The organism is Streptomyces griseus, from assembly GCF_900460065.1.
Taxonomy (GTDB): domain Bacteria; phylum Actinomycetota; class Actinomycetes; order Streptomycetales; family Streptomycetaceae; genus Streptomyces; species Streptomyces griseus.
Map to the genome: position 1 here is coordinate 1 of NZ_UAVD01000039.1, position 56,944 is coordinate 56,944.

Below are 56,944 nucleotides of genomic sequence, written 5' to 3' on the forward strand. Positions count from 1 at the left end.
CCCAACTGCTCGGCCGCTCCACCCGGGACCTCGCCCGCGAACTGGGTCCCGCCTACGAACGCGAGGTCGTACACAGGGACGATCTGGTCCTCCTCGCGCCGCGCCTCACCCCCTGAAACGGCTGAAAGTCCCGCCCTCCAGCAGGGACCTTTACCAAAACCACCCCATGCCCGGCTGTGGACTGGTCCACTTTGTAGTGGGGAAACAGGGGTACCGCACAGCAACACACCACAGGAGGCCGCCGGTGAGACGAGCGCGCCCGGGGGCGCCGCCCCGAGGCACGGCCAACCGCGCCCTGACGAGTGTCGGAGCGGGGGCGGATCTCGACCGGAACGCCGCCCCGGCGGACACCGTCGAACGGGAGCCGGTGAGGAGGGCGAAGGAGGAGTCCCCGCAGTCCAAGCTCTGGCACATCACGCTCAGCGTGTCGGGCGCCGAGATCCCGCTGGGGGAGGTCAGACGCGGCCTGGAGCAACTCGCGCACGACCACCCCTTCCTGCTGACCAGCCGCTACGCGAGCGACCACGCGGAGATCCGCTACTGGGAAGAGGCCCGCGATCTGCACGACGCGGCCGCGGTCGCGCTGCGGCTGTGGGGCGAGCACCGCTCCAGCGCCCGGCTCCCGCCCTGGGAGATCGTCGGCCTGGAAGTCATCGACCGCGAGACCTACCACCTGCGGATCGCCGAGGGCTACGGACCGCCGCCCGCGGCCCCCGTGGGCGTGCACCCCTACTGACTCCCGGGGCGATCCGGGGCCGTCCGCGCCCCGGTCCGGGCGTCTCGCATCACGGGATACGTGACGGATGCCCGCAGAGTGCGCATTACTCTGCGGGCATGACCACGCTCTCGCCCTACGACAACCTCTCCCCGGTCGCGCAGACCGCCTACCGGGCCCGGGCCGCCGCCGCCGACATCGCGCCACTTCCGCGCGCGGCCAAGGACGACGCCCTGCTGGCCATCGCCGACGCCCTCGAAGTGCGCACGAGCGAGATCGTCGAGGCCAACGCCGAGGACGTCGAGCGCGCCCGCGAGGCCGGGACGAGCGAAGGCATCATCGACCGGCTCACCCTCACCCCGGAACGCATCCGCGCCATCGCCGCCGACGTACGGGACGTCGCCGCCCTCCCCGACCCGGTCGGCGAGGTGGTGCGCGGCTCGACCCTGCCCAACGGCATCGACCTCCGGCAGGTGCGGGTCCCGCTCGGCGTGGTCGGCATCATCTACGAGGCCCGGCCCAACGTCACCGTCGACGCCGCCGCCCTCTGCCTGAAGTCCGGCAACGCGGTCCTGCTGCGCGGCTCCTCCTCGGCCTACGCCTCCAACACCGCCCTGGTCCGGGTCCTGCGCGACGCCGTCGGCGGCTCCGGCCTGCCGGCCGACGCGGTGCAGCTCGTCCCGGGCGAGAGCCGTGACTCCGTGCGCGAACTGATGCGGGCCCGCGGCCTGGTCGACGTCCTCATCCCGCGCGGCGGCGCCTCCCTGATCCGCACGGTCGTCGAGGAGTCCACCGTCCCCGTCATCGAGACCGGCACCGGCAACTGCCACGTCTACGTCGACGCCCAGACGGACCTGGCCATGGCGGTCGACATCCTGATCAACTCCAAGGCCCAGCGCCCCAGCGTCTGCAACGCCGCCGAGACCCTCCTCGTCCACAAGGACGTGGCGGACGCCTTCCTGCCGCTCGCCCTGGACGCGCTGGCCGATGCCGGGGTCACCGTCCACGGCGACGAGCACGTCCTCGCCCGCGCCGAGGGATCCAAGGCCACCGTGGTCCCGGCGACGACGGAGGACTGGGAGACCGAATACCTCTCCTACGACATCGCGGCGGCGGTCGTCGACTCCCTGGACGCGGCGGTCGCCCACATCCGGCTCTGGTCCTCCGGCCACACCGAGGCGATCGTCACCACCTCGCAGGCCGCCGCCCGCCGGTTCACCCAATTGGTGGATTCGACGACGGTCGCCGTGAACGCCTCCACCCGCTTCACGGACGGCGGGCAGTTCGGCTTCGGCGCCGAGATCGGCATCTCCACGCAGAAGCTGCACGCCCGCGGCCCGATGGGCCTGCCCGAGCTGACCTCGACGAAGTACATCGTCACGGGGGACGGGCACACCCGCTAGGTCCTGGCGTCACCCTGCCGTCGTCGCCCGAAGGGCAGGCGGCAAAGTGACGCCAGGGGCCGGACCTCCTCGCGGGCCCCTCCCGGCCGGCTCCTTCCGCCGGGAGGGGCCGACCGCGGGTCCCTCCGTGCCGATCCGGGGGAGTTTGCGGGCTCCCTGCCCAAATCGTCCCGGCCGGGCTACGCTGAATCCGTGCCGGACGACGTGGGGGGCAAGCCGTTTCCTGACGGCTGGGAGCCCGACGACGACCGCGGGGGCGCGGACGAGGACTTCGCCTCCGTGGTGTTCGACGAGGACTTCGTCCGGTCGGCGCCCGTCCACGAGCCCACCGCCGTGGAGCGCCTGCTCGCCGCCGCCGAGGCCCGCGCCGAGGCGGACGCCGCCCGCGCCCGACGGAGCCGCCGGGCCGACGACGACGCCTACGACCCCTACGGCGGCCCCCGGGGCTACCACGACCCCCAGGACCTCGACTACGACCCCGGCATCGGGGACGGCGACTGCGCCCCGGGTCCCTACGGCCGCCACGGCGGCTCCCTGCGCCCCTACCGCAACTCCGCCCGCTGGCACCGCCCGGTCGCCTGGCTGCTCGCCCTGGTGATGGGCGTCGGCATGGTCTCCCTCGCCTTCACCGCGGTCTACCGGGGCGGCTCGAACAACCGGCAGGACCAGGTGCCGCCGCCCGTCACCAGCGGCGTGGACAAGCCCGGGGCCGCCCCGTCGGCCTCCGCGGACTACTCCCGCCCCACGGTCTCCGCCGAGCCCAGGGTGCCCTGAACCCACCCCCTCATCACCCGTTCGCCGACGGCCCTCCCCGGTGCTCCCGGACTTCCCGGCCGTCTCCGCGTTTACACGGGCCGCAATCGACCTACCCTCAAGATGTGACCCCTCGTTCCCAGGGGGGCTTCTCGCTGCGGAGGCCACTCGGCCGAAGCGGACCGTTGCGCACCGAACCGACCGGTGTGGAGATGGGGAGAGAAGTCATGACAGGCCGCTCAGAACCACCGGACGGTGCGCCCGAGAACCCCGCGGGCGGCGAGGACGAGTACCGCTCGCTCGTCTTCGACGAATCGTTCGTCCAGGCTGCGCGGATGCAGGAGTTCTCGGCGCAGGAACGGATGGGCGAGCACGCCCGCGCCGTCCGGACGCTGCCCGACACCCAGGTCATCCGCAGCGGCGGCGGCTCCCGGGCCGCCATAGCCCTGGTCGTCCTCATCGCCCTGGCCTTCGCGGTCGCCGTCTACATCGGGTTCCGCAGCCCCTACCCCCAGCCGCCCGCGCGGCGCGCCGAACCCCTGCGGACCACCGTCGTCCCCCTGGCCCCCCGCGGTGCCGTGCCGGGCGGATCACCCGAGCGGCTGTACGGGGCCGAACCGGTCTCCGGCTTCCGCACGGGCGCGGACGGCATCAACTACCCCGGCGTGGAGCGCACGCAGAACTTCTCCGACAGCCAGATCACCGCCGCTCTCGCCACGGTCAAGGACTACCTGGTCGAGTCGTCCCTGAACCCCGACGTCCTCACCGGCTCCGTACGCCGGCCCGTCGAGCACCTCCTCGACCCGGACCAGCGCCCCCAGTTCGAACAGGCCCTGAGCGACCCGGCGGACGACGGGGGCCACGCCGCCACCGGCTGGCTGGTGCGCTTCGACCCGGAGCGGGTGGAGCTCGCCGACCCGCAGATCCGGGTCGACGGGACCCTCCGCTACGAGGAGGAGGCCCCCGGCGTCCTCGGCGTCGTCTCGGACCACACGTTCACCTACGCCCTGCGCCCGGCGGACGGGCCCCACCGGGACGACGACGCCTCCCTGTTCACCGTGCGGCGCGAGCTGCACTTCCGCCTCGACCGGGAGGACCTGCGACTGCACCGCCTGGAGGTGCTCACCGCCCATGTCCAGGCCGGGCCGCAGTCCTGCTCGGCCGACGCGACCGGGATGCTCCGCCCGCTCCTCGCCGGGGAACGGGCGGACGACCGCGGGCCCGCCGCCACCGACCCGTACGCCACGGGCCGGCCCACGGCGGCGCTGTGCGGCACCCTGGAGGCCGTCAGCTCCCCGAAGGCCCCGACGACGTCCCCGGGCTCCCCTCCTCGGGGTCCCGGGGCCGACCCGTCGTCCCGTCCCCGTCCGTAGCGGAACCGTCGGACGGGCCCTGCGCCCCGCCCTTCGCGCCCCCGGTTCCGGTGAACCGGTCGCGCAGCTTGCCGCCCAGGTCTCCCGCGCCGCCCGCGATGTCGCCCACGAGCTTCATCAGCGGGTCCTTGCTGGTGCGCACGGTGTCCGCGTAGTGCGAGGCGGACTCCCGGAACGAGTCGGTCACCGAGGCCTCCTTGTCCTCGTCGCGCCGCGGGTAGTGGCCGTCCATGATCCGCTGGAAGTCGCGGGTCTCCGACCACTTCTTCAGCTCGGCGGCCCGCACCGTGGTGAACGGGTGCGTCCGGGGCAGCACATTGAGGATCTTGAGCACGGAGTCGCGGAGGTCGCCGCCCTTCTCGTACTCGTCGGCCTGCGCGAGGAAGGCGTCCACGTTCATCTCGTGGAGGTGATTGCCGCCCGCGATCTTCATCAGACCGCGCATCGAGGCCTGTATGTCCTGGCCCACCAGCAGCCCGGCCCGGTCCGCGGACAGCTCCGACTTGCGGAACCACTCGCGCAGCGCCGTCACTATCGCCATGATCGCCACATTGCCCAGCGGGATCCAGGCGACCTTCACGGCGAGGTTGGTCAGGAAAAGCAGTATCGTCCGGTACACCGAGTGACCGGAGAGCGCGTGGCCCACCTCGTGGCCCACCACCGCCCGCATCTCCTCCTCGTCGAGCAGCTCGACCAGCCCGGTGGTGACGACGATGATCGGCTCGTCCAGCCCGATGCACATGGCGTTGGGCTGCGGGTCCTGCTTCACGTACATCGGCGGGACCTTCTCCAGGTCCAGGATGTAACACGCGTCCCGCAGCATGACGTTGAGGTGGGCGAACTGCGCGTCGCTCACCCGGACGGAGTCGGAGAGGAAAAGCAGCCGCAGGCTGCGCTCCGGGAGCAGCCCGCTGAGCGCCTTGAACACGGTGTCGAACCCGGTCAGCTTGCGCAGGGCAACCAGGGCCGAGCGGTCGGCGGGGTGCTCGTAGGCCCGGGAGGAGATCCCGGGGAAACGCCGGCGCTGCCTGCTCGGCACGTTCTCGTGACTGCTGTCGGTCATGGATGGCCCCCTGTTCGTACGAGACGTCGCTCGTCCCCCGGACAAAACCCAGCGTATGCGCTGGCGCTACGGTGTGCGGGGGGCTGTGGATAACTTTGAGGAGCGCCCGAAATGCCGCACACCGCCGTACTGCTCGCCGCCGCGTCCGAGGAGCAGGGACCGGGTGACACCCTCCGGATCGTGTTGCTCGTCTCGATCCTCGGAGCGGTGCTCCTCGCGTGGTTCCTGCTGCGCGGATACCGCAACGACGACAACAACGACTGAGTCGCCGTGAGCGTGCCCGGTGGTCCCGCATACGATGTGACCGACGTCTTCCTTCCGCCTCACGATCGATAGGTCCTGCCGAAGATGAGCCTCACGAGCACCGCACACGAACTGGTCACCCTTGCCTCCGGAGGCGAGGGCGGCGGCAACCACGAAAGCCTCAACCCGTACTTCGTCGGCGCCGGGGCCTTTGTCGCGCTGATGCTGCTGCTGTGGATCACCATCAGCTTCAACCGCGACCGCTGAGTCGGGGGCGTACAGCTGTGCCAGTAGGCTCTGCACGCATGGGAGAGCAGGAAGTGCCTACCGGCCCCGGCAGACGCCGCATCGGCGTGATGGGCGGGACATTCGACCCGATCCACCATGGACACCTGGTGGCGGCCAGTGAAGTGGCCGCCCAGTTCCACCTCGACGAGGTCGTCTTCGTCCCGACCGGGCAGCCGTGGCAGAAGAGTCACAAGAGGGTCTCCCCGGCCGAGGACCGCTATCTCATGACGGTCATCGCCACCGCGTCCAACCCGCAGTTCTCCGTCAGCCGCAGTGACATCGACCGTGGCGGACCGACGTACACCATCGATACGCTGCGGGACCTGCGCGAGGTCCACGGCGACGCGGACCTCTTCTTCATCACCGGCGCCGACGCGTTGTCCCAGATCCTCACCTGGCGCGACGCCGAGGAGCTGTTCTCGCTCTCCCACTTCATCGGTGTGACCCGCCCGGGTCACGTGCTCACGGACGACGGGCTGCCCGAGGGCGGTGTCTCCCTCGTGGAGGTCCCCGCGCTGGCGATCTCGTCCACGGACTGCCGTGAGAGGGTCGCGCAGGGGGAGCCGGTCTGGTACCTGGTGCCGGACGGCGTGGTCCGCTACATCGACAAGCGCCAGCTGTACCGCGGCGAATGAGCCACGGAGAGGGGCACCGGTGAACGACCCGCAGAACCCGTACGACCCGTACTACCAAGAGCCGCGGATCATCGGCTACGACGCGTACGGACAGCCGGTCTACCAGCAGCAGGGGCAGCAGTACGACCAGCAGCAGTACGACCAGCAGGGCGGGCAGCCGTACGACCAGCACGGCGGGCAGCAGTACGGCCGGCAGAACCAGGGTTACGACCCCTACGCCGCACAGCCGGGTCAGGGACAGGCGACCCAGGACCCCGGCTACGGCTACGACGCGTACGGCAACCCCCAGCAGCAGCCGCAGAGTTACGACCCCTACGCCGCTCAGCACCCGGGCCAGGCGCCTCAGCAGCCCCGGACGCAGCAGGGACAGGGCACGGACCAGGGGTACGGCTACGGCTCCTACACCGACTACGGGTACGGCACCGGGCAGCAGCCCGCCGCGGTCGACACCGACCAGCACTGGGGCATCCCGCAGCAGGGCGCGGCCCCCGCCCCGGAACAGGCCCCGCAGCAGTCTCCCGCCCAGCCGCAGCAGCCGCAGCCGTCGGGGCGCTCGGCGCAGGACGCGGCGGAGCCGGACGCGGAGCCCGCGCTCCCGGGGCAGCGCAAGCCCGCCCCCGACTACCGCACCGAGCAGTTCTCGTTCATCGAGGAGCCCGACGAGGACTCCGAAGACGTCATCGACTGGCTGAAGTTCACCGAGAGCCGCAGCGAGCGGCGCGAGGAGGCACGGCGCAAGGGCCGCAACCGGATGGTCGCCCTGATCGTCGTCGCCGTTCTCGTCGTCGTCGGCGGGGCCGGCTACCTCTGGTCCGCCGATATGATCCCTGGCCTGTCCGGGTCGGACGAGAAGAAGACCGCGACCGCCGGCGCCCAGCAGCGCGACATGATGGTGGTGCACCTGCACGACACGAAGAAGGGCGGCACCTCGACGGCGCTGCTCGTCGACAACGCCACCACCGAGCAGGGCACCACGGTCCTGCTGCCCAACTCCCTCGCCGTCGCCTCCGACGACGGAACCACCACCACGCTCGGCAAGTCCGTCGAGGACGACGGCAGGACCGGCACCCGGGAGGCGATCGACACCCTCCTCGGCACCCGGATCACCGGCACCTGGCGGCTGGACACCCCGTACCTGGAGAACCTCGTCGAGCTGGTCGGGAACATCGAGGTCGACACCGACACCGATGTCCCGGGAGCGAAGAAGGGCGCGTCGCCCCTGGTCAACGAGGGCGAGGGCCAGACGCTCAGCGGCCCGATGGCCGTCGCGTACGCCACGTACAGCGCTCCGGGGGAGCCCGAGGCCAAGCAGCTGACGCGGTTCGGCGAGGTCCTGCGGGCCACGCTGCGCAAGATCTCCGAGGATCCCAAGGCCGCGACCGTCACCGTCGAGACGCTGCTCCAGGTGCTGGACCCGTCGCTGCCCGAGAAGGACCTCGGGGCCTCGCTGGCCAAGCTGGCCTCGCGGGCCAAGGTCGGCGACTACAAGACGGCCCTGCTCCCGGTCCAGGAGGACGGCACGCTCACCGAGGCGGACACCCGCGACGTCGTCAAGGACATCCTCGGCGGCACGGTGAAGGCCCCGGAGGCGGGAGCTCCGCTCCGGGTCGCCGTCCGCAACGCCACCGGGAACGCGAAGGCCGCGGAAGCCGCCCGGGTCCAGCTGGTCAACGGCGGTTACGCCTTCGTGGACAGTGGCAAGGCAGGCGCCGAGGCGTCGTCCGCCGTGCTCTACCGTTCCGCCGAGGACAAGGAGAAGGCCGTCGAGGTGGCCAAGACCCTGGGCCTCTCCGCGGGGGACGTGAAGAAGGGCGAGCCGGCCGCCAACGCCGACGTGTCCGCGGTACTCGGACAGGACTACGAGATCCCGTAGCCCGTACGGGGCCACGGCCGGCGCTCCGGCGCCGGCCGGTGGCCCGGCGCCCGGCCGGGAGGCGGGACGCCCCCGCCGCGAAACGCGGTCCGGCCGGGCCGGGAAACGCAGTGAGGCTCTGTCGGCGGTCCGTGAGACCCTAGAGGTTGCATCCGACCGCCGACGAAAGCCTGCATGTGACCGCCACGGACCGCTCCATCGAGCTCATCAACGCCGCCGCTCAGGCGGCCGCCGACCGGCTCGCGCACGACATCATCGCCTACGACGTCAGCGATGTGCTGTCGATCACCGACGCCTTCCTGCTGGCCTCGGCCCCCAACGACCGCCAGGTCAAGTCGATCGTCGACGAGATCGAGGAGCGGCTCCAGAAGGAGCTCGGCGCCAAGCCGGTGCGCCGCGAGGGCGACCGCGACGCCCGCTGGATCCTCCTCGACTACGTCGACATCGTCATCCACGTCCAGCACAGCGAGGAGCGCGTCTTCTACGCGCTGGAGCGCCTGTGGAAGGACTGCCCGGAGATCGCCCTCCCCGAGGACGCGGTCAAGACCCGTGGCAGGGCCGAGGAGCACGCACAGCTCAACGGCGGCACGGAAGGTGACCAGAGCTGAACGGCGGCAGCGGCGGCACGGGCCGCAGGATCGTCCTCTGGCGGCACGGCCAGACGGCGTGGAACCTGGAGCGCCGCTTCCAGGGCTCCACGGACATCGAGCTGACCGAGGTCGGCGTCGGGCAGGCCCGCCGCGCCGCCCGGCTGCTCGCCTCGCTGGAGCCGGACGCCATCGTCGCCTCCGACCTGCGGCGGGCGGCGGCCACGGCTGCCGAGCTGTCCGCCGTCAGCGGTCTCACCGTCGCCCATGACGCCGCGCTCCGTGAGACCTACGCCGGTGCCTGGCAGGGGCTGACCCACGAGGAGATCGTCGAGCGCTTCGGCGAGCAGTACGCGGCGTGGAAGCGCGGGGAGCCCGTGCGTCGCGGCGGCGGCGAGCTGGAGACCGAGGTCGCCGACCGGGCGGCGCCGGTCGTCCTGGAACACGCCGAGAAGCTCCCGGCGAACGGCACGCTCGTCGTGGTCAGCCACGGCGGCACGATCAGGACGACGATCGGCCGGCTGCTGGGCCTGGAGGCGCACCACTGGGAGGGGCTCGGCGGGCTGTCGAACTGCTGCTGGTCCGTCCTCGGCGAGGGCGCGCGCGGCTGGCGCCTGCTGGAGCACAACGCCGGCACGCTCCCGGAGCCGGTCCTCGGCGACGACGACTAGTCGCCGGTCGAGAGGCCGTTCGCGGGCCGTCCTCGGGCGGCCCGGGCCGGATTTCACTTTCCGGCCGGTCGCAGGCTAAAGTTCTTCTTGTTCGCAGGGCGGAAACGCAGGGAAACAACAGCGAACAGCGGGGCTATAGCTCAGTTGGTAGAGCGCCTGCATGGCATGCAGGAGGTCAGGAGTTCAATTCTCCTTAGCTCCACAATCAGGATCCCGTCCCCACCAGGGGGCGGGATCTTCTGTATGGGGAGCGCCGAGCGGGCTGACCCCCTTGCGGGGTCATGGCAGAATCGGAACGCCGGAGGGGGCGACGTACCGATCGGGAGGGAGCGCGATGCCTGCGAGTCGCGAACACGTCCCCGACCAGCCTCTTGTCGCCGCCGCGTCCCCCGGCTCCGTACCGTTCGAAGATCGATCCCGCCTCGGCTGTCCGTCCTGCGGTTCGTCCCACGTGGCCCAGGTCCTGGGCGACAACGGAGGGGTCTCCTACGTGTGCACGGCCTGCGGCCACAGCTGGAGCTGACTGATGGGTGCACACAGGCGTAAGTGCGACTGGTGCGGCAGCGGTACGCCCATCGTCAGGGACATGGACCCGGTCAACGCGGAGTACCAGTACTGGTGCGAGGAGTGCGCGCGGGCGCTGATCATAAAAGGCGACCCCATCGAGACCTACCGGGAGCTGGAGGGGGAGCCGATCTACGGGCGGCTCCTGGAGGAGCACTGCACCCTCAAGCGCTTCTACTCCTTTGCGACCGCCTGACCTGCGACTGACGATCCACCGTTCGGGATGATTCGGGCATATCGGTGCGGACCGGAAACGATTTGGTGAAGCACCGGGGGGACCGTGTAATGTTCTCGATGTCGCCAAGGGAAACCGGGCGGCACACAGCAAGGGGCTATAGCTCAGTTGGTAGAGCGCCTGCATGGCATGCAGGAGGTCAGGAGTTCAATTCTCCTTAGCTCCACAGGATCGAGAGTGAAGAAGCGGGCCACCCGGATCGGGTGGCCCGCTTCTTTCGTCCTCACTTCGCTCCGGACAGCTCCGGCCGGACCTGTCCGGTCGGGATCAGCCGCAACCGCCGGTCGGTGTCCGGTGGTCGGTGTCCGGCGCCCGACGCCCACCGGTCGACGTCCACCCCCTGGCCGTTCCCCGCTCCCCTCCGGACCCGTGCGGTACCCTGACGCCATGCGTGCCGTACGCCTTCTGCTTAGCGAGCCGCGCTGAAGAGTCCCGACCGGTGAGAACGCCTGGTCGGAGTCAGCGCGGCGTCCCCTCCTGTGCGAGGGGATTTTTCGTTTCCCGGCAGATGACGATCGATGGAGCTTTGAGGATCATGAGCGAGACGAATTCCGCCGCCGAGACGGCCGCGCCGCACCGCTACACGGCGGCGATGGCCGCCGACATCGAGGCACGCTGGCAGGACTTCTGGGACGCCGAGGGGACCTACGAGGCGCCGAACCCCACCGGTGACCTGGCGGGCGACCCGGAGCTGGCCGCCAGGCCGAAGAAGTTCATCATGGACATGTTCCCGTACCCCTCGGGCGCGGGGCTGCACGTCGGACACCCCCTGGGCTACATCGCCACCGATGTCTACGCCCGCCACCAGCGGATGACCGGCCACAACGTGCTGCACACCCTGGGCTTCGACGCGTTCGGCCTGCCCGCCGAACAGTACGCGGTGCAGACGGGCACCCACCCCCGGGTCTCCACCGAGGCCAACATGGAGAACATGAAGGTCCAGCTGCGCCGGCTGGGTCTGGGCCACGACAACCGCCGCTCCTTCGCGACGATCGACTCCGAGTACTACAAGTGGACGCAGTGGATCTTCCTGCAGATCTTCAACTCCTGGTACGACTCCGAGGCCGACAGGGCCCGTCCGATCGCCGAGCTGGTCGAGCAGTTCGAGAACGGCACGCGCGCGACCCCCGACGGCCGTGAGTGGGGGGCGCTGAGCGCCGCCGAGCGCGCCGACCTGCTGAGCGAGTACCGCCTGGCGTACGCCTCCGACGCCCCGGTGAACTGGTCGCCCGGCCTGGGCACCGTCCTGGCCAACGAGGAGGTCACCGCCGACGGCCGTTCCGAGCGCGGCAACTTCCCCGTCTTCAAGGCCAAGCTGCGCCAGTGGAACATGCGCATCACCGCCTACGCCGACCGGCTGCTGAACGACCTGGACGGGCTGGACTGGCCCGAGGCCATCAAGCTGCAGCAGCGCAACTGGATCGGCCGCTCCGAGGGCGCCCGGGTCGAGTTCCCGGTGGACACCGCGGGCGGCATCACCGTCTTCACCACCCGCCAGGACACCCTGTTCGGCGCGACGTACATGGTCCTGGCGCCCGAGCACGACATGGTGGAGCGGATCATTCCGGCCGCCTGGCCCGAGGGCACCCACCCGGTGTGGACGGGCGGCCACGCGAGCCCGGCCGAGGCCGTCACCGCGTACCGCAAGCAGGCCGCCGCCAAGTCCGACGTCGAGCGGCAGGCCGAGGCCAAGGACAAGACCGGTGTCTTCACCGGCGCGTACGCGACCAACCCGGTCAGCGGCGAGAAGGTCCCCGTCTTCATCGCCGACTACGTCCTGATGGGCTACGGCACCGGCGCGATCATGGCCGTACCGGCGCACGACGCGCGCGACTTCGCCTTCGCGCGCGCCTTCGAGCTGCCGATGCGCTGTGTCGTCCAGCCCTCCGACGACCGCGGCACCGACCCCGCCACGTGGGACGACGCCTTCAGCTCGTACGACGCGAAGCTGGTCAACTCCGCCAACGACGAGATCTCGCTGGACGGCCTGGGCGTCGTGGAGGCCAAGGCGAGGATCACCGAGTGGCTGAAGGAGCACGGCGTCGGCGAGGGCACCGTCAACTTCCGGCTGCGCGACTGGCTGTTCAGCCGGCAGCGCTACTGGGGCGAGCCCTTCCCGATCGTGTACGACGAGGACGGCATCGCCCACCCGCTGCCCGAGTCGATGCTGCCGCTGGAGCTGCCCGAGGTCGAGGACTACTCCCCGCGCACCTTCGACCCGGAGGACGCGACAGCCCAGCCCGAGACCCCGCTGTCGCGCAACGCTGACTGGGTCAACGTCACGCTGGACCTGGGCGACGGCGCCGGTCCGCGGAAGTACCGCCGCGAGACCAACACCATGCCCAACTGGGCCGGTTCCTGCTGGTACGAGCTGCGTTACCTGGACCCGAACAACGACCGTCAGCTGGTCGACCCGTCGATCGAGCAGTACTGGATGGGTCCGCGCGAGGGTCAGCCCACCGGGGGTGTCGACCTGTACGTCGGCGGCGCCGAGCACGCCGTGCTGCACCTGCTGTACGCGCGCTTCTGGTCCAAGGTGCTGCACGACCTGGGCCACATCTCCTCCGCCGAGCCGTTCCACAAGCTGTACAACCAGGGCATGATCCAGGCCTTCGTCTACCGCGACAGCCGGGGCATCGCCGTCCCGGCCGCCGAGGTGGAGGAGCGCGACGGCGCCTTCTACCACGCGGGCGAGAAGGTCAGCCGCGTCCTGGGCAAGATGGGCAAGTCCCTGAAGAACGCGGTCACGCCGGACGAGATCTGCGCGGAGTACGGCGCGGACACCCTGCGCCTGTACGAGATGGCGATGGGCCCCCTGGACGTGTCGCGCCCCTGGGACACCCGGGCCGTGGTCGGCCAGTACCGGCTGCTGCAGCGGCTGTGGCGCAATGTGGTCGACGAGGCGACCGGTGAGGTCACCGTCGTCGACACGGAGCCCGACGAGGACACGCTGCGCGCCCTGCACAAGGCGATCGACGGGGTCGGCCAGGACATGGCGGGGATGCGGTTCAACACCGCCATCGCCAAGGTCACCGAGCTGAACAACCACCTGACGAAGGCCGGCGGCCCGCTGTCGCGCTCGGTCGCCGAGCGGCTGGTCCTGCTGATCGCCCCGCTGGCCCCGCACATCGCCGAGGAGCTGTGGCGCCGCCTGGGCCACGCCGATTCGGTCGTGCACCAGGACTTCCCGGTGGCCGACCCGGCGTACGTGGTCGACGAGACCGTCACCTGCGTGGTCCAGATCAAGGGCAAGGTCCGGGCCCGCCTGGAGATCTCGCCGGCCATCACGGACGAGGAGCTGGAAGCCCTGGCCCTGGCCGACGAGGCGGTCGTCGCGGCGCTGGGCGGGGCCGGGATCCGCAAGGTGATCGTGCGTGCGCCGAAGCTGGTGAACATCGTTCCCGCGTGACGACGGGGGTGTGACGGCCCCGTGAGCGGTGGGGGCCATCCCCTACGGGCAGGTTGGGGGTTCCGAAGGAACCCTCGGCCTGCCCGTTCCGTTTACGGTGGAGGGGGCGACCGGTACCGGCGGCCGCATCGAGACACCGAGGGGCATTCATGGAAGCCGCGATCACGATCCTCGCGCTGCTCCTGGTCGCGTTCGTCGCGCTGGGTGTCTACGCGACCGTGAAGGCCGTCGGCGCGGCCAAGCGAGGCGTGGACCGCACGATCACGCAGGCCCGGCGCACGGTGGAGGACACCACGCTCCGGGCCAAGAGCTTCGGACAGGTGGGTGTCGCGGGCGAGCTCGCCCAGCTCCGGCTCTCCCTGCGCACCTCGATGCGGGCCACACAGGACGCCCTGCACGCCGGTGCCGCCGAGGACGCGTCCCTGGCGGAGTCGGTGGCGTTGTTCCGGAGGCTGAGCGAGCACGGCCTCGAACTGGACGACGAGCTGAAGCGGCTGGAGCGCGAGCCGGACCGGGCGACGGTCGCGGGCCTGCTCCCCAAGCTCAGGGAACGCACGCAGCGGATCACGCACTCGGCGGAGTCGCTGCGCTGGGCGGCACGGGACCGGGCGCGGCAGTTCGCCGACGACGATCTGGACGCGCTGAACGCCCAGATCGACATCGAGGCCGGCGCGCTGCGGCACTGGGCCGTGGACGAGCCGTCGTCGGGGGCGGCCGGCGCGGGCACCTCCGCCGCGGCACCGGGCCGGGGCCCGGGTACGGACTGGCCCGAGCCGGCCGCCTCGGACGACCCCGCCGCCGGGAACAGCGACACGGCCGACCGGGCCTGGTCGGGACCGGCCCGCGAGGAGAGCCCGCAGGCGATCACCGCCCCGGACCCGCGGCTGCGCACGACCTACCCCTGGCAGAAGTCCACCCGCCCGGAAACGACGAACTGACGCACAAGCGACGGCTCGGGCGTATCCACGCCCGGCCGGATACGTTCCGAAGCGGCCATGAATGATCAGAGGGCCGGGGCCGGGCTGCCGCACTCCCACCGCGCCAGGTAACCTCCGGCTCATGTCCCGCCATGTCGCTATCGTCACCGATTCCACGGCCTACCTGCCGCGCCCGACGATGGAACGGCACGGCATCACCGCGGTGCCGCTGACCGTCGTCCTGGGCGACCGGGCGCTGGAGGAGGGCACGGAGATCTCGGCCCGCTCGCTCGCCCAGGCCCTGCAGAAACGCCACTCCGTGACCACGTCCCGCCCCAGCCCGGAGGTCTTCGCCGCGGCCTACCGGACGGCGGCGGAGGGCGGCGCGGACGCGGTGGTGTCGCTGCACCTGTCGTCGGAGTTCTCGGGCACGTACGACGCAGCGCTGCTCGCGGCGGCGGACGCCCCCGTTCCGGTGCGCGTCGTGGACACCGGCATGGTCGCCATGGCCCTGGGATTCTGCGCTCTGGCGGCTGCGGAGACCGCCGAAGCGGGCGGCGGCCCGGACGAGGCGGTGGCGGCGGCCGAGAAGCGGGCCGCGGGCACCTCGGCGTATTTCTACGTCGACACGCTCGACTATCTGCGCCGGGGCGGACGCATCGGTACGGCACAGGCCCTGCTGGGATCCGCGCTGGCGGTGAAACCGCTCCTGGAGCTGGACGCGGGACGGATCGAGATGCTGGAGAAGGTGCGGACGGCCTCCAAGGCCATCGCCCGCCTGGAGGAGATCGTCGCCGAGCGGGCGGGGGCCGCCCCGGTGGACATCGCCGTCCACCACCTCGCCGCCCCGGAGCGCGCGGAGCGCCTGGCCGAGCGGCTGCAGGAGCGTGTTCCGGGCCTGGTCGACCTCCACGTCAGCGAGGTCGGCGCGGTGATCGGCGCGCACACGGGGCCGGGGCTGCTCGGCGCGGTGATCTCCCTGCGGTGAACCCTGCGCACCGGACTTCCACCGGTGGACTTCCCGCACCGGTCCGCCTGCTGTGATCTCCCCGCAGTGTTCTTCCCGCCGTGACCTTCCTGCTGTGATCTTCCTGCTGTGATCCTCCTGTCGTGATCTCGCTGCCGGGGTCTCCGCGGTGAGCGCGGTTTCACCCCGTGGAGTGGTCGAGTTATCCACAACTGCCGGTCTTTCCACAGGAATCCGGGCTGCTCAGCGGGTTCGGGCGGATGTGCCTAACGTCGTGAGGCATGGCCCTTCGATCTTCTCGGGCGTCGGCTCCCGATGCGCTTTCCGCCTCCGCCTCGTCATCCGATTCATCGTCCACGTTCCCCTCTCCGCCACCGCCTTCGCCACCGTCGCTCGATCCGCTGTCGGTGGGGACGCCCGTACGGGCGCGACGCGCTTCCGGCACCCGCCCGAGCGGCCGGGCGGGCGTGGGCCCCGGCACACGTTCCGGTGGCCGACACGGCGGGCGGCTGTCCGCGAGGGGTCGTTCCGCCCGTGCCGCGGCGGCGGCGCGCCGTCGGGCGGACGCGCTGATGGCGGGCGTTCCCGGGCCCGGCGACCACACGGTGCCCGCACCGGTACGCGAACCGGAGCCGGGGCCCATGCCCGGGCCCATGCCCGTCACCGAGCCCGTGCCTGCGTCGGCGGCTCCGGGGGCGGGGTCCGGGGACACGTCGAGAGCGGGCCGTCTCGTGTCGGCCGTTCGGGAGCGGCTGCCCCTGTGGGTGCGGCTGAGGTGCGGGATGGCGCCGCGCACGCCGGTGGTGCTCGGGCTGGTGCTGCTGGTCGCCGTGGGGGTCGCCGCGTTCCACTTCTGGTCGGTGCGCCCGCAGGCCGTGCGTGCACCGGAGCCGGTCGCGGACGAAGCGGCGGCGCCCGCGTTGCCACCGGATCCGTTACGGTCCGGGGGCCCCGGCCACGTCCCGCGCCCGACCGCGGGGTCGCCTCCGGACGAGGATGCGGTCGGGAGCGCGAGCGGGCAGATCGTCGTCGACGTGAGCGGCAAGGTGCGTCGGCCGGGGGTCCGTCGGCTGCCGGCGGGCTCGCGGGTGGCGGACGCGCTCGACGCGGCCGGCGGTGTGCGCGCGGGCACGGACGTGACGGGACTCAATCGGGCGAGGGTCCTCATGGACGGCGAACAGGTCGTCGTCGGGCTACCGCTCGGCCCGCCGGTCTCCACGACGGCCGGAGGCGGGAGCGCCGGGGCCGGCGGACCGGGCGGCCCCGGGCCTTCGGCGCCGCTGAGCCTGAACACCGCGACCGCGGAGCAGTTGGAGACGCTGCCCGGGGTCGGGCCCGTGCTGGCCCAGCACATGATCGACTACCGCACGGAGAACAACGGATTCCGGTCCGTCGACGAGCTCCGGGAGGTCAACGGGATCGGCGACCGCCGCTTCGCCGACATCCACCCCCTCGTACGGCCATGAGCGGCCCGGAGGCCCGGACCCGCGCCGTCCGGGACACGGACGACGCCGTGGGTGGCTCGCCGAGTGATCCGAGTGATCCGAGTGGACCGGGTGCGCGGGGTGCGCCGGGTGGGGCCGGCTCACGAGCGGAGGGGGCCACGGATCTACGGCTCGTTCCGCCCGCCCTGGCGGTCTGGGGGGCCGCGGCGTGGGCGCTGGGAGTGCCGGGGACGTGGGTGGCCGCCGTGGCCGTCGCCTGTCTGGTTCCGGCGGTCGTCCTGCTGGTGGTGGCCTCGCGCACCTCGGGACGGGGGCGGCCGGCCGGACGGTCCCGGGCCGTCGCCGCCGGGGGAGCCGTCCTGCTGTGCGCGGCGGCGGGCGCGGCCGTGGCCGGACTCCACGGTGCCGATGTGCGACGCGGCCCCGTCCCCGCCCTGGCGGAGGAGTACGCGCGGATCGACGCCGACGTAACGGTGACCTCGGATCCCCGGACGACCCGGCCGGCGGTACGGGGCAACCACAGCGCCCCGGCCCTGCTCCTGATCAACGCGGAGATCATGGAGGTGCGGACGCCGGACGGCACGGGGGCCCGGGTCCGGACACCCGTGCTGCTCACGGTCGCGGCGGGCGACCACCGGGCGGACTGGCGGAAGCTGCTGCCGTCCACCCGGCTCCGGCTCGGCGGCAGGCTCTCGCCCCCCGCCCATGAGGGTGAGCGCCTGGCGGCGGTCCTCCGGGTGGACGACGCGGGCGCGCCCCGGATCATCGGCCGGCCGACGTGGATCCAGCGCACGGCCGGGGAGCTGCGCGCCGGGTTGCGTGAGGCGACGGACGATCTGGACGCGGACGCCCGTGCGCTGCTGCCGGGGCTGGTGGTCGGTGACACCTCCAGGGTGCCGCCCGAGCTCCACGACGCCTTCAAAGCGACCGATCTGACACACCTCCTCAGCGTTTCCGGGGCGAATCTGTCGATCATCCTCGTCCTCCTCGTCGGACCGCCGGGGTCGGCGCTGAGCGCGGAACGGAGAGGCCTGGCACCCCTGTTGGGGCTCTCCCTGCGAGGGACCGCGCTGATCGGCGGCGGGCTGACCCTCGCCTTCGTCGTCGTGTGCCGTCCGGAACCGAGCGTGCTGCGCGCGGCAGCCTGCGGACTCATCACGCTGCTCGCGATCGGAACGGGGCGCCGGAGGTCCCTGATCCCCGCCCTGGCGGGAGCTGTCGTCCTCCTGGTCCTCTACGACCCCTGGCTCGCCCGGAGCTACGGCTTCCTGCTGTCGGTGCTCGCCACCGGTGCGCTGCTGACCCTGGCGCCGCGGTGGAGCGCCGCCCTGCGGGCGCGGCGGGTGCCGGGCAGGCTCGCCGAGGTGCTGGCCGCGGCGGCGGCAGCGCAGGCCGTGTGCGCACCCGTGGTGGTGGTCCTGGCCTCACGGGTCAGCCTGGTGGCGGTCCCGTGCAATCTGCTGGCGGAGTTCGCGGTGGCCCCCGCGACCGTGCTCGGGTTCGCGGCCCTCGCCGTCGCCCCGGTCGCCCCGCCGGCGGCCGAACTGCTGGCCGGGATCGCCGGCTGGCCGGTCGGGTGGATCGCCGCGGTCGCCCGCACGGGGGCGGGGCTCCCCGGGGCGGAGGCCCAGTGGCCCGGAGGGTGGTCCGGCGCGGCGCTGCTGGCCGGTCTCACGGTGTCGGTCGTGCTCCTGGCGCCGGGGCTGGCCCGCCGCCCCTGGATCTGCGCGGCCACCGGGCTGCTCCTCGTGCTGGCGGTCCTGAGACCCGTTCCGCTGACCCGGATCATGACCGGGTGGCCGCCGCCCGACTGGGCGTTCGCGCTCTGCGACGTGGGGCAGGGCGACGCGATGGTGCTCAGGGCGGGAGAGGGCACGGGGGTGGTCGTCGACGCCGGACCCGACCCCCGTGCGGTGGACCGGTGTCTGCGCGATCTCGCGGTGACCCGTGTCCCCCTCGTGGTCCTCACCCACTTCCACGCCGACCACGTGCGCGGTCTGCCCGGCGTGCTCCGGGGCAGGGCGGTGGGCGCGATCCAGACGACGAGCCTCGAAGTGCCTCCGGAACAGGCCGCGTTCGTGCGGCGGACAGCGGCCGCGGCGCGGGTTCCGACGATGCGGGCCGAGGCGGGCGAGCACCGCCGGGCGGGCCCGGTCGACTGGCGGGTCCTCTGGCCGCGCCAAGGGCCCGGGGGAGCGGGCGCGCCGGTGCGGGAGCCGAACGACTCCAGCGTCACCCTGCGCGTACGGGCGGCCGGCGGACTGACGCTGCTGCTCCTGGGAGACCTCGAACCCCCGGCCCAACGGCAGTTGCTGCGCGGCCGGGAGGCTCCGGGGCGGGTGGACGTCCTCAAGGTGGCCCACCACGGCTCGGCGTTCCAGGACGCCGGGCTGCTCCACAGCGTACGGCCGAGGCTGGCGCTGATCTCCTGCGGCGCGGACAACCCGTACGGGCACCCCTCGGCCCGCACGGTGGGCGCCCTCACAGCGGCCGGGGCCCGGGTCCTGCGCACCGACACCGACGGGCCGATCGCGGTGGCGGGCGCGGGGAAGGAGTTGCGGGCGGCGGGCCGGTCATGACGGCGCCGGAGTCAGACCAGCCACGTTCCGTCGAGCATCAGGTCACGGTCGGCGAGTTCGTTCACCTCGCGCCAGGCGCGCACCGTGCGGGGGGTGACGTGCAGGAACACCCAGACGGGGACACGAGGGTCCCACCGGAGCTTCGCGGCGAAGGCCTTCCTCGTCGCGACGGGGAGGTCGGCCCCTTCCAGGATCGTCGCCCCGCCCTCGATCAGCACCACGTCACGGGTGTGGCCCAGGGTGAGACGGATCGGGCCGTTGGGCGTCACGTTGACGGCGGTGGGATTGGTCCGCCGGGTGGCCATGACCAGGGTGCCGGTCCCGTCGTCCCAGAGGAACGACAGCGGTACCAGCGTGGGCTCGCCGTCCGCGGAGGCCGTCGCCACCCACGCGTCCTCGTCCTGCCGCAGACGGTCCAGGGTGTCCTGCTTGCGCTGCTCCCGGCTGCGCGCGGGATCGGGTTCGGTCATGCCCGTCAGACTAGAGCGCGATCACCGTGCCACGCCTCGGACGAGAGGCCTCGGCCGGGAGTCCTAGGACCACTCCTGGACCCGTGGCAGGACTGGTGGTCGTGGGGCGGGAGCGGGGCGCAGACTGGGCTCATGACCCCGCAGACACCCACGACGTCCGGAGCCTTCGTCCCGGGACCCGACGACGGCGTGACCGCTGCCGCCGTCGACGCCTATCTCGCCCGGATCGGCGCGGACCGTCCGACGCGGGCCGACATCGAGGCGCTGCGCGACCTCCAGCACCGGCACCTGCTCGCCGTGCCCTTCGAGAACCTCTCGGTCCATCTCGGCGAGGACATCGTGCTGGAGGAGCGGGCGCTCGTGGCCAAGGTGACCGGCGGGCGCGGCGGCTTCTGCTACGAACTGAACGGCGCTTTCGGGGCGTTGCTGCGTGCCCTCGGCTTCCGGGTGACCCTGCTCCAGGCCCGCGTCTTCGGGGACGGCGGCCGTCTGGGCATCCCGTACGACCACATGGCACTGCGGGTGGAAACCGTGGACGGCACGGGGCCCTGGCTGGCGGACGTCGGGTTCGGCGACAACGCGCTGTGGCCGCTGGCGCTCGACGACCGGGCGGACCAGGAGGATCCCCGGGGTGTGTTCCGGCTCCGTCAGGCGCCGCAGGGGGACCTGGACCTGCTGCGCGGCGGCTCACGGCAGTTCCGGCTCGATCCGAGGCCGCGGACGCTGCCGGAGTTCCGGGGAGGGGCCTGGTACCACCGCACCTCGCCGGACTCGCACTTCACCCGCTCGTTGGTGTGCTCCCGGTTCACGGAGACCGGGCGGGTGACGTTGAGCGGGCGGACCCTGGTCACCACGGTCGGCGGGGACCAGCACCGTACGGAACTGGTCACGGACGAGGAGGTGCTCGCCGCCTACCGGGACCACTTCGGGGTGCGGCTCTCCCGGGTCCCCCGGCTCCGGGAGGCGCTCGTGTCGCAGGGGCCCGACGCCGGCCGGTGACGCGCGAACGCCTTGGGCGGACACGGGGGAGGAGCGTGGCGGACGCACGTCGGCGGCGGACGAAGCGGACGGGCGTGGCGGGAGTGCCGGGCGGCTGATCCGGACGAGCGGAACTCGCCATTCGGACCTTCGGTGACACCTGCGCACAGGTCGTCGCAGCTCCGCTCACCTCGGCCTAGGTCCGTACACCTCATTACACCCTGTGGCAGCTCTGTACAAGACCCTCCGAGCTGCTCCGTTTGCCTCGAACGCCGCAACAGTGATCGAATGCATGCTCGTCGGCGGGCCGCTGATCCGACAAAGACGTCCACCTGTCAGGGCCCGAAGCGCGCAGCGCCCCTGGGGGTACGTAGAGATGTTCGGCCGTTGGCTGGGAAACAGAGGCCAGGCGGGTGGGCGCGGTGGGGCCCTCGCCGGATTCCGGATGCCCCGTACCGCGGGCGTGCTCAACTGCCGGGTGCTGGACCCGGTCAACGAACCGGTGTTGCAGGCCGAGTTCGTCGTGACCGACAGCGCGGGCCGCAAGGTGGTCGGCGGTGAGACAGACCCCTTCGGCAGCGTTCTCGCCACGGTTCCGGCGGGCGATTACCGGCTGGCGATCACGGCCGAGGGCTTCAACCCGTTCCACGGAGCGGTGACGGTGGCCGAGGGGGCGCACGCCACCCTGGGCGATGTGACCCTCCAGGTGGCGCAGCCGCCGCAGCTGCCCGACCCCGGCGACTGGGACATCGAGCCGAACCACTCGCAGATCGGTTTCACCGCCCGCCACATCGGGCTGGCGCGCATCCACGGCAGGTTCAACACCTTCGCCGGGGCGGTCCGGATCGCCGACCGCATGGAGGACTCCGCCATGCACGTGATCATCGACGCGGCCTCGATCGACACCAATGTGCAGATGCGCGACGACCACCTGCGCTCCGGAGACTTCCTCGACGTCGGCCGCTACCCGACGCTGGAGTTCTACAGCGAGCGCTTCGTCCACCGGGGCGGCAACCGGTGGGGTGTCACCGGTGCGCTGACCCTGCACGGCGTCAGCCGCACCGTGACGCTGGACACCCAGTACCTCGGTATCGGCAACGGGCTGGAGGGCGAGACGCGTGCCGCCTGCCGGGCCACCACCGAACTGCACCGCGAGGACTTCACCCTCACCTGGCAGACCATGCTGGCGCGCGGGATCGCCGTGGTGGGGCCGAGCATCGTGATCGACCTGGACATCCAGATCGTGCCCAAGGGCTGAGCCGTCCCCCAGTGGCCGCACGGCCGGGCCGGTACCGAGGCCCGAGGTCCGAGTGGACCGGTACCGGGAACCCGGTCCGGCCGGTCGTCACGGCTTCTCCAGCCAGCCCTCGTACTCCTCCGCGAACGCGTCGAGCGCGGCCGGGTCCAGCCGCCCGGCCGCGTCCTCCACGACCACCAGCCACTGGGCGTCCTCGGCGTCGTCCTCGCCGGCCAGCGCGTCCCGTACGAGCTGAGGCTCCTCGGCGACCCCGAAGCGGTCCGCCAGCTCCTCGGCCACCTCCTCCGCGGCGTCGCGGTCGGGCAGCACCAGTACATGTCTCACATCGCTCACCCGGTCATTCTCCGGTACGGGACGAGGTGGCCGGGGCTGTCCGGGACCGTCCGGGCTGTCAGTGGGGCGTGGGATGCTGGACCGCGATGGCCACCAGGAAGAATTCCACCGACGATCCGCTCGCGCCCCTCACTCTCGCCGTGGGCCAGGAGGACCTCCTCCTGGACCGTGCGGTGCAGCAGGTGGTGGCGGCCGCGCGTGCTGCCGACGCCGACACGGACGTACGTGATCTGGCGTCCGACCAGTTGCAGCCCGGCACGCTCGCCGAGCTCACCAGCCCCTCGCTCTTCGCCGAGCGCAAGGTCGTGATCGTGCGCAACGCGCAGGACCTCTCGGCCGACACGGTCAAGGACGTCAAGGCGTATCTCGGCGCACCGGTCGAGGAGATCACGCTCGTCCTGCTGCACGCGGGCGGCGCCAAGGGCAAGGGGCTGCTGGACGCGGCGCGGAAGGCCGGGGCGCGGGAGGTCGCCTGCCCGAAGACCACCAAGCCGGCCGAGCGGCTCTCGTTCGTACGGTCGGAGTTCCGGACCCACGGGCGGTCCGCGACGCCGGAGGCATGCCAGGCGCTGGTCGACTCCATCGGCAGCGATCTGCGGGAGCTGGCGAGCGCGGTGTCCCAGCTGATCGCGGACGTCGAGGGCACGATCGACGAGGCGGTCGTCGGGCGCTATTACACCGGGCGGGCCGAGGCCTCCTCGTTCACCGTCGCCGACCGGGCGGTCGAGGGACGGGCGGCGGAGGCGCTGGAGGCGCTGCGGTGGTCGTTGTCGACGGGGGTCCCGCCCGTCCTGATCACCAGTGCGCTGGCGCAGGGCGTGCGGGCGATCGGGAAGCTGTCCTCCGCGAGGGGCGGGCGGCCGGCCGATCTCGCCCGGGAGCTGGGTATGCCGCCGTGGAAGATCGACCGGGTGCGGCAGCAGATGCGGGGATGGACGCCGGACGGGGTCGCGGTGGCCCTGCGGGCCGTGGCCGCGGCGGACGCGGGGGTGAAGGGCGGGGGGGACGACCCCGAGTACGCCCTGGAGAAGGCCGTCGTCGTCGTTGCCCGGGCCGCGCGGGCGGGGCGGTAGGCCTCCCGGCCGGTGCGGTGCGACTCCGGGCCGGTGCGGTGGGCGGGTCCGCCGTGGCGTGCGGGCCCTCGTGCGATCACCGGTTCCGTCCTCAAGCGCCGGACGGGCTGGGTGGTGGTCCGGGTCGGCCGGGATGGCCCGGACGCGCCTTGTACGCGCGGAAGCCCCGGTGCGCCGACCTGGGGAGATCCGCGCCCGGGGCTTCCGGGTCATGCTGGGGTGCGCCGCACCCGCGTGGCGAACGCAGGTTCGGTGTGCGGCGCGGGGTGCCGGTCAGGGGCGGGAGAGAGGGCCCGCTGGTCCGTCCCGGCGATCACATCAGTGAGCTTCGGGAAGAAGCTCAGGCCTGCAGGGAGGCAACCTTGGACGCCAGCGCCGACTTCTTGTTGGCGGCGGCGTTCTTGTGGATGACACCCTTCGAGACGGCCTTGTCGAGCTGACGGGAGGCGTCGCGGACGGCCGTGGTGGCCTTCTCGACGTCACCCGCGACGACGGCCTCGCGGGCCTTGCGGATCGCGGTCTTGAGCGACGACTTGACGGCCTTGTTGCGCAGGCGCGCCTTCTCGTTGGTCTTGTTCCGCTTGATCTGGGACTTGATGTTCGCCACGAAAGAGCCTTTTCAGGTTCGTTGGATCTTCTGGGTGAGCCCCGCCGCTCGTGAGAGCCACGAGGCACAGCTGTCCACGGTAGCAGTCACCCTCCGACCGGCCCAAACCGGTCGCTGCCCCGCAGGCGTGGGACGATGGAGCCTACGTATCGATCCGACCGACCCGACATCGACCCGAGACACGGCGTTCGGCGTCTCAAGAATCAGGACCCTGCGTGCCCGCGACTCCTTCCAACGTGCCCGAGCCGAGCCGTACCGACCCGGCGCTGATCCGCAATTTCTGCATCATCGCGCACATCGACCACGGCAAGTCGACCCTTGCCGACCGGATGCTCCAGCTGACCGGTGTGGTCGACCAGCGGCAGATGCGTGCTCAGTACCTCGACCGGATGGACATCGAGCGCGAGCGCGGCATCACCATCAAGTCCCAGGCGGTCCGGCTGCCCTGGGCGCCCACCGAGGGTGAGGACAAGGGGCTGACCCATGTCCTCAACATGATCGACACCCCGGGCCACGTGGACTTCACCTACGAGGTCTCCCGTTCGCTCGCGGCCTGCGAGGGCACGGTCCTGCTGGTCGACGCCGCGCAGGGCATCGAGGCCCAGACGCTGGCCAACCTCTATCTCGCGATGGAGAACGACCTCACCATCGTCCCGGTGCTCAACAAGATCGACCTCCCGGCCGCCCAGCCGGAGAAGTTCTCCGAGGAGCTGGCCAACCTCATCGGCTGCCAGCCCGAGGACGTGCTCAAGGTCTCCGCGAAGACCGGCGTCGGCGTGGACGCGCTGCTCGACCGGGTCGTGCGCGACGTGCCGGCCCCGGTCGGTGTCGCGGACGCCCCCGCCCGCGCGATGATCTTCGACTCGGTCTACGACTCGTACCGGGGCGTCGTCACCTACGTCCGTGTCGTCGACGGCCAGCTCAACAAGCGCGAGCGCATCCGGATGATGTCGACCGGCGCCACCCACGAGCTGCTGGAGATCGGGGTGTCGTCCCCGGAGATGACCCCGGCCGACGGCATCGGCGTCGGCGAGGTCGGCTACATCATCACGGGTGTGAAGGACGTCCGGCAGTCCAAGGTCGGTGACACGATCACCTCCCTGCAGAACGGGGCGACCGAGGCGCTGGGCGGGTACAAGGACCCCAAGCCGATGGTGTTCTCGGGGCTGTATCCGCTGGACGGCTCGGACTACCCGGACCTGCGCGAGGCGCTGGACAAGCTCCAGCTCAACGACGCGGCCCTGGTCTACGAGCCGGAGACCTCCGCCGCGCTCGGCTTCGGCTTCCGGGTCGGCTTCCTCGGCCTGCTCCACCTGGACGTGGTCCGGGAGCGGCTGGAGCGCGAGTTCGGGCTCGACCTGATCGCCACCGCCCCCAACGTGGTCTACCGCGTCGAGATGGAGGACGGCACCGAGCACGTCGTCACCAACCCGAGCGAGTTCCCCGAGGGCAAGATCGACAAGGTGCACGAGCCGGTCGTCCGCGCCACGGTGCTGGCCCCCAGCGAGTTCATCGGCGCGATCATGGAGCTGTGCCAGGGCCGGCGCGGCACCCTGCTCGGCATGGACTACCTCTCCGAGGACCGGGTCGAGATCCGCTACACCCTGCCGCTCGCGGAGATCGTCTTCGACTTCTTCGACCAGCTGAAGTCCAAGACCCGGGGGTACGCCTCCCTCGACTACGAGCCCACCGGCGAGCAGACGGCCAACCTCGTCAAGGTCGACATCCTGCTCCACGGCGACAAGGTGGACGCGTTCTCCGCGGTCACGCACAAGGACAAGGCGTACGCGTACGGCGTGCGGCTCGTCGCCAAGCTCCAGAAGCTCATCCCCCGGCAGAACTTCGAGGTGCCGATCCAGGCGGCCATCGGCGCCCGGGTCATCGCCCGCGAGACCGTCCGCGCGATCCGCAAGGACGTCCTCGCCAAGTGCTACGGCGGTGACATCTCCCGTAAGCGGAAGCTGCTGGAGAAGCAGAAGGAAGGCAAGAAGCGGATGAAGATGGTCGGCAACGTGGAGGTTCCGCAGGACGCCTTCATCTCCGTCCTGTCGACCGACGAGTCCGCGGGTGAGGGCAAGGGCAAGAAGTAGTCCGCTCTCCGAGGGCCCCCATGCCGCAGTACCGGCGTGGGGGCCCTTTCGTTATGAAAGCCGGGGTCCGTTGCCTCTTACGTGGCGGACACGCGCGCTCTAGTCTGATCACGACTCGATGGTTACTGGTCAGTTAAACAAGCCGAACAAGCAGGTTGCACAGCAGGACGCGAGCATCAAAGAAGCCGGTCGTAGCAATGCCGCAGGCCCGGAGGACGTCGTGAGCGACACACAGACCTTGATCGATAACCGGCCGCCCTCCGTGGCGGCCCTCTTCATCGACCGCGTGGCGGCGACCCCGGACGGGGAGGCGTACCGCTATCCGGTGCCGTCGGCCTCGGGCACGGGCCCCGATGACTGGAAGTCGCTGAGCTGGGGCCAGGCCTCGGAGCGGGTCTACGCGATCGCCGCCGGGCTGATCGCCCTCGGCGTGCGGCCGGAGGAGCGGGTCGCCCTCTCCTCGGCCACCCGGGTGGAGTGGGTCCTCATCGACCTCGGGGTGATGTGCGCGGGCGCCGCGACGACCACCATCTACCCGTCCACGAACGCCGAGGAGTCCGCCTTCATCCTGGCCGACTCCGAGAGCCGCGTCCTCATCGCCGAGGACGCCGAGCAGCTGGCCAAGGCCCGGGAGACCCGCGCGGAACTGCCGAACCTCGCCCATGTCGTGGTCATCGACCCGGCCGGCGTCGAGCCCGCCGCCGACGACCCCGAGGGCTGGATCATCACCCTCGCCGAGCTGGAGGCCCGGGGCGCCGAGCTCCTCGCCAAGACTCCGGACGCGGTCACCGAGCGGGTCGCCGCGATCACCGCCGACCAGCTCGCCACCCTTATCTACACCTCGGGCACCACCGGCCGCCCCAAGGGCGTACGGCTGCCGCACGACAACTGGTCGTACATGGCCAAGGCCACCGTGGCGACCGGTCTGATCACCGCCGAGGACGTGCAGTACCTCTGGCTGCCCCTCGCCCACGTCTTCGGCAAGGTCCTCACCTCGGGACAGATCGAGGTCGGCCACGTCACCGCGATCGACGGCCGCATCGACAAGATCATCGAGAACCTGCCGGTCGTCCAGCCGACCTACATGGCCGCCGTGCCCCGGATCTTCGAGAAGGTCTACAACGGGGTGGCCTCCAAGGCCCGCGCGGGCGGCGGCGCCAAGTACAAGATCTTCCAGTGGGCCGCCGGGGTGGCCCGCGAGTACGCCAAGGTCTCCCAGGACAACTTCCGGCGCACCGGCAAGGCGTCCGTCCCCTTCGCCCTCGGCGCCAAGCACAAGGTCGCCGACGCGCTCGTCTTCTCCAAGATCCGTGACGCCTTCGGCGGCCGGCTGCGCGCCTGCATCTCCGGCTCCGCCGCGCTCGCCCCGGACATCGGTTACTTCTTCGCCGGCGCCGGCGTCCACATCCTGGAGGGCTACGGCCTCACGGAGACCAGCGCCGCCTCCTTCGTCAACCCGGGCGAGGCCTACCGGACCGGCACCGTCGGCAAGCCGCTCCCCGGCACCGAGGTGCGCATTGCCGACGACGGCGAGATCCTGCTGCGCGGCCCCGGCGTCATGCAGGGCTACCACAACCTGCCCGACAAGACCGACGAGGTCCTGGAGTCGGACGGCTGGATCCACACCGGGGACATCGGCGAGCTGTCGGCCGACGGCTACCTGCGCATCACCGACCGCAAGAAGGACCTGATCAAGACGTCCGGCGGCAAGTACGTCGCCCCGGCGGAGGTGGAGGGCCAGTTCAAGGCGGTCTGCCCGTTCGTCTCCAACATCCTGGTGCACGGCGCGGACCGTAACTTCTGCACCGCGCTCATCGCGCTCGACGGCCCCACCCTCCTCGGCTGGGCCGCCGAGAACGGCCTGGAGGGCAAGTCGTACGCGGAGGTCGTCGCCGCCCCGCAGACCGTCGAGCTGATCGACGGGTACGTCAAGCGCCTCAACGAAGGCCTCCAGCGCTGGCAGACCATCAAGAAGTTCCGCCTCCTGCCGCGCGACCTGGACGTCGAGCACGGCGAGCTGACCCCCAGCCTCAAGCTGAAGCGGCCGGTCGTCGAGCGGGAGTACCGGGGACTCATCGACGAGATGTACGCGGGCTCGCGCGAGGCGTGAGCCGACCGGCGCGACCGGCGCGACCGGCGCGCCGCGCGGGTCTTTCGCGATGACCCGTCCCGTCCGGGGGCTCGGCCCCGGACGGGACCGGCGGGGCGGCCGGACACCCAGGTGTCCGGCCGCCCCGTTCGCCTGTTCGCGGCGGTCCGGGGTCCACCGCGCCCGCCCCCGTCCGCGGCGGTGGGGGAGTTCAGTCGCGCCGGCCCCGCAGGACCTGGGCGAGGACCACCACCAGCAGCCCGGCGCAGGGGATCACCAGCAGACCGGTGCGCAGGCCGGCCGCGTCGGCGACCTGGCCGACGATCGGCGGCGACAGCAGGAAGCCCAGGCGCATGAGCCAGGAGACGATGGTCAGACCCGATCCGGGTTTGAGGCCGGGCAGGGAGTCGGCCTCGTGCATCGCCGCGGGCACCAGCGTCGCCACCCCGAAACCGGCCAGGGCGAAGCCCAGGATGGTTCCGGGCAGCGTCGGCACCGCCAGGGCGAGTCCCATGCCGACCGCGGTGATCAGGCCGCCCGTCCGGGCCACGGCACGCTGGCCGAAGCGGTCGACGAGCCGGTCCCCGATGATGCGCCCGATGAACTGGGCGCCCACCAGGGCGATGAACCCCCAGGCGGCGAGCGCCGCGGAGGTGTGCAGGGAGTCGGTCAGGTAGAGGGCGGCCCAGGAGTTCCCGGCGTCCTCGACGAGCGTGCCGGCCGTGGCGATCAGGACGAGTGCCGCCAGGACGAACCCGACGCGCGAGGCCCCGGCGGCTCGCCCGGCACTCCGCTGCTCCGGCCCGGTCTCCTCCGGTTCGTTGTCCGGGCCGGGCAGGCAGAAGCGCCACGCGGTAGCGGCGGCGAGCACGAGGACGATCGCCGAGACCGTGAGGTGGACGCCGAGCGACAGGCCCAGCGACATCGCCCCGGCGGCCATCAGCCCTCCGGTGACGGCGCCGATGGACCAGATCGCGTGGAACGAGTTCAGGATGGAGCGGCCGTAGAGCCGCTGCACCCGTAGGCCGTGCGCGTTCTGCGCGACATCCGTCAGCGCGTCCATGGCTCCGGCCAGGAACAGCGCGCCCGCGAACAGCACGGGCGACGGGGCGAGGCCGGCGGCCAGGATCCCCATCGCCGTCAGCAGGGTGCCGGCGACCGCGACCTGGGCCGAGCCCGCGCGGCGGATCAGCACACCCGCCGCGAGGCCGGCCGCGATGGCCCCCGCCGGGAACGCGGCGACCGCGAGCCCGTAGGCGCCGTTGCCGATCGCCAGATCCTCCTTGATCTGCGGATACCGCGGCAGCAGGTTGGCGAACAGGGCCCCGTTGGTGAAGAACAGCACGGCCACGGCGGTCCGCGCGTTCCGCTCGGCGCGGAGAGGACGTGCCTCGATGTCGACGGTCATGCGGAGGACCCTAACCCCCGAGCGTACGAACGTACACTCTCTGGCGGATAAATCCCGACCGAGTGGTAAGTATTTCATCCCGCGGGTGGCGGCCACCGCCCCGCGCCGCCCGGAGTTCGTTCGGTTAGGCTGGCCTTCCTTGGTGGGGGTCCGAGGTGTGCGGAGCCGGTTCGGGAGCCGCAGGTGAAGACCCGGCGGACCGGACGGACGCGGGCAGGGCGCAAGGTGGGGCACTGTGGATAGGATCGCGCTCGCGGCCGGGGCCCTGTACGTCATCGTCCTGCTCCGCGCCGGAGGGACCTTCGCCGTCGGATGGCTCGCGGGCGCCGGCGCCCGGCGCGGCAGGTTCGCGGGGCTCACCTCGTCGGAGAGGTTCCGGCGTGCCGAGCGCGCCATCCAGCGGTGGGGTGCGCCGGTGGTGGCCGTCTCCTTCCTGACGGTCGGGTTCCAGACCGCCGTCAACTTCCTCGCGGGCAGCATGCGCATGCCGTTGCCGCGCTACCTCCCGGCGCTGTTCGTGGGCGGGGCGGCCTGGGCGCTGATCTACGCGACCGCGGGGATCGGCGTGCTGGAGGTGCTGGGAAGGCTTTTCGCCGAGCGCACGGTCTTCGGGGTGTCCGCCGTGGTGGCGCTCCTGCTCCTGGTGTGCGGGGTGGTGGTCCACCGCAGGAGAAGGGCGGCCCGGCCCTCCGGCGACACCACTGCCGACGCGTCGTGAACCGGCCGGACGGGGTCCTCCGCACCTTCGGTGCGGCTCGGGCCCTCGCGGTGGTGCGTTTTCCGAAGCGTTGCGTTCGAATCTGCTCGATTTTCTGCCCACTTCGGTAACTCGGTGCTTATGGCTGCGGCCCGTCTGTCACTCTGTCGGTGTCGTCGGACCGTAGGAGCCGCACCGTGGCGCCCATTCCCTTGCAGCGGGACACCGTGCAGCGTCCCGGCACCACCTGTGCCGGGCACGTGCACGGCCCGCGCCTGGCCAGCCGCACCAGCCTGCCCGGCATACCGCTCGCCCCGTCCGCCGCCCGCCGGTTCGTGCGGGCGGCGCTCGCGGAGTGGACCGGGATCGGGGTGCCCGCGGCGGTGGGCTTCAGCGACCGGCTCGCCGACGACGCCGTGACCGTCACCAACGAGCTGGTCACCAACGCCGTGGTGCACGCCGGGACCACCGTCGACCTGGTGCTCGGGCTGGAGGAGGAGGGCGGCGACGAGCCGTCCGCCGCCCTCGTCCTGGAGGTCACCGACCACCACCCCGCCCGCCCGGTGAGCGGCGACGAGCCCGGGGCGGACCCCGGACCGGCCGGAGCACACCCGGGTGAGCTGCCCGACCCCGCCGAGTACGGCCGGGGCCTCCAGCTCGTCGCCACCCTCGCCGACTCCTGGGGCATCACCTACCGCACCGGCCTCAAGACGGTCTGGGCCCGTCTCCCCGTCGACGACTGGAGCGCCCCACCCGCCCCGCCCGACGGCGAGGCCCTCAGACGCGGTCTGCGCGCCGCCGAAATCCTCGCCCCCGCGGCCAGGCGCACCGAGCGCGACGACGCGGTCTGGGACAGCCGGGGCGCCCCGGCCTTCCTCGCCGAGGCCTCCGACCTGCTCGCCGGGCAGCTCGACGAGGACCTGGTGGCCGCCATAGCGGGCCAGCTCCTGGTGCCCCGGCTGGCGGACTGGTGCGCGATCTGGCTGGAGGCCGAGGGCGGGGGACCGGCCGCCGAACCCCGGCTCGCCCGGGTCTGGCACAGCGACGAGACCGGCACCGAGCCCCTGCGCGCCGCCCTGGAGCGGGAGCCCCTCCGGCTGCCGGCCGGTGTCGGCTCCGGTCCCGTCTCCGTCCCCGTGCCCTGGCCCGCCCACCCGGTCGAGGAGGACCACGGGGAGTACGAGGCGGACCGCGAGGAGAACGGGGCGGACCGTGAGGAGGGCCGCTCGCAGGGCGCGGAGGGGTGCGGAGTCCGGGAGGCCGCCCCCGTCCGGGCCCCGCACCCCGGCGGCCGGGACGGGGCCGCGCTCGCCTTCCGCATCACCGCGGGCGGCCGGGCGCTCGGCACCGTCCTCGTCGGCCGCGAGGGCGTCGCCCAGGTGCCGGAGGCCGTCGCCTCGCTGATCGAGGACTTCGTCCGCCGCCTCGGCCTCGCCGTCGGCGCGGCCCGCGCCTACACCCGGCAGGCCACCATCAGCCGGATCCTCCAGCGCGGTCTGCTCCCCAGCAAGGTCGCCGACATCCCCGGCGTCACCAGCTCCCTCGTCTACGAACCCAGCGACGACGGGGTGGTCGGCGGTGACTTCTACGACATCTTCCCGTGCCCGGGGGACCGCTGGTGCTTCGTGCTCGGCGACGTCCAGGGCAGCGGGCCCGAGGCGGCCGTCGTCACCGGCCTCGCCCGCCCCTGGCTGCGGCTGCTCTCCCGGGAGGGCTTCGGCGTCGGGGAGGTCCTGGACCGGCTGAACCGGCTGCTCCTCGACGACGCCATGGAGGCCGCGGAGGCCGCCGCCCTGATGGTCGCCGCGGCCGGGGGCCGGCAACTCCACGACGGCACCCAGTCGCGGTTCCTCTCCCTGCTGTACGGGGAGGTCGTGCCGCTCCCCGGCGGCGGGGTCCGCTGCACGGTGGCCAGCGCCGGGCACCCCCTGCCGCTGCTGCTGCGCCCCGACGGCTCCGTACGCCCGGCCGCCGAGCCCCAGGTGCTGCTCGGGGTCGTCGAGGACGTGGCGTACGAGAGCCAGGACTTCGACCTCGCGCCCGGGGACACCCTGCTCTGCGTCACGGACGGGGTGACCGAGCGGCGGTCGGGCCCGCTGATGTTCGACGACGGGGACGGGCTGGCCCGGGTGCTGGCCGGGTGCGCCGGGCTGCCCGCCGACGCGACGGCCGAGCGCATCCGGCGGGCCGTCCACGAGTTCGCCGAGCGGCCTCCGGACGACGATGTGGCCCTGCTGGTGCTGCACGCGGACTGAACGGCCCGGCGGGCGCGAAGCCACGCTCCCGGGCCGGTGAGCCACGGCGGGGCCAAAGCCGCCCGGGCCCGGCCCGCCCGGCCCGGGGGCCCGCCCGGCCGAGCCACCTGCCGCCCCGGCCCCCGGCCCCCGCGAAACCCACACCCCCCGCCCCCCCCCCCCGGGAGCCTCCCAGCGCAAGGAGAAAGGCGCCCGGTCCGGGGAACTCCCGCGGCGAGCGACAATGGTCGGTATGCCTTCCGTACTGCCCGATGGTGAGCCCGTGCCCGACGACGGGGCGCTGCCCCGTCACGCCCTGGAAGGCGCAGCCGACCGCCCGCTCGGCTTCTACCTGCACGTTCCGTACTGCGCCACCCGCTGCGGCTACTGCGACTTCAACACCTACACCGCCACCGAGCTGCGCGGCTCCGGCGGGGCGCTGGCCTCCCGCGACAACTACGCCGCCCACCTGATCGAGGAGGTCCGCCAGGCCCGCAAGGTCCTCGGCGACGACCCGCGCCCCGTGCGCACGGTCTTCGTCGGCGGCGGCACGCCCACCCTGCTGCCCGCCGCCGACCTCGTGCGGATGCTGGCGGCGATCCGGGAGGAGTTCGGGCTCGCGGACGACGCGGAGATCACCACCGAGGCCAATCCGGAGTCCGTCGACCCGGCCTACCTCACCGCCCTGCGCGAGGGCGGCTTCAACCGGGTCTCCTTCGGGATGCAGAGCGCCAGGCAGCACGTCCTGAAGATCCTCGACCGCACGCACACCCCCGGCCGCCCCGAGGCCTGTGTCGCCGAGGCCCGCGCGGCGGGCTTCGACCACGTCAACCTCGACCTGATCTACGGCACCCCCGGCGAGTCCGACGACGACTGGCGGGCCACCCTGGACGCCGCGATCGGCGCGGGCCCCGACCACGTCTCCGCGTACGCCCTGATCGTCGAGGAGGGCACCCAGCTCGCCCGCCGCATCCGGCGCGGCGAGATCCCGATGACCGACGACGACGCCCACGCCGACCGCTACCTCATCGCGGACGAGGCCTTCGCCGCCGCCGGGTTCCACTGGTACGAGGTCTCCAACTGGGCCACCACCGAGGCCGGCCGCTGCCTCCACAACGAGCTGTACTGGCGCGGCGCGGACTGGTGGGGCGCGGGCCCCGGCGCCCACAGCCACGTCGGCGGCGTGCGCTGGTGGAACGTGAAGCACCCCGGCGCGTACGCCCAGGCGCTCGCCGAGGGCCGCTCGCCCGGCGCGGGCCGCGAGATCCTCGCCGAGGAGGACCGCCGGGTCGAGCGCATCCTGCTGGAGCTGCGGCTGCGCGAGGGCTGCCCGCTGGATCTCCTGAAACCCGACGGCCTCGCCGCCTCCCGCCGCGCCCTGGCCGACGGGCTGCTGGCGCCGGAACCGTACGACAGGGGCCGCGCGGTCCTCACGCTGCGCGGGCGGCTCCTCGCCGACGCCGTCGTGCGCGACCTGGTCGACTGAGTCCCGGGGACGCCGCCCCGCTCACGGCCGGCAGTCCTTCGCGGTCAGCGGGGGCGAGACCCCGGCGGGCTTGCCGCAGACCAGGGTCCGCTCCGCGCTCGGCCCGGGGCGGACCACCTTGACGATGTTGAGGCCGTGCACGTTGTCGGAGACCGAGGACCTCGCCCGGCTGAACGAGACCGTCCCCGTCGGCATGTTGTTGAGGTCCACCGTGTGCAGCGTCGCCCAGGTCTCCGCCGCGCTCCGCCGCTGGTCGCCACGGGCCGCCGCGTCGTACAGGGCGGCCGTCGCGCTGTAGGAGATCACGGTCTGCCCGCTGGCGAACAGACCGTCCTCGTACGCCGGGCCCCCCGACGCCAGCGCCGTGACCTCCTTCTCGGGGTGCAGCGCCCGCAGCGTGCGGTACGCGTCCCCGTAGAAGCCGAGGTTCTTTCCCCGGTCCAGCGGGGCGAGCGAGCTGTGGTAGAGCGTGACGTTGGCCGCGATCGACGTGCTGTCGTCGAACGTCCCCTTCGTCAGGTCGTCCCCCGTGAACACCGTCATCCGCCGGTCCGAGCAGCCGGTGGTCTCCGACAGTCCGCGCATCAGCGTCGGTACGTCCTCGACCCGCCCCGCGAAGTACAGCGCGTCGGGCACCCGCTCGGCCCGGCAGATGGTCGTCAGCGGGGCGTTCAGACTCGCCCCGCCCACCAGGTCGTACGTCACGTCCTTGCCCAGCTCGAAGTCGGCGTCCTCCAGCATCTTCCGGCCCGCCTCCCGCTGTTCGGCGGTGTACCGGTCGAGATCCCCGTTGCGGTCCTCGCGCGACAGCACGATCGCGTGCGGACGGTCGAGGTCCTTCGCGATCTGCCGGGCGACCAGCCCCAGCACATGCGTCTGCTCCTCGTCCGTGGCCGCGAGGCCGAAGTAGTTCGGGAACTCCCGGGGCAGGTCGCTGCTGGAGTTCGTCGTGTTCACCAGCGGCAGCCCGGCCTCGCGCAGCAGCTTCGTCGCCTTCTCGCTCTCCTGGGTGTTGCGGCCGAGACCGACCACCCCGACCACCGAGGGATCCCGCCGGGCCACCTCGATGATCTTCCGTACGGCGGTGAGCTGCCGCAGCATGTCCTCGCCGCCGTTCGCGGTCAGCACCCGCAGCTTCACCGACCGGCGCACGGTCTTGTTCACCGCCCGCTGCTGGAGATAGACGCCGGTCAGCTCCTCCAGGCCCTTGCGGGTCGCCTCCCGGTCCTTGCCCGTGGCGGTGAGCGGACCCGCGTAGACGACCGTCACGTACGCGTCGCCCGGCTCGATGTCGTCGTTCTCGTCCCGGATCGCCTGCTCGATCCGCTCGAAGGTGATGCCCTTCCCGGCCCCGTTCAGCTCCAGGTCGTTGCCCCGTGCGAAGAACACCTCGGGGGCGGTCGCCACCCCGACGCACTCCCGGTCGCCGTCCTCGCCGGCCCAGATCGCGTCCGTGTTGCGGTCGGTCAGCGGACCGTGGCAGTACGTGTCCCGCCAGGTGCCGGCCCACAGGAACGCCCCCAGCAGACTGCCCACGACGAGCACGGCGATGCTCGCCCGCGACATCACCCACCACGCCCAGGTCCGCCGCACCCGGTGGGTGACGAGCTGCGCGTGCGCGTGTTCGTGGGTGAGCTTCTCGGTGGACAGCGGCAGCAGGAGCACCCACGCCAGGGTCGCCGCCGCCACCGGCGACTGCCCCAGGCTCAGATCGTCGGCCCAGCGCTCGTAGCGGGCCCGCGCCCCGGACGAACCGGACGGCGCGCCCGGACCCGGCCGCTCCGGGGGCAGCGGCGGGGTGTGCCGCATGATCTCCGGGGCCTGGAGCGAGGCGAGGAGCAGCAGCGGATCCACCTCGCTGCGCCGCGACCGTACGCTGTTGATCGCGTTGATCAGCAGGATGCCGCCGTTGTCCTGCGTCGCCCGGGGCAGGAACACCACCGGCGGGACCGTGCGCTTGCTGCGTCGCCAGTCCAGGGAGTGCGGGCGGTAGTTGTGCCGCAGATCCTCCAGCAGTGCCTGCACCCGCAGCTCCAGGTGGAACTGGCGCGCGTACTCGTCGCCCGCCCCCGCGTCCGCCACCCGCTCCGCGACCGCCGCCGCCCGGGCCCGGATCACCCGCCACGAACCGCTCGGCGACAGCCACGACCAGCCGTCCGACGGATAGCCGGTGCTGGACGCGGCCAGGGACGAGGTGGTGGCGAACCACCGGCTGGCCCGGCGCAGCCACAGCAGCGGCGGCGCCGCCCGGCTGGCCAGGCCCACCACGGCGAGCCCGATCAGCGCGACGGCCGCCACCAGGGCCGTCAGCAGCCAGTCGATCTCCCCGAGCAACACGCTGAGCAGGGCGATGAACAGCGCGCCGACGAACGTCTCGGGCCGCACCGACTGCCGCAGCGCGGCCCACCGGGTGCCCCCGCGCGGCCGGCCGGACCGCCAGCGCAGCCGGCTCAGCTGCTCCAGGATCCGCTCCTCGCGCACCTCGGAGGTGTTCCCGTCGGACTGCTCGACCACCGCGGCGGTGGCCTGCTCGATCGCCCCGAGCAGCCGGGAGCGGGGAAAGGCGAAGGTCTTGTACTGGGTGTTCTCGCGGGTCTCCCACGGCTTCTCGGAGAGCGTGCGCACCATGTCCAGCGCCGCCTCGTACGGGGTCGCCCCCTCGCCGTCGAGCAGCCGCACCGGCACCCGGCGCAACTCGTTGGCCCGGTGCACCTGGTGCACGAGCTGCTCCACCCGCGCGTCGATCTCCGGGGCGGCCCCGGCGTCCGCCGCCTGCACCACCACGAGCGGCATCACCGGCCGGTTCACCCGGTACCGGTCGATCAGCTGCTGTATCAGATGGAAGACGGCCGAGGCCGCCTCGTTGTCCGCACTGTCCCGCCAGACCTCGCGCGCCATCGGCCCTGTCCTTCCCCCGTGAGCCCTTCGGGCCCCTGAACCGCCTGCCCGTTCTCCCCCTCAATAGCCGATGGTGCGTGTGGGACGCAGACATTCACAGGGATCGGTACGAGATCCTCTTCAACAGTCCTGCAACAGGCCGGAATCAGGCGGGGGACATCAGTCCGGAAGAGTGACGAAGTCAATCAATTCCTCTACGCGGCCCAGTAGTTGGGGTTCAAGGTCCTTGTAGCTGCGGACCTTGGAGAGGATGTGCTGCCAGGCCGCACCGGTGTTCGGCGGCCACCCCAGCGCCCGGCACACGCCCGTCTTCCAGTCCTGCCCCCTCGGCACCACCGGCCAGGCGTCGATCCCCACCGAGGACGGCTTCACCGCCTCCCACACGTCGATGTACGGGTGCCCCACCACCAGCACGTGGTCCCCGGTCACCCGCTCCGCGATCCGGGACTCCTTGGAGCCGGGCACCAGATGGTCCACCAGCACCCCCAGCCGGGCGTCCGGCCCCGGCGCGAACTCCCCGACGATCGCCGGAAGGTCGTCGATGCCCTCCAGGTACTCCACGACCACGCCCTCGATGCGCAGGTCGTCGCCCCAGACCCGCTCCACCAGCTCCGCGTCGTGCCGGCCCTCCACATAGATCCGCCCGGCCCGCGCCACCCGGGCCCGCGCCCCGGGCACCGCCACCGAACCGGAGGCCGTACGGGTGGGACGCACCGGGCCGCCGGGGCCCGGGCGCACCAGCGTGACGACCCTGCCCTCCAGCAGGAAGCCGCGCGGCTCCATCGGGAACACCCGGTGCTTGCCGAACCGGTCCTCCAGGGTCACGGTCGGCCCCTGGGCGGTCTTCTCGCAGCGGATCACCGCCCCGCAGAAGCCGGTGGCGACCTCCTCCACGACCAGATCGGGTTCGGCGGGCACCTCGGGCACGGGGGCGGACCGCTTCCACGGCGGGGTCAGGTCCGGCTGGTAGCTGCGCATGGCCCGACGATAATCGGCCCGCCGCAGTGAAGAACCTCACGCCGCCGCGAGATCCGCCCGCCGCCGTGAGGAACGGCACGCCGCCGCGAGGTCCTCAGGCCGCCGCGAGATCCGCCCGCCGCCGTGAGGAACCGCACGCCGCCGCGCGGATCCTCACGCCGCGAACCGCTCCGCCAGCGCCGCCCGCTGCGCCCGGACGAACGCCGCGTCCACCACCGCCCCGTGCCCCGGTACGTACAGCGCGTCCTCGCCGCCCAGCTCCAGCAGCCTCCCCAGCGCGGCCGGCCAGCGCGCGGGCACCGCGTCCGGGCCCGCCTGCGGCTCGCCCGACTCCTCGACCAGATCGCCGCAGAGCACCACCGGAGGCTCGCCGTCCGAGCCCGGCACCAGCACCGCGAGGTCATGGCTGCTGTGGGCGGGGCCCAGATCGGCCAGCAGCACCCGGCGACCGCCGCCCAGATCGAGCGTCCGCTCGCCGCGCACCTCCTCGTGCGGGACCACCAGCGTGTCCGCCGACCGGGCCGCCTCGTCCTCGGGGACCCCGTGCCGCACGGCGTCCCCGTGCAGCGCCTGCTCCCCGTCCCGCAGCAGAGCGGTCAGGCCCGCCGAGCCGTGGACCCGCACCCCGGCGAACGCCGCCGTGCCCAGCACATGATCGAAATGGGGGTGGCTCAGTGCGATATGCGTCACCCTGCGGCCGAGCAGCGCCTCGGCCTGCCGCCGCAGCTCCACGCCCTCGCGCAGCGTCGAACCCGTGTCGTACAGCAGCACCCCCTCGGCGCCGGCGACCAGCGCGACGGTGGCGTCCCAGCCCGGGAGCCGCCGCCGGCCCACACCGCGGCCCAACCGCTCCCACCCGAAGTCTTCCCAAGCGACGTCCATACCAGGACGCTATCGGCAACGACCTGCTCGGCCCCGTGGTGGGGCGGCCGGTCGCCCTTGCCCCCGCCCCACCCCACCCCCGTACACTGACCGCGGGGATTGCTGGCACTCGAACGCACCGAGTGCCAGGCAGACGCCGAGAGACACAGCTGGAGGTGTGCGCGATGCTCAGCGAACGCAGACTCGAAGTGCTGCGCGCCATCGTCCAGGACTATGTCGGCACCGAGGAGCCCGTCGGCTCCAAGGCGCTGACCGAGCGGCACCGGCTGGGGGTCTCCCCGGCCACCGTCCGCAACGACATGGCGGTGCTGGAGGACGAGGGCTTCATCGCCCAGCCGCACACGAGCGCGGGGCGCATCCCGACCGACAAGGGGTACCGCCTCTTCGTCGACAAGCTCGCGGGCGTCAAGCCGCTGTCCTCGCCCGAGCGCAGGGCCATCCAGAACTTCATGGACGGCGCGGTCGACCTCGACGACGTGGTCGGCCGGACGGTACGGCTGCTCGCGCAGCTCACCCGGCAGGTCGCCGTCGTGCAGTACCCCTCGCTGACCCGCTCGACGGTGCGGCACGTGGAACTGCTGGCGCTCGCCCCGGCCCGGCTGATGCTCGTCCTGATCACGGACACCGGCCGGGTCGAACAGCGTATGATCGACTGCCCTGCGCCGTTCGGCGAGGCATCGCTCGCGGATCTGCGGGCCCGGCTCAACAGCCGGGTCGTCGGACGCCGCTTCGCGGATGTCCCGCAACTGGTGCAGGAGCTGCCGGAATCCTTCGACAGCGAGGACCGGGGGACGGTTTCCACGGTTCTCTCCACCCTCCTCGAAACACTCGTCGAGGAGACGGAGGAGCGGCTGATGATCGGCGGCACCTCCAACCTCACCCGCTTCGGACACGACTTCCCGGTGATGATCCGGCCGGTGCTGGAAGCACTGGAGGAACAGGTCGTCCTGCTGAAGCTGCTCGGTGAGGCCACGGACTCCGGCATGACCGTACGGATCGGGCACGAGAACGCCCACGAGGGGCTCAACTCCACGTCCGTCGTCGCGGTCGGCTACGGTTCGGGCGACGAGGCAGTCGCCAAACTCGGCGTGGTCGGACCGACCCGCATGGACTACCCCGGAACGATGGGAGCGGTACGCGCAGTGGCACGTTACGTCGGACAGATCCTGGCGGAGTCGTAAGTGGCCACGGACTACTACGCCGTACTCGGCGTGCGCCGCGACGCATCTCAGGACGAGATCAAGAAGGCATTCCGTCGGCTCGCCCGCGAGCTGCACCCGGATGTCAACCCCGACCCGAAGACCCAGGAGCGGTTCAAGGAGATCAACGCCGCCTACGAGGTGCTCTCGGACCCGCAGAAGAAGCAGGTCTACGACCTCGGCGGCGACCCGCTCTCCGCGAACGGCGGCGGCGGTGGCGCGGGCGGTTTCGGGGCCGGCGGCTTCGGCAACTTCTCCGACATCATGGACGCGTTCTTCGGCAACGCCGCCCAGCGCGGGCCCCGTTCGCGCACCCGGCGGGGCCAGGACGCCATGATCCGGCTGGAGATCGACCTCAACGAGGCGGCCTTCGGCACCACCAAGGACATCCAGGTCGACACGGCCGTCGTCTGCAACACCTGCAGCGGCGAGGGTGCGGCCCCCGGCACCTCCGCCCAGACCTGTGACATGTGTCGCGGACGCGGCGAGGTCTCGCAGGTCACCCGGTCCTTCCTGGGCCAGGTCATGACCTCGCGCCCCTGCCCGCAGTGCCAGGGCTTCGGCACCGTCGTGCCCACCCCCTGCCCGGAGTGCGCCGGCGACGGCCGCATCCGCTCGCGGCGCACCCTGACCGTGAAGATCCCCGCGGGCGTCGACAACGGCACCCGTATCCAGCTGGCCGGAGAGGGCGAGGTCGGCCCCGGCGGCGGCCCGCCCGGCGATCTGTACGTGGAGATCCACGAGCTGCCGCACTCCGTCTTCCAGCGGCGCGGCGACGACCTGCACTGCACGGTCACCATCCCCATGACGGCCGCGGCCCTCGGCACCAAGTGCCCGCTGGAGACGCTGGACGGCCTGGAGGAGATCGACATCCGGCCCGGCACCCAGTCCGGCCAGTCCGTGCCCCTGCACGGACGCGGGATCACGCATCTGCGCGGTGGCGGCCGGGGCGACCTGATCGTCCACGTCGAGGTGATGACCCCCGCCAAGCTCGACGCGGAACAGGAGCGGCTGCTGCGGGAGCTGGCCAAGCTCCGCGGCGAGGAGCGACCTCTTGGCCAGTTTCAGCCAGGTCAGCAAGGGCTGTTCTCCCGGCTGAAGGACGCCTTCAACGGCCGCTGAACCGCTTTTCGCCTTTCACCGCACCGCCCGTCGGTTCCCAACCGGCGGGCGGTGCCGCGTACCGCGGCAGAACCGGTCACGACGTCGGCTGGCTGATTCGGCCCCGTTGCGCGGGACGTGGCACGATGCGGTCATGTCCTCCGAGTTGACCGATCTCTGCCGGTATCCGATCGTGCAGGCCCCCATGGCGGGCGGCGCCTCCGGTCCCCAGCTCGCCGCGGCCGTCGCCGAAGCCGGCGGCCTCGGATTCCTGGCCGCCGGGTACAAGACGGCGGACGGGATGTACAACGAGATCAAACAGCTGCGCCGGCTCACCGGTGGACCGTTCGGCGTCAACCTCTTCATGCCGCAGCCCGTGCTCGCCGACCCCAGCGCCGTCGAGGTCTACCGCCACCAGCTCGCCGGCGAGGCCGCCTGGTACGAGACCCCGCTCGGCGACCCGGACAGCAGCGGCGACGACGGCTACGAGGCCAAGGTCGCCATCCTGCTGGAGGACCCGGTCCCGGTCGTCTCCTTCACCTTCGGCTGTCCCACCCGCGACACCCTGGACGCCTTCGCCCGCGCCGGGACGCACACCGTCGTCACCGTCACCTCCGCCGAGGAGGCCCAGAGCGCCCAGTGGGCCGGCGCCGACACCGTCTGCGTCCAGGGCGTGGAGGCCGGCGGCCACCAGTCCACCCACCGCGACGACCCGCAGCTCGACCAGACCGGCACCGGGCTGCTCTCCCTCATCGCCCAGGTCCGCGAGACCGTGCAGATCCCGATCCTCGCCACCGGCGGACTGATGCGCGGCGCGCAGCTCGCCGCGGTCCTCGCCGCCGGCGCGGACGCCGCCCAGCTCGGCACCGCCTTCCTGGCCTGCCCCGAGTCCGGGGCGCACCTGCTGCACAAGCAGGCCCTGACCAACCCGCTGTTCGTCCGCACCGAGCTGACCCGCGCCTTCTCCGGGCGGCCCGCCCGCGGCCTGGTCAACCGCTTCGTCCGCGAACACGGCCCCTACGCCCCCGCCGCCTACCCCCAGGTCCACTACGTCACCAGCGGGCTGCGCCGGGCCGCCGCCCGGGCCGGGGACGCCCAGGGCATGGCGCTGTGGGCCGGACAGGGCCACCGGATGGCCCGCGAACTGCCCGCGGGCGAGCTGATCGAGCTGCTCGCCGCCGAACTGGAGGCCGCCCGCGTGGCCCTGAGCATGAGGAGCCCCCGGTGACCGCACCGGTCTTCGTCGTCGAACGGATGCCCACCGGGCCGGAGTTCGTCCTGGAGGGACCCGAGGGACGGCACGCCGTCTCCGTGAAGCGGCTGCAGCCCGGCGAGGACGTCGTCCTCACCGACGGGCTCGGCCACTGGGCGGAGGGCGTCGTGCGGGCCGCCGAGGGCAAGGACCGGCTCACGGTCACCGGCCTCGGCGTCCACGAGGAGCCCGCGCCGGACCCGCGGATCACCGTCGTCCAGGCGCTCCCCAAGGGCGACCGGGGAGAGCTGGCGGTCGAGACGATGACCGAGACCGGCGTCGACGCGATCGTGCCCTGGCAGGCGGCCCGCTGCATCACCCAGTGGAGGGGCGACCGGGGAGCCAAGGCGCTGTCGAAGTGGCGCAGCACGGCGCGGGAGGCCGGCAAGCAGTCCCGCCGGGTCCGCTTCCCCGAGGTGGCGGAGGCCATGACGACCAGGCAGGTCGCCGCCCTGCTCGCCGCCGCCGACTTCGCCGCGGTCCTCCATGAGGACCGCGACCACGACAGCACCCCCCTCGCCACCGCCGAACTCCCCGCCGGCGGCTCGATCGTCCTCGTCGTCGGACCGGAAGGCGGCGTCTCCCCGCAGGAACTGGCCGCCTTCGCCGAGGCGGGCGCCCGCCCCTACCGGCTCGGCCGCAGCGTGCTGCGCACCTCCACCGCCGGGACGGCCGCGACCGCGCTGCTGCTCGGGCGCACGGGGCGCTGGGGCTGAACGAGGCCCGCCGGGCCGGGGATAGCATGCCCCTGTACCGATCACCAGCGAACGAGGAGGCCCGGCGCCATGGCGGGAGAGCCGCAGTCCGACTGCCTGTTCTGCAAGATCGTCTCGGGAGACATCCCGGCGACCATCGTCCGCGAGAGCGAGACCACCGTCGCCTTCCGCGACATCAACCCGCAGGCCCCGACCCACGTCCTGGTCATCCCCAAGGTCCACTACCCGGACGCCGCCTCCCTCGCCGCCGCCGAACCCCTCGTCGCCGCGGACGTCCTGCGCGAGGCCGGCGAGGTCGCCGCCGACGAGAAGGTCGACGCCAGCGGCTACCGGATCATCCTCAACACGGGCTCCGGAGCCGGCCAGACCGTCTTCCACGCCCACGCACACGTCCTGGGCGGCCGCGGCCTCCAGTGGCCGCCCGGATAACGGAGCCCCCGACCATGTCCGTACGCGAGCTGGTGGTGCTCGGCACCGCCAGCCAGGTGCCCACCCGGCACCGCAACCACAACGGCTATCTGCTGCGCTGGGACGGCGAGGGCATCCTCTTCGACCCCGGTGAGGGCACCCAGCGCCAGATGCTGCGGGCCGGGGTCGCCGCGCACGACATCCACCGGATCTGCGTCACCCACTTCCACGGCGACCACTCCCTCGGACTCGCCGGGGTGATCCAGCGGATCAACCTCGACCAGGTGCCGCACCCGGTGACCGCCCACTACCCGGCGAGCGGGCAGCACTTCTTCGAACGGCTCCGGTACGCCACGGCCTACCGCGAGACCGTCGAGCTGAACCAGGCACCGGTCGCCGGGGCCGGCGGCGTCCTCGCCGCCACCCCCGCGTACACCCTGGACAGCGCGAAGCTCTCGCACCCCGTCGAGTCGTACGGCTACCGCCTCACCGAGCCCGACACCCGGCGCATGCTGCCCGCCCTGCTGAGGGAACACGGCATCGCCGGACCGGACGTGGGCCGCCTCCAGCGCGACGGCGTCCTCGGCGGTGTCACCCTGGAGCAGGTCTCCGAGGAACGGCGCGGGCAGCGGTTCGCGTTCGTCATGGACACCCGGCTCTGCGACGGGGTGTACGCGCTCGCCGAAGGGAGCGACATGCTCGTCATCGAGTCGACCTTCCTCGACGAGGACGAGAAGCTCGCCGTCGACCACGGGCACCTGACCGCCGGGCAGGCCGCCCGCGTGGCGAGGGAGTCGGGCGTCCGCCACCTCGTGCTCACCCACTTCTCCCAGCGCTACGGCGACCCGGAGATCTTCGAGACCCAGGCCCGTGCCGCCGGGTTCGACGGCGAACTCACCGTCGCCCAGGACCTGATCCGGGTCCCGGTCCCCACCCGGCACCACCCCTGATCCGCCCCCACCCCTGTTTGCGAGACACCGTGCACCTCCCCAAGGCAGAACTCCACCTTCACATCGAAGGCACCCTCGAACCCGAACTCGCCTTCGCCCTCGCCGAGCGCAACGGGGTGGCCCTGCCGTACGCCACCACCGACGAACTGCGCGCCGCCTACCGGTTCGACGACCTCCAGTCCTTCCTGGACCTCTACTACGCGCTGATGGCCGTCCTGCGCACCGAGGAGGACTTCGCCGAACTCGTCGACGCCTACCTCGCCCGCGCCGCCGCCCAGGGCGTCCGGCACGCCGAGATCTTCTTCGACCCGCAGGCCCACACCGCCCGGGGCGTCCCGATCGGCACCGTCATCGAGGGGCTCGGCCGGGCGCTGGAGCGCAGCGAGGAGACCCACGGCGTCTCCACCCAGCTGATCATGTGCTTCCTGCGCGACCTGTCCGCCGAATCCGCCCTCGGCACCCTGGACGCGGCCAAGCCGTACCTCCACCGGATCAGCGCGATCGGCCTGGACTCCGCCGAGGTCGGCCACCCGCCCGCCAAGTTCCGCGAGGTCTACGAGGCGGCCACCGCCCTCGGCCTGCGCAAGGTGGCCCACGCCGGCGAGGAGGGCCCGCCGGAGTACATCCGGGAGGCCCTCGACGTCCTCGGCGTCGAGCGCGTCGACCACGGACTGCGCTGCCTGGAGGACCCCGAGCTGGTGGAGCGGCTGGTCGCCGACCGGGTGCCGCTCACACTCTGCCCGCTCTCCAACGTACGGCTGCGCACGGTCGACACACTGGCCGACCACCCGCTGCCCGCGATGCTGGCCGCCGGACTCCACTGCACGGTGAACTCCGACGACCCCGCCTACTTCGGCGGGTACGCCGGGGACAACTTCGACGCCGTCCGCGACGCACTCGCCCTGGATCCGGAGCAACTGCGCACCCTGGCCCGCAACTCCTTCGAGGCGGCCTTCCTCGACCACGACGAGGAGCGCAGGGCGCGCTACCTGTCCGAGGTCGAGGCGTACGCGTTCGACTGACCGGAACCGCCGTCCGGACCGGCCGTCCGGATCGCGCTGCGCACCAGCCGCCTGCGCCGCAGGGCCGGCACCCGCAGTTCCGTGACGGCCTGTTCCGGCGAACCGAGCTTCGGCACCGCGCCGGACAGACTCCCGGTGGTGGCGGCGAGCAGGGCCGCCGGAGCACCACCGCGGCGGCGTACCGAACCGGGCACCAGCGGACGGCCCCCGGTGTGCAGCGCCACGGCGGTCACGGGGGCGGCGACCAGCAGGGTGGCCGCCCCCAGGATCAGCCCCATCGCCGGATAACCGGCCTCCTCGGAGAGCACGCTGCCCAGCAGCGGACCGCAGGCCACCCCCACGGAGGAGGCGGAACCCGCCAGCACCGCCCAGCGACCGCGCACGTCCAGCGAGGCGGCGAGCCCGATGAGGTAGGAGAGGACCACCGGGTAGACGGTGTTCCACATGATCTCCCCGGTCGCGAACGACCCGAGGTCCCGGGCCGACGAGCTGAGCACGATGCTCGCCGCGATCACCACCGTCCCCACCCCGATCGGCACCGCCCGGCCGAGCCGCGCGCCGAGCAGCCCCGCGCCCATCACCCCGAGCAGCCCCGCGCCGAGCGCGGCGGCGAACACCGCGCCGACGGTGACCTCGGACAGCCCCACCTGGACCACGCCGATACGGCTGCTCACCCCCCACAGCGCGTTCTGCGCCATGGACCAGACGAGCATGCCGCCCGCCAGGACGAGCCCGGAGCGGCGGTGCGGGAGCCGGCCGGTGATCGGCGAGGCGGTCTCCCCGGTCGTCGTCGCACCGCCGAGCCGGGCGGTCGCGGGCCAGACGAGCAGGGCCACCAGGGCGATGGCGGCGAACGGCAGCCGGTGGCCGCCGCCCAGGTGGGGGATGGTCAGGTAGAGGACGCCCGCGGTCGCGGACACGGTCAGCAGCCCGAGCGAGGACGTCCGGTGCGGGTCGCGCCGGGCGGCGATCCCCGCCGCGGCGACCGCCGTCGCCGTACCGGATCCGAACCCGCCGACCACCACACCGAGCACCACCAGCGGTACGGAACCGGCGAGCGCGGCGCCCCCGTAGCCGAGGGCGGCCAGTATCAGCCCGACGCGGGCGGGGGTGCGCGCCCCGTACCGCTCGACCCGGCCCGCCAGGGAGAAGCCGGCGCCGGCCGAGCTGAGCAGCAGGGCACTGCCGACCAGGCCCGCCTGGGCGGGGCTCAGCCCCAGCTGGGCGCTGAGCCGGCCGACGATGGTGGGGAGCAGATAGGAGGCGAGATAACCGGCGGTGAACACGGCCACCAGGGGCCACGCTGCACCAGGGCGCGAGGACATGGGCGTTCCTGAAGACATGCCTGAGCAGGCAGGGGGGAGGGGGAGGGCGGAGCAGGGCACAGCGGAGCGAGCGGCGCGTGCGAGGGCACACGACGGCACACGGGTACGGCAGGGATTTACAGCGGAATGCTGGGATATGCGGCTCTCGTCGGAGAAGGTCCCCGAAGGTGCTCGCGGGGCAATTTGTATCAAGCGCTTCCGGCTCCCCGGAAGCCGCCCCGCTGTGATCTGGGCCACTTATGTGTTTATGCAGGCGATCCCCGGGTATTAGCGCATGTTTATGCAGGTCAGGCGTACTGCGAACACATGGGCGTGGACACTGCGTTCGCCCCCGCGCATCGGGCAGACTGGCCGCATCCCACACGGTCCGGATCCGGCCGGGATCCGCCGCACGACACCGGGAGCGCACGGTGAGCACAGACACTCCGGGCATCGACCCGCTACAGGCGCTGCGCGCCCCCCGGGACCCCGCCTGCGACGTCTTCCTGACGGGCCCGGTCTTCCTCGACATCGTCTTCACCGGCCTGGACAGCGCCCCCGTCCGCGGCACCGAGTCCTGGGCGCGCGGCATGGGCTCCAGCCCCGGCGGCGTCGCCAACATGGCCACCGCCCTGGCCCGCCTCGGCCTGCACACCTCCCTCGCCGCCGCCTTCGGCGACGACCACTACGGGGAGTACTGCTGGGACGCCCTCGAACAGGGCGAGGGCATCGACCTGTCGATGTCGCACACGGTCCCCGGCTGGCACTCCCCGGTGACCGTCTCCATGGCGTACGAGGGCGAGCGCACGATGGTCTCGCACGGCCACGAGGCGCCCGCCCCCACCGGAACCCCCGCCCCGGCCTTCCCGAACTGCCCGCCGCGCGCCCGTGCCGCCATCGCCTCGCTCGCCCCCGGCCGGAGCGAGCCCTGGGTGGCCGCGGCCGCCCGCAACGGCGCGCTGATCTTCGCCGACGTGGGGTGGGACGAGACCGGCCGCTGGGACCTGGACGCCCTGCCCGACCTGGCGCACTGCGAGGCGTTCCTGCCCAACGCGGAGGAGGCGATGCGCTACACCCGCACCGACTGCCCGCGCGCCGCCGCCCACGCGCTCGCCGAACGCGTCCCGCTCGCCGTGGTCACCCTGGGCGCCGAGGGCGCGTACGCCGTGGACGGCCGCACCGGTGCCGCCGCGGCCGTGCCCGCCATCGAGGTGGAGGCGCTCGACCCCACCGGCGCCGGGGACGTCTTCGTCGCCGGCTTCGTGACCGGCACCCTCGCCGACTGGCCGCTCGCCGACCGGCTCGCCTTCGCCGGGCTCACCGCCGCCCTCTCGGTCCAGGAGTTCGGCGGCTCGCTCTCCGCCCCCGGCTGGGCCGAGGTCGCCGCCTGGTGGCAGCTGATCCGCACCTGCGAGAGCCAGGCCCCCGCCGCCCTGGAGCGCTACGCCTTCCTGGACGACCTGCTGCCGACCACGGCCCGCGCCTGGCCGCTGCGGCGCGCCGTGCCCACGATCGGTTTCCGCCAGTGACCCCGCCGCCGCCCGGCCGCGGCGCCGCGTCGCACGCACGGGCGGTAAAAGCACTCTGCGTTGTCACCGCCAGGTCGTACGCTTGGTAATCCAGAGGTTGTCGAGCAGCGAGAACCCTGCAACGGGAGGTATGCGCAGGCCATAGGGCCGGCCCATGACTCAGTCACCCACACAGCCGCAGGCGCGTGCCCAGATCAACATCCCGGCCGCACACCCCATGGTGATGCTCCTGGGATCGGGCGACTCGCTGTTGCGCGTCATCGAAGAGGCCTTCCCGGCGGCCGACATCCATGTCCGGGGCAATGAGATCAGTGCCACGGGCGAGGCCGCCGACGTCGCTCTCATCCAACGCCTGTTCGACGAGATGATGCTTGTGCTCCGCACCGGAGCGCCGATGACGGAGGACGCAGTGGAACGGTCGATCGCCATGCTCAGGGCGGCCGGCAACGGACAGGGAGACCCCCAGGGCGAGACGCCCGCCGAGGTGCTCACGCAGAACATCCTCTCCAACCGCGGCCGCACCATCCGCCCCAAGACGCTCAACCAGAAGCGGTACGTGGACGCGATCGACGAGCACACGATCGTGTTCGGCATCGGTCCCGCCGGTACGGGCAAGACCTACCTCGCCATGGCCAAGGCCGTCCAGGCCCTCCAGTCGAAGCAGGTCAGCCGGATCATCCTGACCCGGCCCGCGGTCGAGGCGGGGGAGCGGCTCGGCTTCCTGCCGGGCACCCTGTTCGACAAGATCGACCCGTATCTCCGCCCGCTCTACGACGCCCTGCACGACATGCTCGACCCCGACTCGATCCCGCGGCTGATGGCGGCGGGCACGATCGAGGTCGCGCCGCTGGCGTACATGCGGGGCAGGACCTTGAACGACGCCTTCATCATCCTCGACGAGGCGCAGAACACCAGCGCCGAGCAGATGAAGATGTTCCTCACCCGCCTCGGCTTCGACTCCAAGATCGTCATCACCGGTGACATCACCCAGGTCGACCTGCCGAGCGGCACCAAGAGCGGGCTGCGGCAGGTCCAGGAGATCCTGGAGGGCCTGGACGACGTGCACTTCTCCCGGCTCACCTCCCAGGATGTCGTCCGGCACAAGCTCGTCGGCCGTATCGTCGACGCGTACGAGAAGTACGACAGCCGAAACGGTCAGCAGGACGGTCGGGCGGAAGGCCGCGAGAGCGGCCGACGCGACCGTCGTCAAGGGAAGTAGTCGCAGCGCACCATGTCGATCGACGTCAACAACGAGTCCGGAACCGAGGTCGACGAGCAGGCGATCCTCGACATCGCCCGCTACGCACTGGCCCGGATGCGGATCCACCCGCTGTCCGAGCTCTCGGTGATCGTGGTGGACACCGACGCCATGGAGCAGCTGCACATCCAGTGGATGGACCTCCCCGGCCCGACCGATGTCATGTCCTTCCCGATGGACGAGCTGCGTCCGCCGGCCAAGGACGACGAGGAGCCCCCGCAGGGGCTCCTCGGTGACATCGTGCTCTGCCCGGAGGTCGCGAAGAAGCAGGGCGAAGAGGCCCCGACGCAGCACTCCATGGACGAGGAGCTCCAGCTCCTGACCGTCCACGGGGTGCTGCACCTGCTGGGGTACGACCACGAGGAGCCGGACGAGAAGGCCGAGATGTTCGGTCTCCAGGCCGCCATCGTGGACGGCTGGCGCGGTGAGCACGGTCTCACCGGCGCTTCCCCCGCCCCCACCGTCTCGTGAGCGCGCCCCTGATCATCGGTGCCGTGCTGCTGGTCGTCGTCGGCTGGCTGGCCGCCTGCGCGGAGGCCGGTATCGCCCGTACCTCCAGCTTCCGGGCGGACGAGGCGGTCCGGTCCGGCCGGCGCGGCAGCGCCAAGCTGGCGCAGATCGCCGCCGACCCGACCCGCTATCTCAACGTCGCCCTGCTGGTGCGGGTCGCCTGCGAGATGTCGGCCGGGGTGCTCGTCACGTACGCCTGTCTCCAGGAGTTCCCCGAGACCTGGGAGGCACTGGCCGTCGCCATGGGCGTGATGGTCCTCGTGTCCTACGTGGCCATCGGCGTCTCCCCGCGCACCATCGGCCGCCAGCACCCGCTGAACACGGCCACGGCCGCCGCGTACGTCCTGCTGCCGCTGGCCCGGATCATGGGGCCGGTCCCGCAGCTGCTGATCCTCGTCGGCAACGCGCTGACCCCCGGCAAGGGGTTCCGCAAGGGCCCGTTCGCCAGCGAGGCCGAGCTGCGCGCCATGGTCGACCTCGCCGAGGCGGAATCGCTCATCGAGGACGACGAGCGCCGCATGGTGCACTCCGTCTTCGAGCTGGGCGACACCCTGGTCCGCGAGGTCATGGTGCCGCGCACCGACCTCGTCTCCATCGAGCGCTACAAGACGATCCGGCAGGCCCTCACCCTCGCCCTGCGGTCCGGTTTCTCCCGGATGCCGGTCACCGGCGAGAACGAGGACGACGTCGTCGGGATCGTCTACCTCAAGGACCTGGTCCGCAAGACGCACATCAACCGCGAGTCCGAGTCCGACCCCGTCTCCACGGCGATGCGCCCCGCCGCCTTCGTCCCCGACACCAAGAACGCCGGGGACCTGCTGCGCGAGATGCAGCGGGACCGCAGCCATGTCGCGGTCGTCATCGACGAGTACGGCGGCACGGCGGGCATCGTCACCATCGAGGACATCCTGGAGGAGATCGTCGGCGAGATCACCGACGAGTACGACCGGGAGCTGCCGCCCGTCCAGGAGTTGGAGAACGGCTGCTACCGCGTCACCGCCCGCCTCGACATCGGGGACCTCGGCGACCTCTTCGGCCTCGACGAGTACGACGACGAGGACGTGGAGACCGTCGGCGGCCTGCTCGCCAAGGCGCTCGGCCGGGTCCCGATCGCGGGTGCGTCCGCCGTCGTCGAGCTGCCCGACCAGCGTCGGATCCGGCTCACCGCGGAGTCCCCGGCGGGCCGCCGGAACAAGATCGTCACGGTGCTCGTGGAGCCCGAGCACCCGGAACCCGGGGAGAAGGAGGCGGAATGACGCCGGAGCGGCTGCGGGCCTTCTGCCTGGAGTTCAACGCGAGCGTGGAGGAGTTCCCCTTCGGCCCGGAGACCTCGGTCTTCAAGGTGCTCGGCAAGATGTTCGCCCTCACCGCGCTGGACGCCCGCCCGCTCACCGTCAACCTCAAGTGCGATCCCGACGAGGCGATCCGGCTCCGCGAGACGCACCCCGCGATCGTGCCCGGCTGGCACATGAGCAAGCGGCACTGGAACACGGTCACCGTCTCCGGCGTCCCGGACCGGATGCTGCGCGAGCTGGTCGAGGACTCCTACGACCTGGTGGTCGCCGGGCTCCCGAGGGCGGAGCGGCTGCGGCTGGACCGCCCCTGACCGCCTCCGGCGGACCTTCTCTATGCTCGTGCCATGACCGACACCACCGACCTCGCCGCCGAGGACCGCAAGATCGTCACCCTGGCGCGCAGCGCCCGTGCCCGCAACGGGGTGCCCGAGGGCGCGGCCGTGCGCGACGAGACGGGACGTACGTACGTCGCGGGCACGGTGGCGCTGGACTCGCTGAAGCTCAGCGCCCTCCAGACGGCCGTCGCCATGGCGGTGGCCAGCGGCGCCACCTCACTGGAGGCGGCAGCGGTCGTCTCCGCCGCCGAGACGCCCTCCGACGACGACCGGGCCGCGGTGCGGGATCTCGGCGGGCCGGAGACCCCCGTGCTGCTCGCCGGCCCGGACGGCACGCTGCGGGTCCGCGTCACGGCCGGCTGATCCGGTCCGCGCGCCCGTCGGCGGCCCGTCCGGCGGTGGCCGGTCCGTCGGCCCGTCCGGCGGCTGACCGTGGCCGGTCCGGTGGGTGGCGGCGGGCCCGCTCGGCCCGGTGGCCGAAGGGGGCGGCCCGCCCGGCCGCCGATCATGCCATCACCTGATGGCCCATCAGTCGCCGCGTTTCGTCTGCATTGACTTCTTTTTCGCCCGGGTCATCAATGGCCCCCTGCCGGTACGGAAGACCATCCGTCCCGCTTTCCGCAGGAGGGCACCGAATTCATGCGACCGACCATGCGAAGATCCACCGAACCGCGGCGCCGCTGGGCCGCCGCCCTGGGCGTCACCGCACTCGTCGTCACCGGGGGAGGGCTGCTCGGAGGCCCGGCACAGGCCGCCGCGACGGCCTCCGTCGAGGTCGACTTCCCCACCCACTGCATCCCGCCGCCCATCGCGGGCATCCCGCCCATCGACGGCACCACGACCGCGCGGATCACCGTCGACAACACGACCCCGCAGGTCGGCGACACCGTCGCCGTCACCTACACCGTGGTCGTGCCGGCCGCCAGCAACCCGGTCGACCTGGCCCTGCCCGCCGACATCATGACGCCGACCGGGGAGGTCACCCTCGGCGGCGCGCAGAGCGGCGACGTCACGGTCACGGGGCCGAAGAAGAACCCCCCGGTCCCCGGTAAGGGCGCCTTCCCGTCCTTCTCCATGACGGGCACGTTCACCGTCACCGCGCCCGGCGCGATCACCCTGTCGCCCGGCGACTACAACATCCACACCAGCTACATCATGGAGCTGGACACCCCCTGCACGGTGACGGGCCCGCCCGCCCCCGTGTCGGAGACCGTCGTCGCCACCGGCGGCGGCCAGGTCAACGAGCGCACCGTCCGGCTCTCGGCGGCCTCCGGGGCGGCGGGCGACGAGGTCACCGTCACCGGCACGAAGTTCACCCCCGGCGCGGGCATCACGGTGGCGGGCCGCGACGGCGACGCGCAGACCGGGGACACCGCCAGGGCCACCGCCGACGGCTCCGGGGCCTTCACCGCCCGGCTCGCCGTCAGCGACCCGGACACCACGGGCATCGTCGCCTACGAGGGCGGCGCCTGGGACGCCGAGAAGGGGGCCGGACCGCTGGCGTACACCGTCACCGGGGGCGGCGGGATCCCCGACGGCAGCCAGCGGCTCACCACCACCGTCCGGGCGGGCACCCTGGCCATGACCCAGGCCGGCGACAGCGTCCAGCTGTCCGGGGTCGACTTCGGCCGGGGCGGCGCCTCCACCGGCGACCTGCGCACGGTGACCGTCGAGGACTTCCGCGGCGGCCCCGCGGGCTGGTCCCTCACCGGCAAGGTCACCGACTTCAAGGGTCCGGGCGGGGCGCGGATCAGCGCCGACGCCCTCGACTGGACCCCGTCGTGTGCCACGAAGCCCGGCAGCCCGAGCACCTGCGCGGCGGGCAGCGCCGGATCGGTCGGCAGCGCCGGGGCCACCCTGGCGTCGACGCCCGACGGGGCGGCCACCGGAGGGGAGTTCACCGTCGACGCGGGGCTCTCCCTGGACGTGCCGGCCTTCACCGGGGCCGGTTCCTACGCGGGAGTGCTGACCCTCACGCTCACCTGAGGCGCCGACCCGCACCCGAGGCCCTTACGGCCTCACCACCGTGGGCCGGGCGCGCACCCGGCCGGCCCACTCCACCCGGACGCGACCTGGGGGTCCCGTACCGTGCGCACGCTCTCCGTACTCCTCCTCGCGGCGGCCCTGCTGCTCCTCGGCACGCCCGCCGCCCACCCGGCCGACAACGGCAGCTGGTCCGTCCAGCCGGCCTCCGGCCCGTCCGGCGAACGCCCCTCCCTCTACCTCTTCGCCGCCCCGGGCACCACGCTCACCGACAAGGTCACCGTCACCAACAAGACCGCGAAGCCGCTGACCCTGCGGCTGTACGCGGCCGACGCCTACAACACCCCGCGCGACGGCGGTTTCGCGGTCCGCGACCGCGGCGAGAAGCAGCGCTCCGTGGGAGCCTGGGCCCGCACCGACCGGGACACCGTCACCGTGGGCCCCAAGGCCTCGGTCACCGTGCCCCTGACCATCACCGTCCCGGACAACGCCGAGCCGGGCGACCACCCGGGCGCCCTGATCGCCCTGGACGAACGCGTCGAGGCCACCCGCCGCGGCGCCCTGGCCGTCGGGGTCCGCCGGGCCGTCGGCGCCCGGATCCATCTGCGGGTGAACGGGCCCACCGTCCCCGCGCTCTCCGTCGAGGACCTCCGGATCGAGCAGGACCGGCCCCTCGTCCCGGGCACCGGCACGAGCCGCGCCGTCATCTCGTACACCCTGCACAACCGGGGGAACGTCACCCTCGCCCCGGCCGTCGCCCTGCGCGCCGAGGGCCTCTTCGGCCGGACCCTGCTGGAACGCGGCCTGACGAAGCTGCCCGCCGAGCTGCTGCCCCGCCAGCAGGTCCGGCTCACCGAGACCTGGGACGGGGCGCCGCAGCTGGACCGGGCCGAGGTCGAACTCACCGCCACCGCCGAGGGCACCCGGGAGTCGGCGGCCGTCACGTTCCTGGCCGTGCCGTGGCTCCTGGCCGGAGTGCTCGCCCTGCTCGCCGCCGCCGGAGGGGCCCTGTGGGCACGGGCCCGTCGACGCCCCACCCGCGACGACTGAGGCGTCCGTGACCGGTGCCGCGCGGCCCGCTGTGCTCCGGCGCCGCCGGGATCGGGGAGAATGGTCGCCATGAGCGCTCGACCGAACCAAGAATCCGCTGCCGCGCAAGCGGAGACCACCTCCCCCCACCGGGCCGGTTTCGCCTGCTTCGTGGGCCGCCCCAACGCGGGCAAGTCCACCCTCACGAACGCTCTCGTCGGTCAGAAGGTGGCGATCACCTCCAACCGCCCCCAGACCACCCGGCACACGGTGCGCGGCATCGTGCACCGCGACGACGCGCAACTGATCCTGGTCGACACCCCCGGCCTCCACAAGCCGCGCACCCTCCTGGGCGAGCGGCTCAACGACGTCGTGCGGACCACCTGGGCCGAGGTCGACGTCATCGGCTTCTGCCTCCCCGCCGACCAGAAGCTCGGCCCCGGCGACAAGTACATCGTCAAGGAGCTCGCGGGGATCAAGAAGACCCCCAAGATCGCCATCATCACCAAGACCGACCTGGTCGAGTCGAAGGCGCTGGCCGAACAGCTCCTCGCCGTCTCCGCGCTCGCGGAGGAGCTGGGCTTCGAGTGGGCCGAGATCGTGCCCGTCTCCGCGGTGGGGGACAAGCAGGTCGATCTGCTCGCCGACCTCATCGCCCCGCTGCTCCCGGTGAGCCCGCCGCTCTACCCGGAGGGCGACCTCACCGACGAGCCCGAGATGGTCATGGTCGCGGAGCTGATCCGGGAGGCGGCGCTGGAGGGCGTGCGCGACGAGCTGCCGCACTCCATCGCAGTCGTCGTCGAGGAGATGCTGCCGCGCACGGACCGTCCGGCGGACAAGCCGCTGCTGGACATCCACGCCAACGTCTACATCGAGCGCCCCAGCCAGAAGGGCATCATCATCGGCCCGAAGGGCCAGCGGCTCAAGGACGTCGGCACCAAGTCCCGCAAGCACATCGAGGCCCTGCTCGGCACACCGGTCTTCCTCGACCTGCACGTGAAGGTCGCCAAGGACTGGCAGCGCGACCCGAAGCAGCTGCGCAAGCTGGGGTTCTGAGCCGGGCGCCGTGCGGCGGCCGGAGGCCGGCCCGGCCGTGCGAAGCCGCCGAGGCCCAAGGGCGGGCTCCCGAAGCAGCCGCGGACTCTCCCCAGGCCGACAGGACCTGGCCGCGTCCGTCGATACGAGCCGGTCTCACGCGCCCTCCTTGAGGACGCGTGAGACCAGCGTGCGCTGCGCCCCGGTCAGATCGGGGTCAGCGCAGTACACGGTGCGGTCCCCGACGGTGATCTCGTACCGGAAACCGTCCGGTACGCCCGCCGTCGGGGTGTTCCGCGCGGAGCCGAGCGCCTCCTCGGCGAGCGCCCGCCACTCCGCGGCGTCCGCCCGCCCCTCGGTGTCGACCTCACGGCGGCGGGCGATACCGGCGAAGCCGCCGGTCCTGCTGACCTGAATACGCATGGGGTCCTGTCTATCGGGGGCGGGCCGGGCGCTCAACTCCGCCTTCTCGACGGGCCGGTCCGGGTCGCCCCGGGCCGGGTCACGCCCGGGTCGGAACGCCCACCTCCGACCAGGCCTTCAGGACCGCCTCCCGCTCGTCGGCCGCGCCGAAGCGGTCGCCCGCCGCCGCGACCGTCAGCCGGGCGAACTGCGCGAAGTCGGCGTTCGCCGTCAGCTCGCCGCCGGTCAGCACGTCGAACCAGATCTGCCCGGCGCGCTCCCAGGAGTTGCCGCCCAGCGCGGTGGCCAGGAGGTAGAACGCGCGGTTGGGGATGCCGGAGTTGAGGTGGACGCCGCCGTTGTCCTCCTCCGTCTCGATGTAGTCGTCCATCGAGGCGGGCTGCGGGTCCTTGCC

The 56,944-nt window shown here is 72.4% G+C and carries 52 protein-coding genes and 2 tRNA genes (1 of these 54 cut by a window edge); 43 read left to right on the forward strand and 11 right to left on the reverse strand.

What is annotated here, in order from left to right:
* Positions 1-244 precede the first annotated feature (244 nt).
* From DTB53_RS28135 to DTB53_RS28150, 4 genes are all read left to right on the forward strand, one after another.
* On the forward strand, positions 245-736 hold the full coding sequence (locus DTB53_RS28135; protein ID WP_003969212.1) for a DUF8830 family protein: 492 nt from the start codon (positions 245-247) through the stop codon (positions 734-736).
* A 98-nt stretch (positions 737-834) separates the two neighbouring features.
* A complete protein-coding gene (locus DTB53_RS28140; protein WP_012380997.1) occupies positions 835-2,118 on the forward strand; it encodes a glutamate-5-semialdehyde dehydrogenase in 1,284 nt (427 codons plus the stop codon).
* 192 nt (positions 2,119-2,310) lie between these two features.
* Positions 2,311-2,892 (forward strand): SCO2584 family spore wall biosynthesis protein, encoded by a 582-nt coding sequence (locus tag DTB53_RS28145; protein WP_003969214.1) that lies wholly within the window; start codon positions 2,311-2,313, stop codon positions 2,890-2,892.
* Between the two features lie 206 nt (positions 2,893-3,098).
* Positions 3,099-4,244 (forward strand): SCO2583 family membrane protein, encoded by a 1,146-nt coding sequence (locus DTB53_RS28150; RefSeq protein ID WP_012380998.1) that lies wholly within the window; start codon positions 3,099-3,101, stop codon positions 4,242-4,244.
* Here the strand turns inward: DTB53_RS28150 and DTB53_RS28155 are convergent.
* Entirely contained in the window at positions 4,159-5,307 is a 1,149-nt protein-coding gene (locus DTB53_RS28155; protein ID WP_012380999.1) for a M48 family metallopeptidase, read from the reverse strand. The genes DTB53_RS28150 and DTB53_RS28155 overlap by 86 nt on opposite strands.
* Before the next feature lie 111 nt (positions 5,308-5,418).
* On the opposite strand from DTB53_RS28155, the gene DTB53_RS36980 reads away from it, so the two are divergent.
* From DTB53_RS36980 to DTB53_RS28220, 15 genes are all read left to right on the forward strand, one after another.
* Positions 5,419-5,571: a hypothetical protein gene (locus DTB53_RS36980; protein WP_003969217.1), complete on the forward strand. Its 153-nt coding sequence runs from the start codon at positions 5,419-5,421 to the stop codon at positions 5,569-5,571.
* An 84-nt stretch (positions 5,572-5,655) separates the two neighbouring features.
* Positions 5,656-5,817: a hypothetical protein gene (locus DTB53_RS36985; RefSeq protein ID WP_003969218.1), complete on the forward strand. Its 162-nt coding sequence runs from the start codon at positions 5,656-5,658 to the stop codon at positions 5,815-5,817.
* A gap of 38 nt (positions 5,818-5,855) precedes the next feature.
* Positions 5,856-6,473: a nicotinate-nucleotide adenylyltransferase gene (gene nadD / locus DTB53_RS28160; protein WP_012381000.1), complete on the forward strand. Its 618-nt coding sequence runs from the start codon at positions 5,856-5,858 to the stop codon at positions 6,471-6,473.
* 19 nt (positions 6,474-6,492) lie between these two features.
* Positions 6,493-8,346 (forward strand): LCP family protein, encoded by a 1,854-nt coding sequence (locus DTB53_RS28165; protein ID WP_012381001.1) that lies wholly within the window; start codon positions 6,493-6,495, stop codon positions 8,344-8,346.
* Positions 8,347-8,522: 176 nt separating this feature from the next.
* Positions 8,523-8,954 carry a ribosome silencing factor gene (gene rsfS / locus DTB53_RS28170; protein WP_012381002.1) on the forward strand — a complete coding sequence of 144 codons (432 nt, stop codon included), beginning with the start codon at positions 8,523-8,525 and terminating at the stop codon, positions 8,952-8,954.
* Positions 8,951-9,604, forward strand: a complete 654-nt coding sequence (locus DTB53_RS28175; RefSeq protein WP_003969222.1) for a histidine phosphatase family protein — start codon at positions 8,951-8,953, stop codon at positions 9,602-9,604. Before rsfS ends, DTB53_RS28175 begins: the two co-directional genes overlap by 4 nt.
* A gap of 129 nt (positions 9,605-9,733) precedes the next feature.
* Positions 9,734-9,806: transfer RNA gene (locus DTB53_RS28180), tRNA-Ala, on the forward strand.
* A 132-nt stretch (positions 9,807-9,938) separates the two neighbouring features.
* The gene (locus DTB53_RS28185) at positions 9,939-10,127 is read left to right on the forward strand and encodes a hypothetical protein (protein ID WP_078562770.1); all 189 of its coding nucleotides are present in this window, start codon (positions 9,939-9,941) and stop codon (positions 10,125-10,127) included.
* A gap of 3 nt (positions 10,128-10,130) precedes the next feature.
* Positions 10,131-10,364, forward strand: coding sequence for a hypothetical protein (locus DTB53_RS28190; protein WP_003969224.1), 234 nt, complete (start codon positions 10,131-10,133; stop codon positions 10,362-10,364).
* Between the two features lie 132 nt (positions 10,365-10,496).
* Positions 10,497-10,569, forward strand: a tRNA-Ala gene (locus tag DTB53_RS28195).
* A gap of 369 nt (positions 10,570-10,938) precedes the next feature.
* A complete protein-coding gene (gene leuS, locus DTB53_RS28200; RefSeq protein ID WP_012381003.1) occupies positions 10,939-13,812 on the forward strand; it encodes a leucine--tRNA ligase in 2,874 nt (957 codons plus the stop codon).
* 149 nt (positions 13,813-13,961) lie between these two features.
* Positions 13,962-14,750 (forward strand): hypothetical protein, encoded by a 789-nt coding sequence (locus tag DTB53_RS28205; RefSeq protein ID WP_003969226.1) that lies wholly within the window; start codon positions 13,962-13,964, stop codon positions 14,748-14,750.
* Positions 14,751-14,871: 121 nt separating this feature from the next.
* Positions 14,872-15,717 carry a DegV family protein gene (locus DTB53_RS28210; RefSeq protein WP_012381004.1) on the forward strand — a complete coding sequence of 282 codons (846 nt, stop codon included), beginning with the start codon at positions 14,872-14,874 and terminating at the stop codon, positions 15,715-15,717.
* Between the two features lie 761 nt (positions 15,718-16,478).
* Complete coding sequence (locus DTB53_RS38040; RefSeq protein ID WP_042497212.1) at positions 16,479-17,162, forward strand: ComEA family DNA-binding protein; 684 nt, start codon at positions 16,479-16,481, stop codon at positions 17,160-17,162.
* Complete coding sequence (locus DTB53_RS28220; RefSeq protein ID WP_012381006.1) at positions 17,159-19,720, forward strand: ComEC/Rec2 family competence protein; 2,562 nt, start codon at positions 17,159-17,161, stop codon at positions 19,718-19,720. The genes DTB53_RS38040 and DTB53_RS28220 overlap by 4 nt, the downstream gene beginning before the upstream one ends.
* A gap of 11 nt (positions 19,721-19,731) precedes the next feature.
* Here DTB53_RS28220 and DTB53_RS28225 read toward each other — a convergent pair whose 3' ends face one another.
* Entirely contained in the window at positions 19,732-20,190 is a 459-nt protein-coding gene (locus DTB53_RS28225; RefSeq protein WP_012381007.1) for a pyridoxamine 5'-phosphate oxidase family protein, read from the reverse strand.
* A 132-nt stretch (positions 20,191-20,322) separates the two neighbouring features.
* Here DTB53_RS28225 and DTB53_RS28230 point away from each other — a divergent pair, with 132 nt between their 5' ends.
* A complete protein-coding gene (locus DTB53_RS28230) occupies positions 20,323-21,189 on the forward strand; it encodes an arylamine N-acetyltransferase family protein (RefSeq protein WP_172595302.1) in 867 nt (288 codons plus the stop codon).
* Positions 21,190-21,544: 355 nt separating this feature from the next.
* A complete protein-coding gene (locus tag DTB53_RS28235) occupies positions 21,545-22,426 on the forward strand; it encodes a YceI family protein (protein ID WP_003969240.1) in 882 nt (293 codons plus the stop codon).
* 87 nt (positions 22,427-22,513) lie between these two features.
* Here the strand turns inward: DTB53_RS28235 and DTB53_RS28240 are convergent, their stop codons facing one another.
* Positions 22,514-22,759, reverse strand: coding sequence for a hypothetical protein (locus DTB53_RS28240; RefSeq protein WP_003969241.1), 246 nt, complete (start codon positions 22,757-22,759; stop codon positions 22,514-22,516).
* An 86-nt stretch (positions 22,760-22,845) separates the two neighbouring features.
* Here DTB53_RS28240 and holA point away from each other — a divergent pair, with 86 nt between their 5' ends.
* Entirely contained in the window at positions 22,846-23,832 is a 987-nt protein-coding gene (holA, locus tag DTB53_RS28245; protein WP_003969242.1) for a DNA polymerase III subunit delta, read from the forward strand.
* A gap of 340 nt (positions 23,833-24,172) precedes the next feature.
* Here the strand turns inward: holA and rpsT are convergent, their stop codons facing one another.
* Positions 24,173-24,439: a 30S ribosomal protein S20 gene (gene rpsT / locus DTB53_RS28250; RefSeq protein ID WP_003969243.1), complete on the reverse strand. Its 267-nt coding sequence runs from the start codon at positions 24,437-24,439 to the stop codon at positions 24,173-24,175.
* A gap of 215 nt (positions 24,440-24,654) precedes the next feature.
* Here rpsT and lepA point away from each other — a divergent pair, with 215 nt between their 5' ends.
* Both lepA and DTB53_RS28260 read left to right on the forward strand, forming a co-directional pair.
* The gene (lepA, locus tag DTB53_RS28255) at positions 24,655-26,529 is read left to right on the forward strand and encodes a translation elongation factor 4 (protein ID WP_003969244.1); all 1,875 of its coding nucleotides are present in this window, start codon (positions 24,655-24,657) and stop codon (positions 26,527-26,529) included.
* Between the two features lie 220 nt (positions 26,530-26,749).
* Positions 26,750-28,639 (forward strand): AMP-dependent synthetase/ligase, encoded by a 1,890-nt coding sequence (locus DTB53_RS28260; RefSeq protein WP_003969245.1) that lies wholly within the window; start codon positions 26,750-26,752, stop codon positions 28,637-28,639.
* A gap of 190 nt (positions 28,640-28,829) precedes the next feature.
* On the opposite strand, the gene DTB53_RS28265 is transcribed toward DTB53_RS28260, so the two are convergent.
* Complete coding sequence (locus DTB53_RS28265) at positions 28,830-30,026, reverse strand: MFS transporter (RefSeq protein WP_012381009.1); 1,197 nt, start codon at positions 30,024-30,026, stop codon at positions 28,830-28,832.
* 235 nt (positions 30,027-30,261) lie between these two features.
* Here DTB53_RS28265 and DTB53_RS28270 point away from each other — a divergent pair, with 235 nt between their 5' ends.
* The 3 genes from DTB53_RS28270 (at position 30,262) to hemW (ending at position 34,443) form a co-directional block, all read left to right on the forward strand.
* The gene (locus DTB53_RS28270) at positions 30,262-30,744 is read left to right on the forward strand and encodes a DedA family protein (RefSeq protein WP_012381010.1); all 483 of its coding nucleotides are present in this window, start codon (positions 30,262-30,264) and stop codon (positions 30,742-30,744) included.
* 176 nt (positions 30,745-30,920) lie between these two features.
* Complete coding sequence (locus DTB53_RS28275) at positions 30,921-32,978, forward strand: ATP-binding SpoIIE family protein phosphatase (protein ID WP_042497215.1); 2,058 nt, start codon at positions 30,921-30,923, stop codon at positions 32,976-32,978.
* A gap of 223 nt (positions 32,979-33,201) precedes the next feature.
* A complete protein-coding gene (gene hemW / locus DTB53_RS28280) occupies positions 33,202-34,443 on the forward strand; it encodes a radical SAM family heme chaperone HemW (protein WP_042497218.1) in 1,242 nt (413 codons plus the stop codon).
* 21 nt (positions 34,444-34,464) lie between these two features.
* On the opposite strand, the gene DTB53_RS28285 is transcribed toward hemW, so the two are convergent.
* From DTB53_RS28285 to DTB53_RS28295, 3 genes are all read right to left on the reverse strand, one after another.
* On the reverse strand, positions 34,465-37,341 hold the full coding sequence (locus DTB53_RS28285; RefSeq protein ID WP_012381013.1) for an ABC transporter substrate-binding protein: 2,877 nt from the start codon (positions 37,339-37,341) through the stop codon (positions 34,465-34,467).
* Positions 37,342-37,500: 159 nt separating this feature from the next.
* Positions 37,501-38,319: a DUF3097 domain-containing protein gene (locus DTB53_RS28290; protein WP_012381014.1), complete on the reverse strand. Its 819-nt coding sequence runs from the start codon at positions 38,317-38,319 to the stop codon at positions 37,501-37,503.
* 153 nt (positions 38,320-38,472) lie between these two features.
* Positions 38,473-39,201, reverse strand: coding sequence for an MBL fold metallo-hydrolase (locus DTB53_RS28295; RefSeq protein WP_012381015.1), 729 nt, complete (start codon positions 39,199-39,201; stop codon positions 38,473-38,475).
* 164 nt (positions 39,202-39,365) lie between these two features.
* Between DTB53_RS28295 and hrcA the strand changes: the two genes are divergently transcribed.
* From hrcA to DTB53_RS28330, 7 genes are all read left to right on the forward strand, one after another.
* On the forward strand, positions 39,366-40,382 hold the full coding sequence (gene hrcA / locus DTB53_RS28300; RefSeq protein WP_003969255.1) for a heat-inducible transcriptional repressor HrcA: 1,017 nt from the start codon (positions 39,366-39,368) through the stop codon (positions 40,380-40,382).
* Positions 40,383-41,522: a molecular chaperone DnaJ gene (gene dnaJ, locus DTB53_RS28305; protein ID WP_003969256.1), complete on the forward strand. Its 1,140-nt coding sequence runs from the start codon at positions 40,383-40,385 to the stop codon at positions 41,520-41,522. It begins immediately after the preceding gene.
* Between the two features lie 133 nt (positions 41,523-41,655).
* A complete protein-coding gene (locus DTB53_RS28310; protein ID WP_003969257.1) occupies positions 41,656-42,729 on the forward strand; it encodes a nitronate monooxygenase in 1,074 nt (357 codons plus the stop codon).
* Positions 42,726-43,469 (forward strand): 16S rRNA (uracil(1498)-N(3))-methyltransferase, encoded by a 744-nt coding sequence (locus tag DTB53_RS28315; RefSeq protein WP_003969258.1) that lies wholly within the window; start codon positions 42,726-42,728, stop codon positions 43,467-43,469. Before DTB53_RS28310 ends, DTB53_RS28315 begins: the two co-directional genes overlap by 4 nt.
* 69 nt (positions 43,470-43,538) lie before the next feature.
* On the forward strand, positions 43,539-43,898 hold the full coding sequence (locus DTB53_RS28320) for a histidine triad nucleotide-binding protein (protein WP_003969259.1): 360 nt from the start codon (positions 43,539-43,541) through the stop codon (positions 43,896-43,898).
* Between the two features lie 14 nt (positions 43,899-43,912).
* Positions 43,913-44,827 carry a ribonuclease Z gene (locus tag DTB53_RS28325; protein ID WP_003969260.1) on the forward strand — a complete coding sequence of 305 codons (915 nt, stop codon included), beginning with the start codon at positions 43,913-43,915 and terminating at the stop codon, positions 44,825-44,827.
* 29 nt (positions 44,828-44,856) lie between these two features.
* Positions 44,857-45,849 carry an adenosine deaminase gene (locus tag DTB53_RS28330; protein ID WP_003969261.1) on the forward strand — a complete coding sequence of 331 codons (993 nt, stop codon included), beginning with the start codon at positions 44,857-44,859 and terminating at the stop codon, positions 45,847-45,849.
* On the opposite strand, the gene DTB53_RS28335 is transcribed toward DTB53_RS28330, so the two are convergent.
* Positions 45,813-47,174, reverse strand: coding sequence for an MFS transporter (locus DTB53_RS28335; protein ID WP_003969262.1), 1,362 nt, complete (start codon positions 47,172-47,174; stop codon positions 45,813-45,815). The genes DTB53_RS28330 and DTB53_RS28335 overlap by 37 nt on opposite strands.
* Before the next feature lie 410 nt (positions 47,175-47,584).
* On the opposite strand from DTB53_RS28335, the gene DTB53_RS28340 reads away from it, so the two are divergent.
* The 9 genes from DTB53_RS28340 to era all read left to right on the forward strand — a co-directional run bounded on the left by DTB53_RS28340 (position 47,585) and on the right by era (position 56,148).
* Positions 47,585-48,682 carry a carbohydrate kinase family protein gene (locus DTB53_RS28340; protein ID WP_012381016.1) on the forward strand — a complete coding sequence of 366 codons (1,098 nt, stop codon included), beginning with the start codon at positions 47,585-47,587 and terminating at the stop codon, positions 48,680-48,682.
* 154 nt (positions 48,683-48,836) lie between these two features.
* A complete protein-coding gene (locus tag DTB53_RS28345) occupies positions 48,837-49,901 on the forward strand; it encodes a PhoH family protein (RefSeq protein ID WP_012381017.1) in 1,065 nt (354 codons plus the stop codon).
* Positions 49,902-49,913: 12 nt separating this feature from the next.
* Positions 49,914-50,411, forward strand: coding sequence for an rRNA maturation RNase YbeY (gene ybeY, locus DTB53_RS28350; protein WP_003969265.1), 498 nt, complete (start codon positions 49,914-49,916; stop codon positions 50,409-50,411).
* Complete coding sequence (locus DTB53_RS28355; RefSeq protein WP_012381018.1) at positions 50,408-51,706, forward strand: hemolysin family protein; 1,299 nt, start codon at positions 50,408-50,410, stop codon at positions 51,704-51,706. The genes ybeY and DTB53_RS28355 overlap by 4 nt, the downstream gene beginning before the upstream one ends.
* Entirely contained in the window at positions 51,703-52,056 is a 354-nt protein-coding gene (locus tag DTB53_RS28360; protein ID WP_003969268.1) for an MmcQ/YjbR family DNA-binding protein, read from the forward strand. The genes DTB53_RS28355 and DTB53_RS28360 overlap by 4 nt, the downstream gene beginning before the upstream one ends.
* Positions 52,057-52,089: 33 nt before the next feature.
* Entirely contained in the window at positions 52,090-52,443 is a 354-nt protein-coding gene (locus DTB53_RS28365; RefSeq protein WP_003969269.1) for a cytidine deaminase-like protein, read from the forward strand.
* A gap of 276 nt (positions 52,444-52,719) precedes the next feature.
* On the forward strand, positions 52,720-54,066 hold the full coding sequence (locus DTB53_RS28370; protein ID WP_012381019.1) for a hypothetical protein: 1,347 nt from the start codon (positions 52,720-52,722) through the stop codon (positions 54,064-54,066).
* Positions 54,067-54,168: 102 nt separating this feature from the next.
* Entirely contained in the window at positions 54,169-55,113 is a 945-nt protein-coding gene (locus tag DTB53_RS28375) for a WxL protein peptidoglycan domain-containing protein (RefSeq protein ID WP_012381020.1), read from the forward strand.
* Between the two features lie 60 nt (positions 55,114-55,173).
* Positions 55,174-56,148, forward strand: coding sequence for a GTPase Era (gene era, locus DTB53_RS28380; RefSeq protein WP_012381021.1), 975 nt, complete (start codon positions 55,174-55,176; stop codon positions 56,146-56,148).
* Between the two features lie 135 nt (positions 56,149-56,283).
* Here era and DTB53_RS28385 read toward each other — a convergent pair whose 3' ends face one another.
* Complete coding sequence (locus DTB53_RS28385) at positions 56,284-56,550, reverse strand: protealysin inhibitor emfourin (RefSeq protein WP_003969273.1); 267 nt, start codon at positions 56,548-56,550, stop codon at positions 56,284-56,286.
* Between the two features lie 79 nt (positions 56,551-56,629).
* Positions 56,630-56,944, reverse strand: partial view of a M4 family metallopeptidase gene (locus tag DTB53_RS28390; protein ID WP_003969274.1) — the final stretch only. Its footprint extends 762 nt past the window's final position; only the last 315 of its 1,077 coding nucleotides appear in the window; its start codon lies beyond the right edge, outside the window; it ends in the stop codon at positions 56,630-56,632.

Excerpts from the sequence above, each read along its gene's own strand:
- DTB53_RS28190 (WP_003969224.1), top strand. The coding sequence starts at position 10,131 with ATGGGTGCACACAGGCGTAAGTGCGACTGGTGCGGCAGCGGTACGCCC.
- DTB53_RS28370 (WP_012381019.1), top strand. The coding sequence starts at position 52,720 with ATGCGACCGACCATGCGAAGATCCACCGAACCGCGGCGCCGCTGGGCC.
- DTB53_RS28220 (WP_012381006.1), top strand. The coding sequence starts at position 17,159 with ATGAGCGGCCCGGAGGCCCGGACCCGCGCCGTCCGGGACACGGACGAC.
- DTB53_RS28365 (WP_003969269.1), top strand. The coding sequence starts at position 52,090 with ATGACCGACACCACCGACCTCGCCGCCGAGGACCGCAAGATCGTCACC.
- DTB53_RS28230 (WP_172595302.1), top strand. The coding sequence starts at position 20,323 with ATGACCCCGCAGACACCCACGACGTCCGGAGCCTTCGTCCCGGGACCC.
- ybeY (WP_003969265.1), top strand. The coding sequence starts at position 49,914 with ATGTCGATCGACGTCAACAACGAGTCCGGAACCGAGGTCGACGAGCAG.
- DTB53_RS36985 (WP_003969218.1), top strand. The coding sequence starts at position 5,656 with ATGAGCCTCACGAGCACCGCACACGAACTGGTCACCCTTGCCTCCGGA.
- DTB53_RS28235 (WP_003969240.1), top strand. The coding sequence starts at position 21,545 with ATGTTCGGCCGTTGGCTGGGAAACAGAGGCCAGGCGGGTGGGCGCGGT.
- DTB53_RS28225 (WP_012381007.1), bottom strand. The coding sequence starts at position 20,190 with ATGACCGAACCCGATCCCGCGCGCAGCCGGGAGCAGCGCAAGCAGGAC.
- leuS (WP_012381003.1), top strand. The coding sequence starts at position 10,939 with ATGAGCGAGACGAATTCCGCCGCCGAGACGGCCGCGCCGCACCGCTAC.
- DTB53_RS28310 (WP_003969257.1), top strand. The coding sequence starts at position 41,656 with ATGTCCTCCGAGTTGACCGATCTCTGCCGGTATCCGATCGTGCAGGCC.
- DTB53_RS28345 (WP_012381017.1), top strand. The coding sequence starts at position 48,837 with ATGACTCAGTCACCCACACAGCCGCAGGCGCGTGCCCAGATCAACATC.
- era (WP_012381021.1), top strand. The coding sequence starts at position 55,174 with ATGGTCGCCATGAGCGCTCGACCGAACCAAGAATCCGCTGCCGCGCAA.
- DTB53_RS28335 (WP_003969262.1), bottom strand. The coding sequence starts at position 47,174 with ATGTCCTCGCGCCCTGGTGCAGCGTGGCCCCTGGTGGCCGTGTTCACC.
- DTB53_RS28205 (WP_003969226.1), top strand. The coding sequence starts at position 13,962 with ATGGAAGCCGCGATCACGATCCTCGCGCTGCTCCTGGTCGCGTTCGTC.
- DTB53_RS36980 (WP_003969217.1), top strand. The coding sequence starts at position 5,419 with ATGCCGCACACCGCCGTACTGCTCGCCGCCGCGTCCGAGGAGCAGGGA.
- DTB53_RS28320 (WP_003969259.1), top strand. The coding sequence starts at position 43,539 with ATGGCGGGAGAGCCGCAGTCCGACTGCCTGTTCTGCAAGATCGTCTCG.
- DTB53_RS28210 (WP_012381004.1), top strand. The coding sequence starts at position 14,872 with ATGTCCCGCCATGTCGCTATCGTCACCGATTCCACGGCCTACCTGCCG.
- DTB53_RS28155 (WP_012380999.1), bottom strand. The coding sequence starts at position 5,307 with ATGACCGACAGCAGTCACGAGAACGTGCCGAGCAGGCAGCGCCGGCGT.
- DTB53_RS28285 (WP_012381013.1), bottom strand. The coding sequence starts at position 37,341 with ATGGCGCGCGAGGTCTGGCGGGACAGTGCGGACAACGAGGCGGCCTCG.
- DTB53_RS28140 (WP_012380997.1), top strand. The coding sequence starts at position 835 with ATGACCACGCTCTCGCCCTACGACAACCTCTCCCCGGTCGCGCAGACC.
- DTB53_RS28325 (WP_003969260.1), top strand. The coding sequence starts at position 43,913 with ATGTCCGTACGCGAGCTGGTGGTGCTCGGCACCGCCAGCCAGGTGCCC.
- DTB53_RS28295 (WP_012381015.1), bottom strand. The coding sequence starts at position 39,201 with ATGGACGTCGCTTGGGAAGACTTCGGGTGGGAGCGGTTGGGCCGCGGT.
- DTB53_RS28290 (WP_012381014.1), bottom strand. The coding sequence starts at position 38,319 with ATGCGCAGCTACCAGCCGGACCTGACCCCGCCGTGGAAGCGGTCCGCC.
- DTB53_RS28265 (WP_012381009.1), bottom strand. The coding sequence starts at position 30,026 with ATGACCGTCGACATCGAGGCACGTCCTCTCCGCGCCGAGCGGAACGCG.
- holA (WP_003969242.1), top strand. The coding sequence starts at position 22,846 with ATGGCCACCAGGAAGAATTCCACCGACGATCCGCTCGCGCCCCTCACT.
- DTB53_RS28185 (WP_078562770.1), top strand. The coding sequence starts at position 9,939 with ATGCCTGCGAGTCGCGAACACGTCCCCGACCAGCCTCTTGTCGCCGCC.
- DTB53_RS28360 (WP_003969268.1), top strand. The coding sequence starts at position 51,703 with ATGACGCCGGAGCGGCTGCGGGCCTTCTGCCTGGAGTTCAACGCGAGC.
- DTB53_RS28385 (WP_003969273.1), bottom strand. The coding sequence starts at position 56,550 with ATGCGTATTCAGGTCAGCAGGACCGGCGGCTTCGCCGGTATCGCCCGC.
- hrcA (WP_003969255.1), top strand. The coding sequence starts at position 39,366 with ATGCTCAGCGAACGCAGACTCGAAGTGCTGCGCGCCATCGTCCAGGAC.
- DTB53_RS28150 (WP_012380998.1), top strand. The coding sequence starts at position 3,099 with ATGACAGGCCGCTCAGAACCACCGGACGGTGCGCCCGAGAACCCCGCG.
- nadD (WP_012381000.1), top strand. The coding sequence starts at position 5,856 with ATGGGAGAGCAGGAAGTGCCTACCGGCCCCGGCAGACGCCGCATCGGC.
- hemW (WP_042497218.1), top strand. The coding sequence starts at position 33,202 with ATGGTCGGTATGCCTTCCGTACTGCCCGATGGTGAGCCCGTGCCCGAC.
- DTB53_RS38040 (WP_042497212.1), top strand. The coding sequence starts at position 16,479 with ATGGCGCCGCGCACGCCGGTGGTGCTCGGGCTGGTGCTGCTGGTCGCC.